At 65.6% G+C, this 57,473-nt stretch carries 53 protein-coding genes, 2 tRNA genes and 1 pseudogene (1 of these 56 running past the window's edge); 19 read left to right on the forward strand and 37 right to left on the reverse strand.

Translation table 11 applies throughout. The features are described 5' to 3' along the window. On the forward strand, positions 1 to 91 hold a 91-nt coding region (locus tag LGM89_RS15130; protein WP_206139067.1), incomplete at its 5' end, for an integrase core domain-containing protein. A 62-nt stretch (positions 92 to 153) separates the two neighbouring features. Here the strand turns inward: LGM89_RS15130 and truB are convergent. The 9 genes from truB to LGM89_RS15175 form a co-directional block, all read right to left on the reverse strand. Then, positions 154 to 1,086, reverse strand: a complete 933-nt coding sequence (gene truB, locus LGM89_RS15135; RefSeq protein WP_089494713.1) for a tRNA pseudouridine(55) synthase TruB — start codon at positions 1,084 to 1,086, stop codon at positions 154 to 156. Positions 1,087 to 1,099: 13 nt separating this feature from the next. Next, the gene (rbfA, locus tag LGM89_RS15140) at positions 1,100 to 1,498 is read right to left on the reverse strand and encodes a 30S ribosome-binding factor RbfA (protein WP_089425212.1); all 399 of its coding nucleotides are present in this window, start codon (positions 1,496 to 1,498) and stop codon (positions 1,100 to 1,102) included. Between the two features lie 114 nt (positions 1,499 to 1,612). After that, positions 1,613 to 4,531: a translation initiation factor IF-2 gene (infB, locus tag LGM89_RS15145; protein ID WP_089494712.1), complete on the reverse strand. Its 2,919-nt coding sequence runs from the start codon at positions 4,529 to 4,531 to the stop codon at positions 1,613 to 1,615. A 91-nt stretch (positions 4,532 to 4,622) separates the two neighbouring features. Next, entirely contained in the window at positions 4,623 to 6,098 is a 1,476-nt protein-coding gene (gene nusA, locus LGM89_RS15150; RefSeq protein ID WP_006476166.1) for a transcription termination factor NusA, read from the reverse strand. Next, positions 6,098 to 6,556, reverse strand: coding sequence for a ribosome maturation factor RimP (gene rimP, locus LGM89_RS15155; protein WP_014897219.1), 459 nt, complete (start codon positions 6,554 to 6,556; stop codon positions 6,098 to 6,100). The genes nusA and rimP overlap by 1 nt, the downstream gene beginning before the upstream one ends. Before the next feature lie 454 nt (positions 6,557 to 7,010). After that, positions 7,011 to 8,777, reverse strand: coding sequence for a 23S rRNA pseudouridine(2605) synthase RluB (rluB, locus tag LGM89_RS15160; protein WP_226273330.1), 1,767 nt, complete (start codon positions 8,775 to 8,777; stop codon positions 7,011 to 7,013). Between the two features lie 60 nt (positions 8,778 to 8,837). Continuing rightward, positions 8,838 to 9,869 (reverse strand): SMC-Scp complex subunit ScpB, encoded by a 1,032-nt coding sequence (gene scpB, locus LGM89_RS15165; RefSeq protein ID WP_089494710.1) that lies wholly within the window; start codon positions 9,867 to 9,869, stop codon positions 8,838 to 8,840. A 272-nt stretch (positions 9,870 to 10,141) separates the two neighbouring features. Continuing rightward, a complete protein-coding gene (locus tag LGM89_RS15170; protein WP_226273331.1) occupies positions 10,142 to 11,353 on the reverse strand; it encodes a pyridoxal phosphate-dependent aminotransferase in 1,212 nt (403 codons plus the stop codon). A gap of 75 nt (positions 11,354 to 11,428) precedes the next feature. Beyond that, positions 11,429 to 12,331, reverse strand: a complete 903-nt coding sequence (locus tag LGM89_RS15175; RefSeq protein ID WP_089494708.1) for a LysR family transcriptional regulator — start codon at positions 12,329 to 12,331, stop codon at positions 11,429 to 11,431. Between the two features lie 430 nt (positions 12,332 to 12,761). Between LGM89_RS15175 and LGM89_RS15180 the strand changes: the two are divergent. Both LGM89_RS15180 and LGM89_RS15185 read left to right on the forward strand, forming a co-directional pair. After that, a pseudogene (locus LGM89_RS15180) lies at positions 12,762 to 13,157 on the forward strand (transposase); the annotation flags it as partial. A 201-nt stretch (positions 13,158 to 13,358) separates the two neighbouring features. Beyond that, positions 13,359 to 13,610, forward strand: a complete 252-nt coding sequence (locus LGM89_RS15185) for a hypothetical protein (RefSeq protein ID WP_039339307.1) — start codon at positions 13,359 to 13,361, stop codon at positions 13,608 to 13,610. Positions 13,611 to 13,806: 196 nt separating this feature from the next. On the opposite strand, the gene LGM89_RS15190 is transcribed toward LGM89_RS15185, so the two are convergent. Then, positions 13,807 to 14,124: a hypothetical protein gene (locus tag LGM89_RS15190; protein WP_011351791.1), complete on the reverse strand. Its 318-nt coding sequence runs from the start codon at positions 14,122 to 14,124 to the stop codon at positions 13,807 to 13,809. 157 nt (positions 14,125 to 14,281) lie between these two features. Here LGM89_RS15190 and LGM89_RS15195 point away from each other — a divergent pair, with 157 nt between their 5' ends. The 3 genes from LGM89_RS15195 (at position 14,282) to LGM89_RS15205 (ending at position 15,892) form a co-directional block, all read left to right on the forward strand. Continuing rightward, a complete protein-coding gene (locus LGM89_RS15195; protein WP_226206456.1) occupies positions 14,282 to 14,998 on the forward strand; it encodes a YdcF family protein in 717 nt (238 codons plus the stop codon). Positions 14,999 to 15,219: 221 nt separating this feature from the next. Continuing rightward, entirely contained in the window at positions 15,220 to 15,498 is a 279-nt protein-coding gene (locus LGM89_RS15200; RefSeq protein ID WP_174969229.1) for a hypothetical protein, read from the forward strand. Between the two features lie 136 nt (positions 15,499 to 15,634). Further along, the gene (locus LGM89_RS15205) at positions 15,635 to 15,892 is read left to right on the forward strand and encodes a hypothetical protein (RefSeq protein WP_021162409.1); all 258 of its coding nucleotides are present in this window, start codon (positions 15,635 to 15,637) and stop codon (positions 15,890 to 15,892) included. Between the two features lie 40 nt (positions 15,893 to 15,932). On the opposite strand, the gene LGM89_RS15210 is transcribed toward LGM89_RS15205, so the two are convergent. The 4 genes from LGM89_RS15210 to LGM89_RS15225 all read right to left on the reverse strand — a co-directional run bounded on the left by LGM89_RS15210 (position 15,933) and on the right by LGM89_RS15225 (position 19,051). Beyond that, positions 15,933 to 16,223: a putative quinol monooxygenase gene (locus tag LGM89_RS15210; protein ID WP_226273332.1), complete on the reverse strand. Its 291-nt coding sequence runs from the start codon at positions 16,221 to 16,223 to the stop codon at positions 15,933 to 15,935. A gap of 529 nt (positions 16,224 to 16,752) precedes the next feature. Further along, positions 16,753 to 17,964, reverse strand: a complete 1,212-nt coding sequence (bamC, locus tag LGM89_RS15215; protein ID WP_089494706.1) for an outer membrane protein assembly factor BamC — start codon at positions 17,962 to 17,964, stop codon at positions 16,753 to 16,755. Between the two features lie 141 nt (positions 17,965 to 18,105). Next, positions 18,106 to 18,182 (reverse strand) — tRNA-Pro (locus tag LGM89_RS15220). A gap of 155 nt (positions 18,183 to 18,337) precedes the next feature. After that, complete coding sequence (locus LGM89_RS15225; protein ID WP_226206458.1) at positions 18,338 to 19,051, reverse strand: class I SAM-dependent methyltransferase; 714 nt, start codon at positions 19,049 to 19,051, stop codon at positions 18,338 to 18,340. Between the two features lie 393 nt (positions 19,052 to 19,444). Between LGM89_RS15225 and LGM89_RS15230 the strand changes: the two genes are divergently transcribed. Next, positions 19,445 to 20,260, forward strand: coding sequence for a tyrosine-protein phosphatase (locus tag LGM89_RS15230; protein WP_226273333.1), 816 nt, complete (start codon positions 19,445 to 19,447; stop codon positions 20,258 to 20,260). A gap of 345 nt (positions 20,261 to 20,605) precedes the next feature. After that, positions 20,606 to 22,816 (forward strand): AsmA family protein, encoded by a 2,211-nt coding sequence (locus LGM89_RS15235; protein WP_226273334.1) that lies wholly within the window; start codon positions 20,606 to 20,608, stop codon positions 22,814 to 22,816. 79 nt (positions 22,817 to 22,895) lie between these two features. Here LGM89_RS15235 and LGM89_RS15240 read toward each other — a convergent pair whose 3' ends face one another. From LGM89_RS15240 to LGM89_RS15305, 14 genes are all read right to left on the reverse strand, one after another. Continuing rightward, positions 22,896 to 23,309 (reverse strand): MerR family transcriptional regulator, encoded by a 414-nt coding sequence (locus LGM89_RS15240; RefSeq protein WP_089472643.1) that lies wholly within the window; start codon positions 23,307 to 23,309, stop codon positions 22,896 to 22,898. Between the two features lie 61 nt (positions 23,310 to 23,370). After that, positions 23,371 to 23,757 (reverse strand): integration host factor subunit alpha, encoded by a 387-nt coding sequence (locus tag LGM89_RS15245; RefSeq protein ID WP_006486093.1) that lies wholly within the window; start codon positions 23,755 to 23,757, stop codon positions 23,371 to 23,373. A 71-nt stretch (positions 23,758 to 23,828) separates the two neighbouring features. Further along, positions 23,829 to 26,258, reverse strand: coding sequence for a phenylalanine--tRNA ligase subunit beta (gene pheT, locus LGM89_RS15250; RefSeq protein WP_226273335.1), 2,430 nt, complete (start codon positions 26,256 to 26,258; stop codon positions 23,829 to 23,831). A gap of 96 nt (positions 26,259 to 26,354) precedes the next feature. Then, positions 26,355 to 27,368, reverse strand: coding sequence for a phenylalanine--tRNA ligase subunit alpha (gene pheS / locus LGM89_RS15255; protein ID WP_006486107.1), 1,014 nt, complete (start codon positions 27,366 to 27,368; stop codon positions 26,355 to 26,357). Positions 27,369 to 27,516: 148 nt separating this feature from the next. Then, on the reverse strand, positions 27,517 to 27,876 hold the full coding sequence (rplT, locus tag LGM89_RS15260) for a 50S ribosomal protein L20 (RefSeq protein WP_004192938.1): 360 nt from the start codon (positions 27,874 to 27,876) through the stop codon (positions 27,517 to 27,519). 29 nt (positions 27,877 to 27,905) lie between these two features. Further along, positions 27,906 to 28,103 (reverse strand): 50S ribosomal protein L35, encoded by a 198-nt coding sequence (rpmI, locus tag LGM89_RS15265; protein WP_004191477.1) that lies wholly within the window; start codon positions 28,101 to 28,103, stop codon positions 27,906 to 27,908. A gap of 189 nt (positions 28,104 to 28,292) precedes the next feature. Then, on the reverse strand, positions 28,293 to 28,817 hold the full coding sequence (gene infC / locus LGM89_RS15270; RefSeq protein WP_071734130.1) for a translation initiation factor IF-3: 525 nt from the start codon (positions 28,815 to 28,817) through the stop codon (positions 28,293 to 28,295). 49 nt (positions 28,818 to 28,866) lie between these two features. Next, entirely contained in the window at positions 28,867 to 30,774 is a 1,908-nt protein-coding gene (thrS, locus tag LGM89_RS15275) for a threonine--tRNA ligase (RefSeq protein ID WP_069247806.1), read from the reverse strand. Between the two features lie 271 nt (positions 30,775 to 31,045). Continuing rightward, positions 31,046 to 31,122 (reverse strand) — tRNA-Val (locus LGM89_RS15280). A gap of 87 nt (positions 31,123 to 31,209) precedes the next feature. After that, positions 31,210 to 33,444 (reverse strand): RelA/SpoT family protein, encoded by a 2,235-nt coding sequence (locus tag LGM89_RS15285; RefSeq protein WP_226206467.1) that lies wholly within the window; start codon positions 33,442 to 33,444, stop codon positions 31,210 to 31,212. Between the two features lie 44 nt (positions 33,445 to 33,488). Continuing rightward, on the reverse strand, positions 33,489 to 33,842 hold the full coding sequence (locus tag LGM89_RS15290) for a RidA family protein (protein ID WP_011351776.1): 354 nt from the start codon (positions 33,840 to 33,842) through the stop codon (positions 33,489 to 33,491). 80 nt (positions 33,843 to 33,922) lie between these two features. Continuing rightward, on the reverse strand, positions 33,923 to 34,819 hold the full coding sequence (locus tag LGM89_RS15295) for an alpha/beta fold hydrolase (RefSeq protein ID WP_226273336.1): 897 nt from the start codon (positions 34,817 to 34,819) through the stop codon (positions 33,923 to 33,925). Positions 34,820 to 35,018: 199 nt separating this feature from the next. Then, complete coding sequence (locus LGM89_RS15300; protein WP_069247802.1) at positions 35,019 to 35,660, reverse strand: CoA transferase subunit B; 642 nt, start codon at positions 35,658 to 35,660, stop codon at positions 35,019 to 35,021. A 1-nt stretch (position 35,661) separates the two neighbouring features. Then, positions 35,662 to 36,366, reverse strand: coding sequence for a CoA transferase subunit A (locus LGM89_RS15305; protein WP_226206471.1), 705 nt, complete (start codon positions 36,364 to 36,366; stop codon positions 35,662 to 35,664). Positions 36,367 to 36,589: 223 nt separating this feature from the next. Between LGM89_RS15305 and LGM89_RS15310 the strand changes: the two genes are divergently transcribed. Further along, a complete protein-coding gene (locus LGM89_RS15310) occupies positions 36,590 to 37,135 on the forward strand; it encodes a LuxR C-terminal-related transcriptional regulator (RefSeq protein ID WP_011351772.1) in 546 nt (181 codons plus the stop codon). A gap of 112 nt (positions 37,136 to 37,247) precedes the next feature. Here the strand turns inward: LGM89_RS15310 and LGM89_RS15315 are convergent, their stop codons facing one another. Continuing rightward, a complete protein-coding gene (locus LGM89_RS15315) occupies positions 37,248 to 37,679 on the reverse strand; it encodes an acyl-CoA thioesterase (protein ID WP_069247799.1) in 432 nt (143 codons plus the stop codon). Positions 37,680 to 37,711: 32 nt separating this feature from the next. After that, complete coding sequence (locus LGM89_RS15320; protein ID WP_089425196.1) at positions 37,712 to 38,494, reverse strand: SDR family oxidoreductase; 783 nt, start codon at positions 38,492 to 38,494, stop codon at positions 37,712 to 37,714. Between the two features lie 178 nt (positions 38,495 to 38,672). Between LGM89_RS15320 and LGM89_RS15325 the strand changes: the two genes are divergently transcribed. Next, positions 38,673 to 40,346 carry an electron transfer flavoprotein-ubiquinone oxidoreductase gene (locus LGM89_RS15325; protein WP_089494698.1) on the forward strand — a complete coding sequence of 558 codons (1,674 nt, stop codon included), beginning with the start codon at positions 38,673 to 38,675 and terminating at the stop codon, positions 40,344 to 40,346. A 137-nt stretch (positions 40,347 to 40,483) separates the two neighbouring features. Here LGM89_RS15325 and aroC read toward each other — a convergent pair whose 3' ends face one another. The 3 genes from aroC to LGM89_RS15340 all read right to left on the reverse strand — a co-directional run bounded on the left by aroC (position 40,484) and on the right by LGM89_RS15340 (position 44,378). Next, the gene (gene aroC / locus LGM89_RS15330) at positions 40,484 to 41,584 is read right to left on the reverse strand and encodes a chorismate synthase (protein WP_089425194.1); all 1,101 of its coding nucleotides are present in this window, start codon (positions 41,582 to 41,584) and stop codon (positions 40,484 to 40,486) included. A 264-nt stretch (positions 41,585 to 41,848) separates the two neighbouring features. Next, on the reverse strand, positions 41,849 to 43,783 hold the full coding sequence (locus LGM89_RS15335) for an MFS transporter (protein ID WP_089494697.1): 1,935 nt from the start codon (positions 43,781 to 43,783) through the stop codon (positions 41,849 to 41,851). 139 nt (positions 43,784 to 43,922) lie between these two features. Beyond that, positions 43,923 to 44,378, reverse strand: a complete 456-nt coding sequence (locus LGM89_RS15340; protein ID WP_006755543.1) for a CBS domain-containing protein — start codon at positions 44,376 to 44,378, stop codon at positions 43,923 to 43,925. 160 nt (positions 44,379 to 44,538) lie between these two features. On the opposite strand from LGM89_RS15340, the gene LGM89_RS15345 reads away from it, so the two are divergent. After that, entirely contained in the window at positions 44,539 to 44,856 is a 318-nt protein-coding gene (locus LGM89_RS15345; RefSeq protein WP_089494696.1) for an Mpo1-like protein, read from the forward strand. 18 nt (positions 44,857 to 44,874) lie between these two features. On the opposite strand, the gene LGM89_RS15350 is transcribed toward LGM89_RS15345, so the two are convergent. Next, complete coding sequence (locus LGM89_RS15350; protein ID WP_226273337.1) at positions 44,875 to 46,206, reverse strand: YihY family inner membrane protein; 1,332 nt, start codon at positions 46,204 to 46,206, stop codon at positions 44,875 to 44,877. Between the two features lie 146 nt (positions 46,207 to 46,352). Here LGM89_RS15350 and wrbA point away from each other — a divergent pair, with 146 nt between their 5' ends. The 4 genes from wrbA to LGM89_RS15370 are packed head-to-tail and all read left to right on the forward strand — an operon-like array spanning position 46,353 to position 49,658. Further along, entirely contained in the window at positions 46,353 to 46,973 is a 621-nt protein-coding gene (gene wrbA / locus LGM89_RS15355; RefSeq protein WP_089494694.1) for an NAD(P)H:quinone oxidoreductase, read from the forward strand. Next, positions 46,970 to 47,362: a DUF2069 domain-containing protein gene (locus LGM89_RS15360; protein ID WP_226273338.1), complete on the forward strand. Its 393-nt coding sequence runs from the start codon at positions 46,970 to 46,972 to the stop codon at positions 47,360 to 47,362. The genes wrbA and LGM89_RS15360 overlap by 4 nt, the downstream gene beginning before the upstream one ends. Positions 47,363 to 47,380: 18 nt before the next feature. Then, a complete protein-coding gene (locus LGM89_RS15365; protein WP_089494692.1) occupies positions 47,381 to 48,802 on the forward strand; it encodes an FAD-binding oxidoreductase in 1,422 nt (473 codons plus the stop codon). A gap of 25 nt (positions 48,803 to 48,827) precedes the next feature. Next, positions 48,828 to 49,658: a metallophosphoesterase gene (locus tag LGM89_RS15370; RefSeq protein WP_226273339.1), complete on the forward strand. Its 831-nt coding sequence runs from the start codon at positions 48,828 to 48,830 to the stop codon at positions 49,656 to 49,658. 59 nt (positions 49,659 to 49,717) lie between these two features. Here LGM89_RS15370 and LGM89_RS15375 read toward each other — a convergent pair whose 3' ends face one another. Then, on the reverse strand, positions 49,718 to 49,870 hold the full coding sequence (locus LGM89_RS15375; protein ID WP_163008969.1) for a hypothetical protein: 153 nt from the start codon (positions 49,868 to 49,870) through the stop codon (positions 49,718 to 49,720). 117 nt (positions 49,871 to 49,987) lie between these two features. Continuing rightward, positions 49,988 to 50,929, reverse strand: a complete 942-nt coding sequence (locus tag LGM89_RS15380) for a LysR family transcriptional regulator (RefSeq protein WP_089425187.1) — start codon at positions 50,927 to 50,929, stop codon at positions 49,988 to 49,990. Between the two features lie 157 nt (positions 50,930 to 51,086). On the opposite strand from LGM89_RS15380, the gene LGM89_RS15385 reads away from it, so the two are divergent. Genes LGM89_RS15385 through LGM89_RS15400 form a run of 4 tightly spaced genes read left to right on the forward strand, consistent with a single transcriptional unit; the run spans position 51,087 to position 55,983 of the window. Next, positions 51,087 to 52,679: an efflux transporter outer membrane subunit gene (locus LGM89_RS15385; RefSeq protein WP_226273340.1), complete on the forward strand. Its 1,593-nt coding sequence runs from the start codon at positions 51,087 to 51,089 to the stop codon at positions 52,677 to 52,679. 14 nt (positions 52,680 to 52,693) lie between these two features. After that, positions 52,694 to 54,895, forward strand: a complete 2,202-nt coding sequence (locus tag LGM89_RS15390) for an FUSC family protein (RefSeq protein WP_089494689.1) — start codon at positions 52,694 to 52,696, stop codon at positions 54,893 to 54,895. Beyond that, a complete protein-coding gene (locus LGM89_RS15395; RefSeq protein ID WP_011351756.1) occupies positions 54,892 to 55,095 on the forward strand; it encodes a DUF1656 domain-containing protein in 204 nt (67 codons plus the stop codon). The genes LGM89_RS15390 and LGM89_RS15395 overlap by 4 nt, the downstream gene beginning before the upstream one ends. A 12-nt stretch (positions 55,096 to 55,107) precedes the next feature. Further along, on the forward strand, positions 55,108 to 55,983 hold the full coding sequence (locus tag LGM89_RS15400) for an HlyD family secretion protein (RefSeq protein WP_089439860.1): 876 nt from the start codon (positions 55,108 to 55,110) through the stop codon (positions 55,981 to 55,983). Positions 55,984 to 56,004: 21 nt separating this feature from the next. On the opposite strand, the gene LGM89_RS15405 is transcribed toward LGM89_RS15400, so the two are convergent. Further along, positions 56,005 to 57,473 carry the 3' portion of a methyl-accepting chemotaxis protein gene (locus LGM89_RS15405; protein WP_089494688.1) on the reverse strand. 205 nt of this gene lie beyond the right edge of the window, so only the last 1,469 of its 1,674 coding nucleotides appear in the window; the start codon falls outside the window, past its right edge — the gene reads right to left on this strand; it ends in the stop codon at positions 56,005 to 56,007.

The raw sequence follows: 57,473 nt of genomic DNA on the forward strand, positions 1-57,473 counted from the left end.
GGTCGAACAGTCGGTGCACATCTACAACCATGAGCGACCGCATACGGCTCTGAAATACAAAACGCCCGATGCGGTGCATCGGGCGTTCTAGCGCCTGGATACTGTCAACCTATTCCAGGACTTGACAAATGGGCGCGCGTTCGCGCCGCGGCGTCAGGCCGCCGTGACGACGAGCCGTTCCGGCGCCAGTACGCCGTTCGCCTTGCGCGCCACGCCAAGCAGCCGAGTGGCGTCATAGACGCGCACACGCCCGCCTTCGGCCGCGTCGATCGGATCGAGCGCCGACAGCGGCAGGCGCTGGCCGTGCAGGAAACGTTTCGCGCTGGTTTCATCGAGACGAACCAGCGGAAACGTCGACAGCAACGCGTCGACCGGCTGGAGCCACGCATCGCGCGACGCTTCGTCTGCATCGGACAGCGCATCGAGCGTCACCGCATGCTCGAGCGTCAGCGCGCCGACGCCCGTGCGACGCAGCATCGTCAGATGCGCGCCGCAGCCGAGCGCCTCGCCGATATCCTCCGCCAGCGTACGCACGTAAGTGCCCTTGCTGCAGGACACGCGAAACGTCACGTCAGGCAGGTCGCACGCGAGCAGGTCGAGTGCGAGGATCGTCACGTTGCGGCCCTCGCGCTCGACGGTCTGCCCCGCCCGCGCATATTCGTACAGCGGCTTGCCATCGCGCTTGAGCGCCGAATACATCGGCGGCACCTGCACGATCTCGCCGGTGAAGCGCACGAGCGCGGCCTCTACCGCCGCGCGGTCGCATTCGACGGGCCGCGTCTCGATCACTTCGCCTTCCGCGTCGCCGGTGGCCGTACGCTGGCCGAGACGCATCGTCGCCTCGTAGGTCTTGTCCGCTTCGAGCAGATCCTGCGAGAACTTCGTCGCCTCGCCGAAGCATAGCGGCAGCAGGCCCGAAGCCAATGGATCGAGCGTACCGGTGTGGCCGGCTTTCTTCGCGAGCAGCAGACGCTTCGCGCGAATCAGCGCATCGTTGCTCGACAGGCCGACCGGCTTGTCGAGCAGGAGGACACCGTCCAGCACGCGCCGGGGCACGCGCGGACGTTGGGGTGCTGCAGTCGTCATAGGCCGGTCGAGCTCAGTCGTCCTTGGCGGCCGAATCGGCCTCGTCGTCGTCCTTCGCGCGCGTCGAGTTCGCTTCCTTGATCAGGCGCGACATTTCCACGGCCTTCTCGATCGTCTGGTCGTAGTGGAAGTGCAGCGTCGGCACCGTATGGATGTGCAGGCGCTTGAACAACAGGTTGTGCAAGTGACCCGACGCGTGGTTCAGCGCTTCTTGCGTCTTGTCCGGATCGCCGGTCAACGCGGTGAAGTAGACCTTCGCGTGTGCGTAATCCGGCGTGAGTTCCACGCTCTGGATGGTCACGATGCCGATGCGCGGATCCTTGACCTCGCGCATGATGAGTTCCGACAGATCGCGCTGAATCTGGTCAGCGATCTGCACGTTGCGATTGGGGGAAGTACGTTTCCTGGACATGATCGATCCGTGATCCGTTTATCAGGATAAAGCGGCGGCCAGTGTTGGCACGCCACCATGAAAATGGGCGGGACAGGCCCAAGCCTGCCCCGCCCATGAGCCGATGCGCGAGGGTTACAGCGTACGCGCGACTTCGGTCACTTCGAAGACTTCGAACTGGTCGCCTTCGACGATGTCGTTGAAGTTCTTCACCGACATACCGCACTCGAAGCCTTGCTTCACTTCCTTCACGTCGTCCTTGAAGCGCTTCAGCGATTCGAGTTCACCCGTGAAGATCACGACGTTGTTGCGCAGCACGCGCACCGACGACGAGCGCTTGACGATACCGTCCGTCACCATACAGCCGGCGACTGCACCGATCTTCGGTACCTTGAAGACCTGGCGCACCTCGACCATGCCGGTGATGACTTCGCGCTTCTCCGGCGCCAGCATGCCCGACATCGCCGCCTTCACCTCATCCACTGCGTCGTAGATGATGTTGTAGTAACGGATGTCGATGCCGTTCGACTCGGCCAGCTTGCGCGCCTGTGCATCTGCACGCGTGTTGAAGCCGATGATGACCGCCTTCGATGCCGTTGCGAGGTTGACGTCGTTTTCGCTGATGCCACCCACCGCGCTGTGCACGATCTGCACGCGCACTTCGTCGGTCGACAGCTTGAGCAGCGATTGCACGAGTGCTTCCTGCGAGCCTTGCACGTCCGCCTTGATGATGAGCGGCAGGTTCTGCACTTCGCCTTCGCCCATCTGCTCGAGCATGCTTTCCAGCTTCGCGGCCTGCTGCTTCGCAAGCTTGACGTCGCGGAACTTGCCCTGACGGAACAGCGCGATTTCACGCGCCTTGCGCTCGTCCGGCAGCACGATCACTTCTTCGCCCGCACCCGGCACTTCCGACAGACCCTGGATTTCGACCGGGATCGACGGGCCCGCTTCCTTCGTCGGCTTGCCGTTTTCGTCGAGCATCGCGCGCACGCGGCCATAAGCCGTACCCGCCAGCACGACGTCGCCTCGGTTCAGCGTACCGGACTGCACCAGGATCGTCGCGACCGGGCCCTTGCCCTTGTCGAGCTTCGCTTCGATCACGATGCCCTTGGCCGGCGCCTCGACCGGTGCCTTCAGTTCCAGCACTTCGGCTTGCAGCAGCACGTTCTCGAGCAGATCGTCGATACCCGCGCCCGTCTTCGCCGAAACCGGCACGAACGGCGAATCGCCGCCGTACTCTTCCGGCACGACGCCTTCCGCGACCAGCTCCTGCTTGACGCGATCGAGATTCGCGTCCGGCTTGTCGATCTTGTTGATCGCGACGACGATCGGCACACCGCCTGCCTTCGCGTGGGCGATGGCTTCCTTCGTCTGCGGCATCACACCGTCGTCGGCTGCCACCACCAGCACCACGATGTCGGTCGCCTTCGCGCCGCGTGCACGCATTGCCGTGAACGCTTCGTGACCCGGCGTATCGAGGAACGTGATGACGCCGCGCGGCGTTTCGACGTGGTATGCGCCGATGTGCTGCGTAATGCCGCCCGCTTCGCCCGCTGCAACCTTCGCGCGGCGGATGTGGTCGAGCAGCGAGGTCTTGCCGTGGTCGACGTGACCCATGACCGTGACGACCGGCGGACGCGGCAGTTGCTCCGCATCGGTACCGGTTTCGCCTTCGACGAGCAGCGCTTCCGGATCGTCCAGCTTCGCGGCAACCGCGCGGTGGCCCAGTTCTTCGACGATGATCATCGCCGTTTCCTGGTCCAGCACCTGGTTGATCGTGACCATCTGACCCATCTTCATCATCACCTTGATGACTTCGGAGGCCTTGACGGACATCTTGTGCGCGAGGTCGGCAACCGATACGGTTTCCGGCACGTGCACTTCACGAACGATCGGTTCGGTCGGCGCCTGGAACGTCGAGCTGTCCTGGTGACGGCCGCGACCCTTCGGGCCACCGCGCCAGCCGCGGTCGACACCGCCGCTCGAATCGCCGCGCGTCTTGATGCCGCGACGCTTCGACGCGTCGTCCTGCCAGCCGCCCTTGCCTGCACCCGGCTTCTTGTTACGGTCGCCCGCACCTGCCGGCGCAGTCGTAGCCGGCGCTGCCGCACCGGCCGGCTTCTTCACGGCCGGACGCGCCTGCGCACCTTCCGGCTTTGCCGGCTTGTGCAGCGTGCCCTTCGCTTCGGCCGGCTTCGGCGGCTCGACCGGCTTCGGCGGCTCGACTGCCTTGACCACTGCCTTGCGCGGCGTGTTCATCATTTCGCGGATCGCACGCGCTTCGGCTTCTGCCGCTGCACGACGCTTGCTGATCTCTTCCTGCTCGGCGCGCGCCTTGTCCGCCGCCTCACGGGCAGCGTCTTCAGCCTTCTTCGCCGCTTCGCGCTGAGCCGCACGTTCGGCGGCTGCGCGTGCTTCGTCCTGTGCGGACTGCGTGCTGACCGCTTCCTGCTGCTCGGCTGCAGCAGCCTGCTGTGCGGCCGCCTGCTGCTGCGCCGCCGCAGCTTCGGCCGCGGCACGCTTCACTGCGGCCTCTTCCTCGGCGCGACGACGCTCGGCTTCAGCCGCTTCCTCGCGGGCGCGGCGATCTGCTTCCTCGCGCTCGAGGCGTTCCTGGCGCTCGCGAAGCTCCTGCGCCTGCTTTTCGAGCAGCTCGGCCTCACGGCGCGCTTCTTCTTCGCGACGCTTCAGTTCCGCATCGTCGTCCGCCTCGGCAACCTGCGCCTGACCCTGTTCCGCACCCTCGCTCACGTCGTCGCGCTTGACGAACGTACGCTTCTTGCGGACCTCGACCTGAATGGTGCGAGCCTTGCCCGTCGCGTCAGATTGCTTGATCTCCGACGTATGCTTGCGGGTCAGCGTGATCTTGCGCTTGTCGCCGTCGGTTGCGCCGTGCGACTTGCGCAAATGATCGAGCAGACGCGCCTTGTCCGTTTCGGACAGCGCATCGTCTTCACTCGCTTTCTGGACGCCCGCTGCCTGCAGCTGTTCGAGCAGCACACCAGCAGGCATTTTCAGTTCCGCGGCAAATTGGGCTACGTTGTTACTCGCCATTCATTCCTCTTAGTGCAAGGACCGATTCCTTGCGGTTAGCATCGGGTCAGGCCATACGGCCGCCATCAAATCAGTGCGCCATGGTCATTTCTCACTGGAACCAGTGTTCACGTGCTTTCATGATCAACGCCTTAGCGGCATCCTCTTCCATCCCGGTCATGTCGACCAGTTCATCTACAGCCAACTCGGCGAGATCGTCACGCGTCTGCACACCATGTTCGGCCAGCTTCGCGAGCAGCTCCGGCGTGATGCCGTCGAGGCTCTTGAGATCCAGCGCTGCGTTCTCGACCTTTTCTTCGTTCGCGATGGCCATCGTCAACAGCGCGTCGCGTGCGCGGTTGCGCAGTTCGTGCACGGTGTCCTCGTCGAACGCCTCGATTTCGAGCATTTCGTTGAGCGGCACGTACGCAATCTCTTCCAGGCTCGTGAAGCCTTCGTCGATCAGGATGTCGGCAACTTCTTCGTCGACGTCGAGACGCGCCATGAACAGTGCACGCAGCCGGTCGCGCTCTTCACCCTGCTTCAGGGCGGATTCGTCCGGCGTCATGATGTTGATCTGCCAGCCGGTCAGTTCGCCTGCAAGACGAACGTTCTGACCGCTGCGGCCGATCGCGACAGCCAGCTCGTTCTCGTCGACGACGACGTCCATCGAGTGCTTTTCTTCATCGACGACAATCGACTGGACAGCTGCCGGCGCGAGCGCGCCGATCACGAACTGGGCGGGATCCTCCGACCATAGCACGATGTCGATGTTTTCGCCACCGAGCTCATTGCGCACGGCCTGCACGCGGGAACCGCGGATGCCGACGCAGGTGCCGATCGGATCGATCCGCTTGTCGTACGCGATGACGCCGATCTTCGCGCGCACGCCCGGGTCGCGGGCAGCCGCCTTGATCTCGAGCAGGCCCTGCTCGATTTCCGGCACTTCCATCTCGAACAGCTTCATCAGGAACTCAGGCGCCGTACGCGACAGCTCGATCTGCGGGCCGCGCGCGGTGCGGTCGACCTTCGCGATATAAGCGCGCACGCGGTCGCCCACGCGCAGGTTTTCCTTCGGGATCAACTGATCGCGGCGCAGCAGCGCCTCGACACGGCCCGATTCGACGATGAAATTGCCCTTGTCGAGGCGCTTCACCGTACCCGTCATGATCTTTTCACCACGCTCGAGGTAGTCGTTCAGGATCTGCTCGCGCTCTGCGTCGCGCACCTTCTGCAGGATCACCTGCTTGGCGGCCTGCGCGCCGATGCGACCGAACTCGATCGACGGAACGGGTTCCTCGACATACTCGCCGACTTCGACGTCGGGCTTCTGCTCACGTGCCTCGAACAGCAGGATCTCGCGATCCGGCTCCTGCAAGCCTGCCTCGTCGGGCACGACGAGCCAGCGACGGAAGGTTTCGTGCTCGCCGCTTTCGCGATCGATATGGACGCGGATTTCGGCGCCTTCGTCGAACAGCTTCTTGGAAGCGGACGCGAGCGCAGCCTCGAGGGCGCCCAGCACCACATCCTTGTCGACGTTTTTCTCGCGCGCCAGCGCATCCACCAGCATCAACACTTCGCGACTCATTATTTGCGGCTCCTAAAGTCAACTTGCGGAATCAGGCGGGCTTTGTCGATATCGGCCAGCGTGAAATCCAGCATGGCCGCCTCGCCCTTCTTCCTCTCAAATTCCAAACCGATCGTTTCGCCATTCGGCGCGTGCAGAATGCCCCGGTACGTCTTGCGCCCGTCCAGCGGCTTTTTCAAGGTCACGGAAACTTCGCTGCCAGCGAAGCGCTCGAAGTCGGCCAGCTTCTTCAACGGGCGGTCGAGCCCCGGGGACGAGACTTCGAGCCGTTCGTAATCGATGTTTTCGACCGTCAAGACGTGCTGGAGCTGACGCGTGACCTTTTCGCAATCTTCGAGCGAGATGCCGGCAGGCTGATCGATATAGATGCAAAGCATGCCGCGCCCGGTGCGCTCGAGATCCACCAGCTCGTAGCCGAGCCCGGTGACCGTGGTTTCTATCAGTTCCGTCAGTTGCACTGTGTCCTCTCAGGTGTTCGCGCCCGCCGCTCGCGATTACACCCGCGGGCGCGCGCCTTAGCCGGCGCAGGAAGCGCTACCCGAGATGCCTAACCGTTTCAGCAAAAAAAAATGGGCGGAACGCCCATCTTCTTACTGGTGGTCGCACCTGAGCCGCACATTGAATCCGTACGCCCAGCGACTCCGCGATTATAGCGATTTTTGGCGCAAACGCCAAGCCAGCCGGTAAAAGCAGCGCGTCACCTGCCTTTACGGGCCCAAAAATGCGAAATCGGGCTGCACGATCAACCGGCGCCATGAAGGCAAGCCGGAGATCGGTCATGCCAGCGGCCATCCAGCACCGCGTGACATAAATACAGTCGAAAGCAATAAACGCAATGCCTCGCACCGGCTGGACCCGCCAGATGCCGATCCGGCCGGCACACCGGCGGCCTTGCGCCGCATGCCTGAATGCTCAGCGGCTGCGGGTGCGGCTGCGCTGCGGACGCTGACCGCCGCGCGGGCCGCCGCCGTTGCCGGCACCCTCGGCACGATTGCCGTTCGGGTTACGGTTACCGCCCTTGCCGCCGCCACGCTTGGGGCCCGCGCCGTCGCGCTTGGGGCCTGCGCCATACGACGCGCGGTTGCCGTCGACATCGCCACGGCCACCGCCAGCGCGATTGCCATCGCGCCCGCCTCCGCCCGCACGGTTGCCATCCCGGCCGCCGCCGGCGCGATTACCGTAGCCCGACGGCGCGACCGGCAGGCTGCCGTAGCCGCTCAGACCCGGCAGGCCCGGCCCGCCGCGACGAACACCACCACGACGGGGCTGATCCAGCTGCCCGTGCGTCGTCAGCACCGGCTCACGGCTGATGAAGCCCATCGACGTCTGCATCGGATCGGGCTGGCGACGCTCTGCCTGGCCGGCACCGGCGCGCTTGCCCTTCTCCTCGGACGGCGCCTTCAGGCCGACGGTCGCCATCAGCTTGCGCACCTGCGCGTCGTCGAGCTCTTCCCAGCGACCGCGCTTCAGGCCACGCGGCAGCGGAATCGGGCCGTGACGCGTACGGATCAGGCGGCTCACCATCAAGCCGACCGCCTCGAACATCCGGCGCACTTCGCGGTTGCGGCCTTCGGCCAGCGCAACGTGATACCAGTGGTTCGTGCCTTCGCCGCCGCCGTCGCGGATGCGCAGGAAGTTCGCCGGGCCGTCATCGAGCTCGACGCCGTGCAGCAGCTTCTGCCGCATGCCTTCGGCCAGCTCGCCGACGACGCGCACCGCGTACTCGCGCTCGACGCTGTAGCGCGGGTGCATGAAGCGGTTGGCGAGGTCACCCGAAGTCGTCAGCATCAGCAGACCTTCGGTATTGAAGTCGAGGCGGCCCACCGCAAGCCATTTCGCCGTCTTCATCGGCGGCAGGCGGTCGAACACCGACGGACGGCCTTCCGGATCCGCGTGGCTGACGATCTCGCCCGTCGGCTTGTGGTACAGCAGCACGCGCGGCGGCTTGTTCGGCAGCTTGCGCTTGACCGGCTTGCCGTTGATCCGCACCTGGTCGGTCGGCATGATGCGCTGACCGATGTGCGCGGGCTCGCCGTTCACCGACACGCGGCCGGCGACGATCAGTTCTTCCATTTCGCGGCGCGAGCCCATGCCCGCTTCCGCCAGCACCTTGTGAAGCTTCGGCGCGTCGTCGTCCGGCGACAGCACGCGCTTGTTCGCCGGCTGGCTACGGCCGCGACGCAGCATCGGCGCACGCACGCCGCTGCCGCCCGCGGAGTTGTCCGCATCGAATGCCGGCGACGTCACGTAGGCGAACAGTTCGTCCTGGGACGCATCGCCCTCCGCCTTTGCCGCGCCGCCTTCAGCCTTCGGCGCGCTGCCGCGACGACCCTGGCCGCCTTGGCCGCCCTGAGCCTTGGCCGCACCTTCGCGCTTGGCTGCCGGCTTGCGAGCACCCTTGGCCGAACCTTCCTTGCGCGGCGCACGCGTCGGCTGCTGCGCTTCGGTGGCCTCGGCCGGCTGCGCGTCAGCGCCTTCGCCGTCCTGCGGCTCGCCTTCGGCGCCCTTCGACTTGGCCGCCGCGCGACGCCGCGCGATCAGGCTGCGCGGGCCTCGCCGCAGACCGCGGCGGGGACGCTCGTCGCCGCCCTCGGTCGAAGCACCCTGCTCCGGTGCATCGTCGGCACGCGCTGCCTGTACGGCAGGCGCGGACGATTCAATATCGTGGATATCTGTCAAAACAACCTCAAAATGTCAGGTCTCGCGCCCGGCGCGGGCGCGGCAAGAAGTTGGCCGCGATCAGGCGCGACGCTGTTCAGGTTCTGCTTCGTCGTCCGGCAGCGCATCGGCACCGATGGGTGCACTGGCGCTTCGCACGGCATCGGCGAGACTGTCGGACGTGTCGTCCAGCATCTCGTCGTCCGCAGGACGGGAACGGGGGGCGTCGGCCTGGCCAGCCTCGCCGGGCATGTCGCCGGCCGCTTCCGCTCCGTCTCCGGCAACCGCTTCGGCAGCCGGTTTGCGATCTTCCTCGTTCCAATCCGCGCGCGGCGGCTCGGGCTGCACACCGGCTGGCACTGCTTCGGCGCCAGCCTGTTCCATTCGTTCCGTTTGCCCGCGAACAGCATCGAGCGTATCGCGGCTCGCGATTTCATGCGTCGACGCGACGTCCGCCGCAGGATCATCCGGCAAGCCTGCCGATTGACCGGCGGATGCCTCGTCTGTTTGCGGCGCGTCGCCCGTTGCGTCGCCGGCAACCGGCAAGCCCTCGTCGAAATCCATCGCCTGCTGCGCCAGCAGCGCGGCCTCGATGTTCGCGGCCGGCTCCTCGAGTGCAGGCAGATCATCGAGCGCCTTCAGGCCGAGGTCGTCGAGGAATTGCTTGGTCGTCGCATACAGCGCCGGGCGTCCCGGCACGTCGCGATGACCGATCACCTCGATCCAGCCGCGATCCTCGAGTTGCTTGACCACCTGCGTATTGACCGTCACGCCGCGAATCTCTTCGATGTCGCCGCGCGTGACAGGTTGCCGATACGCGATGATCGCGAGCGTTTCGAGCACCGCACGCGAATATTTCGGCGGCTTCTCGGGATGCAGGCGATCCAGATAGTGGCGCATCGCCGGCTTGCTCTGGAAACGCCATCCGGTCGCCAGCGCCACCAGTTCGACGCCGCGGCCGGACCAATCCTGTTTCAGATCTTCGAGCAACGTGCGGACCGTGTCAGCCGACACGCCGTCGGCAAAGAGCTTGCGCAAATCGCCGAGCTTCAGCGGTTCCTGCGCGCAGATCAAAGCAGTCTCGAGGACGATCTTCGCCTCTTGGGTATTCATGCAGCTAGGCCAGACCCTGTGGTCAAACGAACCGGATCAACAAACAGACGAAAGGAACGGAAGACGCGCTCGCCCGATTCTGATCGGTCATATTGATGGGAGCACGAACCGGGGGCGGCGAACCAACTTCAGGCCAGGCCCAAACCGGACGGAACAGCACGGCTCAACGACGGAACCGCGTGACTGAGCGCCATATTACGCAAAATTGCCCGGTGCGTAAAGATGAGCCGAACGGGGTGCCGCCAGCACGCCTTGCCCGCTCCGGCCCCGCTTCAGCGGTCGGCCACGCCCCGTGCCAGGAACCGCCGCAACCGCTCGACACCCGCGTCGAGACGTGCCGGATCGCACGCGTAGCACCAGCGCACAAACCCTTCCCCCTTCGGGCCGAATGCACGCCCAGGCGCGAGGCCGAGCCCCGCCTCGCGCACCAGCGTCTTGCAGAACGCGAGGCTATCTGACGCGCCAGGCAGGCGCAGAAACAGGTACATCGCGCCCGGCGGGGGCGGGACCTCGACACCCGGCAGGGTGCGCAGCGCGGCGACCAGGTGATCGCGCGCATCGCGCAGCGCCGCGACGAACGACCGCACGAACGGCTCGCCATCACGCAGCGCGACCTCACCCGCGGCCTGCACGAAGCCCGGCGCGCACGACGTGTTGTATTCGACGAGCTTCGACAGGTCAGCCATCACCGCTGCCGGCGCGATGAGCCACCCCAGGCGCCAGCCCGTCATCGCCCATGCCTTGGAAAACGAATTCACGACCACGACCCGCTCGTCGCGTGACGCGATGTCGAGGAACGATGGCGCGCCGTCCGCGCCGCCTGCGTCGAAAGCGAGCCGCTCGTACACCTCGTCGGCGACCAGCCAGATGCCGTGGCGGCGGCAATGGGCGAGCACGGCTTGCTGGTCGTCGCGCGACATCGTCCAGCCGGTCGGATTGTTCGGCGAGTTGATCAGCAGCATCCGCGTATCGGACGTCAGCGCCGCCAGCAGCCGCTCGACATCGAGCTGCCAGCCCGCATCGCCATAGCCGAGCGGTACGCATTCGACCTGCGCCCCGAGGATCTTCGGAATCTCGACGAGATTCGGCCACAGCGGCGTGACCGCGACGACGCGCTCGCCCGGACCGACCAACATCTGCGCGGCCAGCATCAGCGCGCTCACGCCCGAACTCGTCACGGCCACGGTGTCGGCCGCCGTCGCACCGTGACGGGCGCTGACGTAGGAGGCGATCGCGTCGCGCAGCGGCGCAGTGCCGAGGTTGTGCGTGTAGAAAGTTGCACCATCGCGCAGCGCCGCCGCGGCGGCGTCCCGGATGAAGTCCGGCGTCACGCGATCGGATTCACCGAACCAGAACGGCAGCATGTCCGGCACGCCAAAGCCGGCGTTCGCCACTTCCCGGATCAGCGACGGACGCAACGCGTGCACGGCGTCGCGGGCCGCCGGCGAACCGGCCACCGGAAGAGAATCTGCGGAATGCACCATCGAGAACCACCTTCGAGGAACACGATCCGCGTAGTGTACCGGCCTGCAAGCAGGGCCGGCGCACGTCGATCCGCGTCAGTCGAGGTCCTCTGCCCTCGCCGGCATCTGCCGCACGAGTTCCCAGATCGCCTGCGCAGCGGGCGACAACGACCGGTCGCGGCGGCGCACGAGTTCGACCGTGCGCTCGGTGCGTGGCGTGAGCGGCCGCGCGACGAGCGTCGAGCCGGCTGGTAGCGGCAGCGACAGCCACGGCTGCACGCTCACGCCGACGCCGGCCTCGACGAGTCCGAACACGGTCGCCGAATGCCCGAGCTCCTGCATGACCGTCGCGTTGACATGATGAGCGGCCAGCGCGGCGTCGATCAGCGGCCGGCTTCCCGATGCATGATCGAGGAGCACGAGGCGCTCGCCGTCCAGCGCCGTCCAGGGCACCTCGGCACGCGCCGCGAGCGGATGGTCGGCGCGTGCGACCAGGCAGAACGAATCGGTCATCAACGATTCGCAGACGAGATCGGCCACCGTGAGCGGACCGATCACGACGCCGAAATCGACCTCGCTCGACTTCACCTTGCGCAATACGTCGCTCTGCACGTCGTCGCGCAAACCCAGCGTCACGAACGGAAACTGGCGCTCGCACGACGCAACCACGCGCGGCATCAGCCGGCATGCGATCGTCGGACTGGCCGCGACGATCACGCGCCCGCGGCGCTGCTCGCCGATCTCGCGAATCTCGCGCAGCGTGTCGTCGAGATCGTCGAGCAGACGGGACACGCTCGCGATCAGGTTCCCGCCGACATCGGTCAACTGCACGTCGCGCGTCGTACGATCGATCAGCTTCAGCCCGAGCTCGGCCTCAAGCTCGCGCACGCAGCGACTGACCGCGGACTGCGTGAGCCCGATCTCGTCACCCGCGCGACTGAAGCTCTTGAGCCGCGCGACCTCGATGAAGACGCGAAGCTGGCGCAGCGTGACGTTCATTTCTGGACCTCATCAATCGTCGATATCGATGCGCGATTTTAATGCGCGAATCCGGCTTCGATGTGCGAATCGGGCACCTGCCCCCATGTTTCGCTGCGGTGCAATACATCCGCGAACGCACGTGGTGCGGGCGAGCTGCACAAGATTGGTGATTGTCCCGATTTGCTGGCGGGTTATTTTGGCGTCTTATACGCCCCTAGCTGACTTAGCCGTTAGCTCGCTGCCAAGCGGCTCTCGAGGGAATTACCTCCGACATGGCACGCTTCGTGCATTACCTGGCGCACAGGGCGCAGGTTTGGTCGGACGGAAGAGCAGAAACGCCGCTGCCGGCCAACCGGACGCCCCCACCCGGCACTCGACGATCGAGTGCCTGAAGAGTGCGCGGCGCAGGGCAGCGCACCGGAGTTAGCTTCGCTGAGGTGAGGACATGATGCTGTTCGACGATTTGAGAGATAACGAGTGGGCGCTGGTCGAGGGTCTGTTTTGCTCTGAACCCGCACGGAGTGAGCGGCGCGGCCGCCCCCGCGTGGAAGCCCGCTCGGTGGTGAACGCCGTGCTGTGGGTGCTGTCGACGGGTGAAGGCTGGTCGAAGCTGCCGGGCCGCTATCCGTCGCCGCCGACTTGCCGCCGTCGCTTCGACGAATGGCAGGCGGACGGCACGCTCGCCGAAATCGTGAAGCGACTCGGCACGAGCGGCCGGCAGATCTCCCTACGCGGGCGCATCGGCGCAAGCGCCGCGAAGCCGCCCGCACCGCCGAGCCGCGACCGGCTGCGCGGCGCCTTCTGGACCAATCCGGAATCCTGGCGCGCGCCCGTCAAGATGGCATAACGAATACTCGATCGGGCGGCTTCGGCCGCCCGGTTTCTTTCAGCGACGCGACCTGTTCGCGACGCCCGCGTTGCCGTCGATTACCGTTGTCGTGCCGCGATACATCTATTTACCAATATTTACAGCAAGCCTGCACTCCCACGCTTACCTTAGCGAAATATCAACAGGCCGCGTCGACGGCTTGAAGGGAGCCCCGCCATGAAACCAATGTCACTGCTCGTTGCATGCGGCATTGTCATTTCCGTGGCGTTGTCAGCTCCAGCCCACGCCGACGATCGCGTGAAGCCGCCCCATCGCCAGCAGGATCATCGGAACACTCTCCGCCAGCCGCCGTCCGCCAATCCGCCCAGCCGGCAAACCGTGCCGCGTGGCGACCTGCGCGGCGACATCGCCAGCAACGCGCGAGCGCGCATCGGCTCGCAGCCGACCGACGTACCGCGTCATCCGTAGTCCTGCCAATTTCGGGATTTCGCCAAAGAAAATGCCCGCGGCGGGGAACTGCGCCGCATGCGACGAGTCACAACGTTGCCATGAGCACAGCGTGGCAACAGCAAAAGTATCCGGTACGCCCGTATCCTCGCGATACGGGCTTTTTTTTGGCGCATTGCCAGCCGCACGGCAATGCGCAAGGCGGGATGATCGACCGCTACAGGCGGCTTTCGAGAATCGCCACGGCACTCGCTTCGCTCAATGCGTAGTCGGCCATGCGGCGATCGGTCCAGGAAAGTAATTTCTCGTCGCGCTCGAGGCGCGAGAATTCGGCTCGACCGCTTTCGGTCAGCACGGCAATGTCGACCGGCGCATGGAAGCCCGGTGCGGGGGCAACGGTTTTCTGCCTGACCGTGTCCATCAGCCCGAGCGAACGGAGATACTCGAACACGCCCGGGCGGCGTGCCCACGGTACCTGGCGGTACTGCACTCGTCTCAATGCGTCGAGCACCGCTTCGTTGGAATACGTGGCCATCTCGATTCTTTCTTAAAGTGCAGCGACAATGCGAAGCGGCGCGCCGGGCGGTGTCTCCGCCCGCCGATACCGCCACCGATTCTGGACGCCGACGTTCGGCGTCGCGTCAGGGCCGGATCGTCAGCCGTCCATAAAAAGACACCATACCCCAATCAAATTGATTCTGTTCGATTCATTTGTACTTCTCTTCATCTGTTTCATGCTCTGCCGCAAACGGCGACGAATCATCTCGATCGCCGCCGTTGCGCTGTTCTGGCTGCTCGCGACAGGCTGGCTCGCCGCGCCGCTGATCGCCTGGACCGAGGCGGGCGTCGCACCCGTCGAGCACCCGGACATGCATGGACGGACCACACTGATTCTCATCGGCGCAGGGACGAAGCACACCGACGCCGGGCTGCGGCCGCCACCTGACGGAACCGCCCGTATCCACAAGGTCGCAGCGCTCTACCGCACCTGCCGGCAGCAAGCCGAGCGCTGCACCGTAGTGATGTCGGGCGGCGACCCGCAGCATCACGGCGAAACCGAGGCTGCCGTTTACGGGCGCCAACTCGTCGCCGAAGGCGTCGCGCCCGCGGACCTCGTTCTGGAACCGGATAGCCGCACAACCTACGAAAACGCGAAATTCACTGCGTCTATACTACGCTCCCAGTATGACGACGCACGCATTCTCGTCACTTCCTCATATCAGATGCGCCGCGCATTGCTCGATTTCCACCGTTTCGGGATCGATCCGCAGCCCGTTTATGCGAATCGCCGGCGTGCACAAACAGGCTGGCTGCCGCGCTGGCGCAATGTAGTCAACGCCGAGCAGGCGCTGCACGAACTGGTCGGCATCGTGCAGTTCCATGTCTATCGATGGCTCGGGTGGTTCTGACGGTTCCGGGGAAACCGGAGCGCAAATGACGGCGGCGACGTCGATGGCAGCCGCGTGACGAAGCGTGCGAAGTGTTGCGCGACTTCAACGGGGCCTTGCGTCGCGCCACGATCCGGTGCACATTGATCCGTCACTTTTGTTACACTCGACACGCACTCGATTGCAGTCGCCAGACAAAACGGCAACACTCGGGTTCATCACCACTTAGCGGAGGTAAAGCAATGAAGAAGACGTCCCTGGCTATCCTGGTAGCGATGTCGGCGCTGACTGGCGCAGCGTATGCGCAAGAGAGCACGGAAATCAAGACGATTACCGATCCGGCCAAGATCTCCGAGATCGAGCAGCGCGCACAGGCGCTGCAGCAGCAGCAAGCGGCTGAAGCCGCTCAGCCGGCGGCGCAGGAAGAGCATCACCACGGCAAGAAGGCTGCTCACCACAAGGCAGCTGCGAAGAAGGCCGGCAAGAAGGCTGCCAAGGCCGCAGACGCTGCCAGCCAGTAAGTTCGGCGGCACCGCACAAGCGAAAAGCCGAATCCGGGCAACCGGGTTCGGCTTTTTTGGTTGCGGTGCCCGTGCGCTGTGCTAAAGTCGCGCACCGAAATTTTCCACCCGTGCGCACCCCGGTGCGGAGGACAGCATGAGCAACATTCAACTCGACATCGAGTGGACCGAAGCCGCCACTCGCCAGATCAAGCAACTGATGCCCCGCGGCTCGGCTGACGCGTTCCTCGCGCTGCCGCCGATCGAGTGCCTGCCGATGGAGGGCGACGTACTTTTCCTCGGCCCGCAAGGCAAGCAGCAACCGTTCATCGTCGCCGAGCGCCAGTACCATCACGACGGCGACGCCGACTGGACGATCATCCTGATCCTCGACGTACCCAACACGTCGCACTGACGCATCCTGCGACCGGACACGTCCGGTCGCCCTGCCCGGCTCAGACGAGCTTCGACAGCACGCGGATTTCGGAATGCTCGATCCAGTCCGCGGCCGCTTCCCGATAAGCGAGAATGTGCGCGGAACGCGCATGAGCAGCCAGCGCCTCCTCGCTTTCCCAGCGCTCGACGAATACGAATCGCGCCGGCTCCTTCAAGTCCCGATGCAGGTCATACTGCAATGCACCGGCTTCGTTGCGGGTCGGCTCGACGATCCCCTCGAGCTGGGCACGCAAATTCTCCTCGGCGCCCGGCTTCGCCACGATCAGCGCCACGACCGCAATTTCCGCCATTCCCGCTCCCTCTCTATCTGGAAAAGTCCGAGAATACGCGAATCGTGCAGCGGCTGCGCCGGCACGGCGTCATGCGACGGCCCCAAAAAAATAGCCCGCGCTTCAGAGAAGCGCGGGCGAAACCGTCGCCCTACGAGGATAGGCGACGGGGCCATCGAGATCCGCACGCTGGCGCGGATCGTCATCCGTTGCGCCGACGCTTGTCGCGTCGGCATTCGAAGACGTCGATACCGATGATCAGGCGCTCGCGGCGCACCCCCGGCATCTGACGCCATCCTCCCTGTTTCAACAATTCCAACATATAAAGCAGGTTGCGTGCCAGCCACCACGAACCGACCACCCCGTTGATTTAAAAGGATAAATTTTTGACCTTCGACGATGCGACATGGGTTTTGCCGCCGTAACGCGCGGATGTTACGTAACGTCACGAGGAGGGACCGAACCTCCGGCACACATGCGCACCCGCGAGCGGCAATGAAAAAAGCCCGCCATGTGGCGGGCTTTTCATTGATGCGGAGAAACGCCGAGATCAGCGAAGCTGATTCACGAGCAGCCCCATGATCTGGCGAGCCGGCGACGACGTATCGATCGCACCCGCATCGTCGACGACCGCGATGCGCGTCTGGTCGGCCGTGAGTGCCTTCACGTTGACACGGTACTGCTTCGCCTGCTTTTCCTTCTTGCCGTGGAACAACTGGCTCCAGAAGCCCTGCTCGGCCGAGGTCAGATCCTTCGGATCGACATAGCGCACGAAATACAGGCCCTTCGTGCGATCACGATCGTCGACGGTGAAGTTCGCACGATCGAGCGCGAGACCGACGTGCAGCCACGACCGGTCGTATGGCTCGCCGAGCGTGACTTCCGTCGGGACGGCAGCATCGGCCGCATCGGTGCCTTGCGCCGACGTGCGGGAGACGTTTTGCGCGGCAATCGCTGCAGCAGCCTTCGACGATGCGTCGTCGGCCTTCTTGTCCTTGGCCACCGGTACCGTGTTGTCCTTGATGTTCGCGATTGGCGGCTCGCCGTTCTTCGCGCGCTGCTCGTTCTGTGCGAGCACCGCCATCAAACGCTTCAGGTATTCGGTCTCGAGCGCCGGATCATTCGGCTTCGGTTCCCACTTGCTCGAATCGTTGTTCGAGCCCGTGATTGCTTCGCGCATCCCCTTCTGGCTGATGAACACGTAGGTGCCGCCATTCGGCGCCGAATCGAGGCGCGTACGGTACTTGTTGCGCTCGGCCGTCACGTACGAGTTGCCCATCGCCTTCGAGATCACGCTACGGATCAGGCCGTCGTTGATCTGCGGATGGGTTTCGTTCCAGTCGGTTTCCATCACGCCCTTGTCGCGCTGGTCGACGACGAGCAGGAAGCCCTGCTCCTGCCAGAAGCGGCGAACCTGCGGCCAGACGGCGGCGGGCTGCTTGCCGTCGATCACGAGCCAGCTCTCGGTGCCGTCGCGCTGGATATGCATGCCGGCGACGGCCGGAGCAACGGTGTCCAGCGCAGGCGCTGCCTGCTGGACCTGCTGAAGCGCGGACAGGGAAGTCGCGCCGCCCTGGGGCGGCAGCGAACGCTGATCGGCCGTCTCGTCGAGCATGTTGGGCGGCACTGCGAGCGACGCTTCCTTCGATTTCGAATCGCTCTTGTAGTCCACTTTCGTGGGCGACGACGTACCGCAACCGGCGACGAGCGCGCCGGTGGCGAGCACTGCAGCGAACCGCATGGTAAGACGAAGATCAGTCATGTTCGGGGAATCCTCTTCCGCTAAATCACGGCGCTTTCCGTGGATCAACCTTGCATTTTACCGGGGCCGCGCCGCGATGTGCAAAAAAGCGACCGGCAAGAAAAAACCCGCGTCAGCTTGAGCTGACGCGGGTTCTTTGTCTGGTCGGGGCGAGAGGATTTGAACCTCCGACCACCTGCACCCCATGCAGGTACGCTACCAGGCTGCGCTACGCCCCGAAAGAAAAAAATTATAACAGACAGTTTTCCGATTTAGAACGGGTCGCATGCATTTTGTGGATATTCTTGTGAAATTTTTTGGCGTGAAGGCGCCGATGCGAGCAACGACGCGCATGGCATGGACGAATTGCGCACCACCCGACTCCGCCTCGCCTTCACCGCTTGCGCGCAACGCAGATGACCGTCAGCCCGGCGACGCGGTTGAAACGGAATATCGGTAACTCGATCCGACAGATCGACTTGAGCACGCCGTTGACGAACGGATGGTGACGACGCAATTGCGACGCCGGCTCGCTCGGCTGCCGACGCACCCGCTCGCCGAGCCGCAACGCTGCCGCAAGCGGAAACGTGAGACCGAAATAATAGGCGCCGTGCTCGACGTCGAGCCCCGAGCGACGCACCACGTCCTCGAGACTGCCCAGCGTATATCGGCGCTTGTGTTCGAGAAAATCGTCATGACCGCTCCAGAGGAACTGGAACGCGGGAACCGTGATCAGAAAGCGGCTACCCGAAGGCGCACCCTTTACATACTGCGTGAGCAGACCGACATCGTCGTCGACATGCTCGAGCACGTCCATCAGCAACACGAGATCGGCGTCGAATCGATCAATGGATCGCCGAAAGTGGATGGGCTTGCCGGACGCTTCGCCGTCGGTATCGTCCGCATAGCTCGTATCGACACACCACGCCTCCGTCGCCTGCGTACGCTCCAGCAAGTGCTTCGAGAAGAAGCCCGAGCCTGCACCGACATCGAGTATCCGGTTTGCACCAGGCACCCCAAGGAACCGACGGATCGCACTCGCCTTCGACGCGTAGTACCAGTGATCGCCCACGCCCGCACCCAATACGTCGACTTCCTTGAGATCCATGACGTTTCCCCGTGATGGCTACTGTGCTTTGGTCGATACAGCCACTGATGCCGATCTTACCTCGCTGCTGCCGCCGATCCTACCTGTCGACAACGCGCAGCCGACCCCGGCAACCCGCATTCCGACCTAATCGAAAAGGACGATGGCCGGTTCGACGCAAATCGCTACCGTGCGGTTACCCGGCGCGAGATCGATGCGCATGGGCGAACCGTCCGACTGCATGCCGATCGATCCGGCCCGGCTTTGCCGCGTCGCACGTGATACAGGAGGCAACCTCGGTCACCACCGCAGTCGCGACCTCTTGTAACCGTCTTCGACACAGGGCATTGAATGCATCAGAAAAACGAATTTTCCCGTCGACATTTTCTCCGGCTGGGCGCCGGCACGATAGGCGTGGCGCTGGGAAGCGCATCGCTTCTGTCGGCATGCGGAGGCGACTCGATTTCGGTCGCGCCGGTCACGACACCTCGGCTGAGTTCCGCATCGAATTTTCGCGACACGGCCGGGCCGGACGGAACCGGCTACGTGACAACGAGCGGCGCGAAGATGAAAAAAGGCGTGCTCTATCGTTCATCCGCGCTCGCGTTGTCGGCCGCGGACATCGCCACCGTCGGCACGCTCGACATCAGGCAGGTCTGCGACCTGCGCACACCCGCCGAGATCAAGACGCAAGCGGATGTGCCGCTGGCGGGCGCCACCTGGCAAAACCTCAACGTGCTCGGGGCTGCCAGCATCGATCCGATCCCGACCACCGGCGCCACCGCGACGGCATTCATGTTGAGCATGTACCGCGCGTTCGTCACGTCGGACACCGCGCATGCCAGCTATCACGCGCTCTTCACCGGCTTCGCCGGCTCCGGCGAAAACCTGGTGTTCCACTGCACGGCCGGCAAGGATCGCACGGGCTGGGCAACCGCCATCCTGCACACGATCCTGGGCGCGTCCGAGCAGACGATACTCGCCGACTATCTGCTGACGAACGTCTATAGCGCATCGGAAATCGCCGCTTCGGTCGCCCAGGCGCAGAAAGCCGGCGGGCAAAATGCGGCAGACATGATGACCGCGCTGCAAGGCGCGCACACCGACTATCTGCAGGCGGCATTCGACCAGGTCGCCGCGTCGTACGGCTCGATGACGTCGTATATCGCGAACGGGCTGCAACTCGACCAGGCGACGCTGAACGCAATTCGGCAGCATATGCTGGTCTGATCGACTCGCGGCAGTTGCGACGGGGGCCGGATCGCATCCTCGCTTCGACCGCCGCGGCCGCTGCCCGTCGCATCCGGCGAAACCCGCATCGGCCAAGGCTGCGGCGGATTTTCCCGATCGCAGAAACATTCGCCAACGACGGGCCGCGCAAACCAAACGACCGTTTGATCCGGCCGCCCAACCACCCCGAATCCATTGTCCCGCAGCCCGCCGGACGGGCGCACCCCGGCGCCCGTTGTTTGGTAACGCCGCTCTAGCACGCTATGCCACACTGCACGGCATCGACGCTCGCGCCGTGCAGTGGCGCGCGCCGCCGTCGATCACGACAAGACATGGAGACAGACGATGCGGAATGCGGTCCGGCGCGGCCATCGCTCGCCTTTGGCAATTTTCGACTGGATTTCCGGCCCGCCACGCGCGGCCCGCCCCCTCTCGCCCAAGCCGTCCCGCGTGTTCGGCTGCGGCGTGCTGGCGCTCGCGCTGCTGTGCGCCGGTTGCGCGGAATCATCCGCGCAGCGTGACGGCAACGCGTCGGTCACGTCGACGAAGATCGAACGCACCAAGGCCGAACGCCTCGCCCGCGAGCAGCAGGTCGCACGCACCGTGCCGTCGCTCGCATCGATCAGCCTCACGCAACCGCGTCCGTTCACGCTGCGCGACTCGGGCCAGAACGGCGCGATGACGTTCCTGCGCGACGTCGATTTCCGCATCGTCAACAATCTCGGCTTCTTCATCCATCAATTGTCGGCCACGCTCGTGCCGACGCAAGCCGGCGCGCCGATCGTGTTCGACGATCCGACCAGTTTCCAGATCGACGTGCATGAAGGCACGGTCACGCTCGACGACGCGAAGCTCACCGCCCTCTTCAACACGTACATCTTCGGCTACCGCAACGCGCCGCTGCGCAAGCTCGCCGTGTCGGCCGGCGACGGCGTGATCCACCTGCAAGGCGAGATGCAGCGCGACGGCTGGGTGCCGTTCTCGCTGACCGGCACCCTCGCGATCCGTGACGGCAGCCAGCTCGTGTTCCATCCGACGGGCGTGCGCGTATCGGGCATCAACGCGCAGCCGGTGATGCGCGCGGCCAACGTGAAGATGGCCGACCTGCTGAAAGTCCAGACGCCGATCGCGCAACTCGCCGGCGACGACCTCGTGATGTCGGTCGACAAGCTGATGCCGCCGCCGCGCCTGAAACTCACGATCACCGCGCTGCGCGTGACGCCGGCCGGGCTCGACCTGAAGCTCGACGACGGCACGCATGCCGGCTTCGCGATGCCCGCGAACGCGCCGCAGCAAGCGATGTACATTCGCGGCGGCGACGTGAAGTTCATGCGCTCGATGCCGATGAACGCGGACATCCTGATCGGTCCGGTCGATTCCACGAAACGTGACCAGACCTTCGTGTTCGACCTTTATCACTATCGCGACCAGGTGTCGGCCGGCTACTTCAATTTCGACGAAAGCGGCGCGATGGCGATCCGGATGCCGTCGTATGCGGGCCCGGCCAGCGGCGCGCTGCTCGGCAACGCGACCGCGCGCCTGAACGACAGCTTCCTCGCCGCGCAACAGAGTGCGTTGCGCGACATACGCCAGCACTGGGAAGCCTACGCACTCGCGGCGAACCCCGCCCACCCCGGCATGCAGAAGGTCGCAATGCGGCGCACGTCGACCACGCCGTTCAACGAACGGCACGTGTCGAACCGCAACCCGACGATCCATCTGCGCAACGTCGACTTCAACCTGTCCGGGGATATCGGCTTTCACGTCGAGGACCTCGACGTCGAGCTCGTCTCGAAGCGGCCCGGCGAACCCGTCGACCTCGACGATCCGAACCAGTACGACATCCGCATTCTCGGCGGCACCGTCGTCGAGTCGTGGAAGGCGATGTCGGCGCTCTTCAACAACTATCTGCTCGACTACTCACCCCGCTCCCTCAACGACCTGCAACTGAGCGCGGACGGCACGAACCTGCGCGTCCAGGGCGGCATCAAGCTGTGGAACCACGTGCCGGGCGTCTGGCTGCCGACCGACATGAAGGGCACGCTGTCCGTGCTCGACGACCGGCATCTCGCATTCAAACCGTCCCAGGTGTCGGTGCTCGGCATCCCGCAGGCGAAGCTGCTGCGTTCGCTCGGCATCGAGCTCGCGTCGCTGACGCCGTTGCAGCGGCGCGGCGCGGAACTGCGTGGCGACACGCTCGTGCTCGACCAGTACACCGTGTTCCCGCCCCCCGTGCTGAACGGCAAGCTCGGACAGGCAACGGTCGAGCGCGACGGGCTGCGTCTCACGTTCAGGCGCATGGCAGGCGCGCCCGCGCCGCAACGGCCGCAGATCGATGCACCGAGCTACATGTGGATGGAAGGCGGCGACATGAAGATGTTCAACGTGCTCGAACTGAACGTGCGCGCGCTGATCCGGAATTCGGCCGAGGCCGGCCCGATGCGTTTCGACCTGTACGGCTACCGCAGCCAGGTCGCGCAGGGCTCGGTGCGAATGCTGCCGGACGGCACGCTGGTCGTCGACATGGGGCAGAAGAACCCGCTCGCGTCACGCTGAAACGCACGCGGCACGCATGAAAAAAGCCCGGCGGCACGCTGCCAACCGGGCTTTTCATTTCATTCTTCACGCTTCGCACTCAGTCGTGCTTCAGTCCATCGATCACGTCGAGCAGCGCCTGCCGCAATGCAATGACGTCGACGGTCGTGCCTGGCTTGCCCGGTGTGCGTGCATCGGCGGCCTGCGCCTCCGGCTCGACGGCTGCTGCCGCGGCCCGCTCGCCGGCCGGCGAATCGAGCCGGTTGCGCGCGCCGTTGATCGTGAATCCCTGCTCGTACAGCAACTCGCGAATCCGCCGGATCAGCAGCACTTCGTGGTGCTGGTAATACCGACGATTGCCGCGCCGCTTCACCGGCCGCAGTTGAGTGAATTCCTGTTCCCAATAACGCAGCACATGCGGCTTGACCCCGCACAGCTCGCTGACTTCACCGATCGTGAAGTAGCGCTTCGCGGGAATCGGAGGCAAGACGACTTTCTCAACCGTAGTGGTCATCGTCGGTTAACCGTCGGTAAAGGGTGCGCGGCGGCCGCGCGGAGACGTCAGCGCGCGGGGCTTACTCCGCGCCGTTTTCGACCAGCGCCTTCAGCTTCTGGCTCGCGTGGAAGGTTACCACCCGGCGGGCCGCGATCGGAATCGCCTCGCCCGTCTTCGGATTGCGGCCCGGGCGCTGCGGCTTGTCGCGCAACTGGAAATTGCCGAACCCCGACAGCTTGACGCTCTCGCCGTTTTCGAGCGCGTCACGGATCACCTCGAAAAACGCCTCGACCATGTCCTTCGCTTCACGCTTGTTCAGCCCGACGCTGTCGAACAGCAGCTCCGCCAGTTCCGCCTTCGTCAGCGTGGGCGTCTCGGTGGACGCCGGCGCCGAAGCGTCGCGGTTCATGGCGCTGCGTTGCGCCGTCAGGAGGGCTTCGAATTCACTCGAGGTCATGTCGTTCATATCTGCCATACAGCGCGTTAAATCAAAACTTACGATCGGAAAAGGCCCCCGCGAGCGGGCGGACCTCCTCCTTAGCCGCGCAGGCGCGCACCGGCACGAGCCATCCGCTCGACCAGCGTCTGGATCGCCTGATCGACGACCTCGTCCTGTAGCGTGCCAGCCGCGTCCTGCAGCGTCACGCGGAAGGCAAGGCTCTTCTCGTGCGCGGCAAGACCACCGGAAGTATTTGATTTTGCACGAAATTCGTCGAAGAGTACAACCTTCTGAACGAATCGGCAGGCCTCTTCTGCAAGCGCCTTCTTCATTTCGTCGAAAAGTGCCTGAACCTCGACCGCCTGATCGACGACAACGGCGATATCGCGACGAACCGGCGGGAATTTCGATACGTCGGTCGGCGCGGGCAACGCACGTGCAATCAGCGCGTCCGCGTCGACCTCGAACATCACCGGCGCGTTCGGCAGCTCGTACTTCTGCATCAGGCGCGGGTGCAACTCGCCGATCCAGCCGACCGCACGGCCATCGACTTCGATGCGCGCGCTGCGGCCCGGATGGAGGGCCGGATGCTCTGCCTTCACGAAGCGTGCGGTTGCGGGCGCGAGCAGTGCTTCGAGATCGCCCTTCACGTCGAAGAAATCGACCGCGCGGGTCGCCGTGCCCCATTGCTCGTCGAGCGCCGGACCGTAGGCAAGCGCACCGACGCGCTTCGGCTGCACGTAGCCCTCGACCGTCAGCTCGCCGGCCTTCGCCGCCGTATCGGTGAGGAACACGCGGCCAGCCTCGAACACGCGCACGCGATCCGCACGGCGGTTCAGGTTGTGGCGCAGCACGGAAATCAGGCTGCCGAACAGCGTCGTGCGCATCACCGACAGCTGGCTCGCGATCGGGTTCAGCAGACGGATGGGTTGGTCGTTGCCCGCGAAATCCTGCTCCCACTCCGCATCGACGAAGCTGAAGTTGACGGTTTCCGCGTAGTCGCGCGCGGCGAGCGCGTGACGGATGTCGTGGATCGAGCGCCGCGTCTCGTTGGTCGCGCGCATTTCGCTCGTCGCGACCGGCGGACGCGCCGGGATCTTTTCGAAGCCGTAGATGCGCGCCACTTCCTCGATCAGGTCTTCCTCGATCTCGATGTCGAAGCGATGCGACGGCGGCGTGACGAGGAACGCGTCGTCTTCACGCTCGAACGGCAGGCCGAGGCGCGTGAAGATGCTGGCGATCTCGTCGGCGCCGATCTGCACGCCGATGATGCGGTTCGCGCGCGATACACGCATCTTCACCGGCGCGCGCTGCGGCAGGTTCACGGACTGATCGTCGACCGGGCCGGCCTTGCCGCCGCAGATCTCGAGAATCAGTTGCGTGATGCGCTCGACGTGCTCGACGGTCGTCGCGTAGTCGACGCCGCGCTCGAAGCGATGCGCCGCATCGGTCGAGAAGTTGTACTTGCGCGCGCGGCCGCGGATGCTGTCCGGCCACCAGAATGCGGCTTCCAGGTAGATGTTGGTCGTATCGAGCGTGACGGCCGTGCTGTCACCGCCCATGATGCCGGCCAGGCTTTCGACCTGACGGTCGTCCGAAATCACGCCGACCGCTTCGTCGAGTTCGACCGTGTTGCCGTTGAGCAGCTTCAGCGACTCGCCGCGCTTGCCCCAGCGCACCTCGATGCCGCCGTGGATCTTGTCGAGATCGAACACGTGCGACGGACGGCCGAGCTCGAACATCACGTAGTTCGAGATGTCGACGAGCGCCGACACGCTGCGCTGGCCGGAACGCTCGAGGCGCTCGACCATCCACTGCGGGGTCTTCGCATGCGCGTTCACGCCGCGGATCACGCGACCCGAGAAGCGGCCGCACAGATCGGGCGCGGCAATGCGCACCGGCAGCGTCTCGTCGAGCTCGGCGCGCACCGGGCGGATGTCGACCGGCGTCAGCGGTGCGCCGGTGATCGCAGCCGTCTCGCGTGCGATGCCGAACACGGACAGGCAGTCGGCCTTGTTCGGCGTCAGCTTGATTTCGAAGATCGTGTCGTCGAGATTGAGCGTCTCGCGGATGTCCTGGCCGACCGGCGTGTCTTCCGGCAGCACCAGCAGGCCGCTGTGATCCTCGGACAGCTTCAGCTCGCGCGCCGAGCACAGCATGCCCTGGCTCTCCACGCCGCGCAGCTTCGACAGCTTGATCGCGAACGGCTTGCCGCCCTCTTCTGCCGGCGGCAGTTCCGCGCCGACCAGCGCGACCGGTACCTTGATGCCGGGCGCGACGTTCGGTGCGCCGCAGACGATATTCAGCGTCGCGCCGGTGCCGGCGTCGACCTGGCAGACATTGAGCTTGTCCGCATCCGGATGCTTGACGACTTCGAGCACGCGGCCGACGACGATCTTCGACGTCGGCGGCGCAGCCTTGCTCAGCGATTCGACTTCGAGCCCCGCCATCGTCAGCGCGTGCGACAGTTCGTCGGTCGTCAGCTGCGGGTCGACAAAGGTTCTCAACCAGGATTCAGGGAATTGCATGGATGTCTACGTTCGAAACAGGTTAGATCGACGCCCGGGCCCCTCGGAAACGTCCGTCGGGGCGTGCACGGGCACAGGTCGGCGCGGCGCGCGGCGTTACGCGAACTGGCGCAGGAAACGCAGGTCGTTCTCGAAGAACAGCCGGAGATCCTGGACGCCGTAGCGCAGCATCGTCAGGCGCTCGAGGCCGCTGCCGAACGCAAAGCCGATGTAGCGCTCGGGATCGAGGCCCATGTTGCGAATCACGGTCGGATGCACCTGCCCCGAACCGGAGATCTCGAGCCACTTGCCGGCGTTCTTGCCTTGCTCGAACATCATGTCGATCTCGGCCGACGGTTCCGTGAACGGGAAATACGACGGACGGAAGCGCACGAGAATGTCGTCGCGCTCGAAGAATTTTTTCAGGAAGTCGGTATAGACGCCCTTGAGGTCGGCGAAGCTGATGTTTTCGTCGATCCACAGCCCCTCGACCTGATTGAACATCGGCGAGTGGGTCGCATCGCTGTCGACGCGATACGTGCGGCCCGGCGCGATCACCTTGATCGGCGGACGGTTCATGCGCGCGTAACGCACCTGCATCGGGCTCGTGTGCGTGCGCAGCAGCAACTGGCGGCCGTCGGCATCCTTGCCTTCGACGTAGAAGGTGTCCTGCATCGAACGCGCCGGATGGTTCTCCGGGCTGTTCAGCGACGTGAAGTTGTACCAGTCGGTCTCGATTTCGGGGCCGTCGGCCACATCGAAACCGATCGAGCCGAAAATCTGTTCGACACGCTCCCACGTGCGCATCACGGGGTGCAGGCTGCCTGCACCGGCGCCGCGGCCCGGCAACGTCACGTCGATCGCTTCGGCAGTGAGGCGCTGATTCAGCAGCGCGTCGGCCAGTGCCTGGCGACGGGCGGTCAGCGCGGCTTCAACCTGCTGCTTCGCGACGTTGATGCGTGCGCCTTCGGTCTTGCGTGCTTCGGGATCGAGCTTGCCGAGGCCCTTCAGCAACTCGGTCAGCGCACCCGACTTGCCGAGAAATCGTGCTTTCTCGTTTTCGAGCGTGGTGATGTCGGCAGCCTGTTCGAAGGACTGCTGCGCGTCGGCGACAATCTGGTCCAGATCCATAGATCCCATCATTTCCAACGTCATTCGGTCTTGGCGAGCGAAATCGCCCACCAAACAAAAAAGGGGCTCGGAAGAGCCCCGTTTTCGCTGCAGCGGCCGAGACTACCGGAACCTCGCTGCAACTAACCACGCAGTGCTAATTTCGCAATTAGGCTGCAACGGCGGCTTTCACCTGCTTGACGATCGCAGCAAAAGCAGCCTTGTCGAACACCGCCATGTCGGCCAGAACCTTACGGTCGAGTTCGATCGACGCCTTCTTCAGGCCGTTGATGAACACGCTGTAGGTCATGTCGTGCTGGCGAACTGCCGCGTTGATACGCGTGATCCACAGTGCGCGGAACACACGCTTCTTGTTGCGGCGATCGCGGTACGCGTACTGACCAGCGCGCATCACCGCCTGCTTGGCGATACGGTAGACGTTATTGCGGCGGCCGCGATAACCCTTGGCCAGGTTGATGATCTTCTTGTGGCGGGCCCGTGCGGTTACCCCACGTTTGACTCGAGGCATGTTTCTCTCCTTAGAGTATCAGTTAGGGGTTACGCGAACGGCAGCATCGCGCGGACGGAGTTCAGATCGGAATCATGAACTGCCGTTGCGCCGCGCAGGTGACGCTTGTTCTTCGTGGTTTTCTTGGTCAGGATGTGACGCTTGAAGGCTTGACCGCGCTTGACGGTACCGCCCGGACGCACCACGAAGCGCTTTGCAGCACTCTTCTTGGTCTTCATCTTAGGCATGACGAACAACTCCAGTTTATTAGATGGCGATGGGTGTGCGGTTGGCTTGCGCCCTGGACCCGCCCTTCGAAACCCAGTCCACTTGTGTACGGCGAACCGCTTGCGCAGCCGCCGTCATTGTTGGCGCGCCGCCCTGACCGGGCAACGCGCCGAACCTCTGCGAACCTGCGCGCGACGCGCGCGGGCCCGTTACTTCTTTTTCTTCGGCGAGAGCACCATGATCATCTGGCGCCCTTCCATCTTCGGCATCTGCTCGACCTGGCCGACTTCCTCGAGATCCGTGCGCAGACGCTCAAGCATCCGCATACCGATTTCCTGGTGAGCCATTTCGCGGCCGCGGAAACGCAACGTGATCTTCGTCTTGTCGCCTTCTTCGAGGAAGCGCACGAGATTGCGGAGCTTGACGTTGTAGTCACCGTCATCGGTACCCGGGCGGAACTTGACTTCCTTGACCTGGATGACCTTCTGCTTCAGCTTCGCTTCGTGCTGCTTCTTCGACTCCTGGTACTTGAACTTGCCGTAATCCATCAGACGGCAAACCGGGGGAACCGCTTGCGGCGCGATTTCCACCAGGTCAACATCCAGTTCTTCCGATTTACGGAAAGCATCAGCGAGTTTTACGATACCGAGCGGTTCGTTCTCGATCCCGACCAGGCGCACTTCCGGCGCAGTGATTTCACCGTTGATGCGGTGCGACGACTTATCAGTAGCGATGTTACGTTTCCTCTAAAAATTAAAAAAACGAGCCGCGCTGCCAGGGCGGTTACTTGAACGAGCGCAGGTCTTCCTGCAGACGCTCAACGAAGGCTTCGACCGGCATCACGCCAAGATCGACGCCGCCACGGGCACGCACGGCTACCGTTTGCGCATCACGCTCCTTGTCCCCCACGACGAGGAGATAAGGCACCTTTTCCAGCGTGTGCTCGCGTATTTTATAGCTAATCTTCTCATTGCGCAAATCGGCCGTCACTCTAACCCCTTGTTTTTGCAACGATTGGGCCAGAGATTGCGCATATTCGGCCTGACTTTCGGCGATATTGAGCACAACTGCCTGGAACGGCGCGAGCCAGGCCGGCATCGCACCAGCGTGGTGCTCGATCAAAATGCCGAGGAAACGCTCCATCGAACCGACGATCGCACGGTGCAGCATCACCGGACGGCGACGGCTGCTGTCATCTGCGACATACTCGGCGCCGAGGCGCTCCGGCAGCACCATGTCGAGCTGCAGCGTACCGCACTGCCACGAACGGCCGAGCGCATCCTTGATGTGGTACTCGATCTTCGGACCGTAGAACGCGCCTTCACCCGGCAGCTCTTCCCACGTGAGGCCGCACGCCGTCAGCGCGTCGCGCAGGCCCTGCTCGGCGCGATCCCAGGTTTCGTCCGTACCCGCGCGCTGCTCCGGGCGCAGCGACAGCTTGATGTCGATGTGATCGAAACCGAAGTCCTTGTACACGCTCATCGCCAGCGTGTTGAACGCGATCGACTCCGAGATGAACTGGTCTTCCGTACAGAAGATGTGCGCATCGTCCTGCACGAAGCCGCGCACGCGCATCAGGCCGTGCAGCGCGCCCGACGCCTCGTTGCGGTGGCACGAACCGAATTCCGCGTAACGCAGCGGCAGGTCGCGGTACGAGCGCAGGCCGTGCTTGAACACCTGGACGTGGCCCGGGCAGTTCATCGGTTTGATCGCGTAGTCGCGCTTCTCCGACTCCGTCGTGAACATGTTCTCGCGGTAGTTCTGCCAGTGACCCGACGCCTCCCACAGCGAGCGGTCCATGATCATCGGCGTCTTGATCTCGAGGTAGCCGGCTTCGTTCACGCGGCGGCGCATGTACTGCTCGACCTGCTGCCACAGCGCCCAGCCCTTCGGATGCCAGAACACCATGCCCGGCGACTCTTCCTGCATGTGGAACAGGTCGAGCTGCTTGCCGAGCTTGCGGTGGTCGCGCTTTTCCGCTTCCTCGAGCATGTGCAGGTACTGATCCTGGTCTTCCTTCTTCGTCCAGGCCGTGCCGTAGATGCGCTGCAGCTGCTCGTTCTTCGAATCGCCGCGCCAGTACGCGCCGGCAACCTTCATCAGCTTGAACACCTTCAGCTTGCCGGTGGACGGCACGTGCGGGCCACGGCACAGATCGGTAAAGCCGCCGTGCGAATACAGCTTGATTTCGTCGCTTTGCGGAATCGACTCGATGATCTCGGCCTTGTACTTCTCGCCGATGCTGCGGAAGTAGCCCGCCGCTTCGTCACGCGACACGACTCGGCGCGTCACGGGCTCGTCCTTCTTCACGAGCTCCTGCATGCGCTTTTCGATCTTTTCCAGATCTTCGGGCGTAAACGGGCGGTTGTATGAGAAGTCGTAATAGAAACCGTTGTCGATCACCGGGCCGATCGTCACCTGCGCGTCCGGATACAGTTCCTTCACCGCGTACGCGAGCAAGTGCGCCGTCGAGTGACGGATGATGTCGAGGCCGTCGGCGTCCTTGTCGGTCACGATCGCGAGCGACGCATCGCGGTCGATCACGGCCGACGTATCGACGAGCTCGCCATCGAGCTTGCCACCAAGCGCAGCCTTCGCAAGGCCGGGACCGATCGAGGCTGCAACCTCGGCAACTGTCACCGGATGCTCGTATTGTCGAACTGAGCCGTCAGGCAAGCGTATCGAAACCATAGCAATCTCCGTGATGCCGACAGTGGGCGGCAGACCAGGTACGCGATATAAAAATCACGCGGGAAAATGTCGCGACAAAAAAAATGCGGCCCCGCTTTCGAGGGGCCGCATTCGATACTTCACTCAAACTGAAAGGGCGAAAGGGTTCCTCGACTAGCGTCGCTCCGAAAAGGTTTCGGTCAACGTTCGCGGTGTCATAACCGTATTCGCCTTGTTCGCGTTGAGTTATTTGCTGCATCGAACACCCGGAGACCGGGCATTCTCAATTCGTTGGTAGGCTCGATTGGACTCGAACCAACGACCCCCACCATGTCAAGGTGGTGCTCTAACCAGCTGAGCTACGAGCCTAGTGAAGCTAAGATTATATGGAGCCGTTACCCGCTTGGCAAGTATTTTTATGCGGCCGCAGCAAAATAACGGTGTTCGAACCCCACATCAGGCCTTCCGCCCCGCCCGCACGACGCCTTGCACTTCGCCGAGCAGCGTGCACGCGCGCTGCACCTGCGCCGAGTTCGACACCTCGACCGTGAACTGCATGAATGCTGCATTGCGACGGCTCTGCGTCTTCACGCCCACCACGTTCATCTTCTCGCGCGCGAACACTTCGGAGATGTCGCGCAGCAACCCTTGCCGGTCGCTCGCCTCGATCATCAGGTCGACCGGATAGACGGACGCACCGCGCCCGCCGAGCACGTCGGCTGACCAGGTCGTCTGCAGCACGCGCTCCGGCGCGCGCTCGACCATCCTGCGGAACGTCGGGCAATCGGTGCGGTGGATCGACATCCCCTTGCCGCGCGTGACGAAACCGCTGATCGGATCGGGCGGCGCCGGACGGCAGCAGCGCGCGAGCTGGGTCAGCAGCGCGTCGACGCCCACGACCAGCACACCGGTCGACGCGCCATGCGCCACGCTCGCGCCGCTGCTGCGCTTCTCGAAATCGGCAGGCGCCTCGGGCGCCGGTTCGGGCGGCGGCGCATCGGACAGCGCGTGCTCGACATTGCGCAGGCTGAACTCTTCCTTGCCGACGACCGAGAACAACTCCTCGGGCGACTTGAAGCCGAGCTTCGCGGCGAGATTGTCCAGGCTGACCGACGTCTTGCCCTCGCGTTGCAGCGTCTTTTCGACGAGCGCGCGGCCATGCGCGACGTTTTCTTCCTGCTCGATCGAGTTGAACCACGCCCGCACTTTCTGACGCGCGCGCGGGCTCTTCATATAGCCGAGCTGCAGGTTCAGCCAGTCGCGCGACGGCCCGCCCTCCTTCACCGCGACGATCTCGACCGTCTGGCCGTTTGCGAGCGGCGTGTTGAGCGGCACCATCGCGCCGTCGACGCGTGCGCCGCGGCAGCGATGGCCCAGCTCGCTGTGCAGGTGGTATGCGAAATCGACCGGCGTCGCGCCCTGCGGCAACGCGATCACGCGCGCCTGCGGCGTCAGCACGTAGATGTGATCGTCGTCGAGCGACGTCTCGCGCAATTGCGCCCACGCCTTGTCGCCCGACTTTTCCGCGCCGTCCTCGACGTCATCCTTCCACGCGAGCAGCTGGCGCAGCCATGCAATCTTCTCGTCGTACTTGTCGCTTGCCGAGAACTGGCCGCCGTAGCCGCGCGCGCCGGCTTCCTTGTAGCGCCAGTGCGCAGCGACGCCATACTCGGCGAAGCGGTGCATCTCCTGCGTGCGGATCTGCACTTCGAACGCGCGGCCATCGTCGCCGATCACGACCGTGTGCAGCGACTTGTAGCCGTTCGGCTTCGGCCGCGAGATGTAGTCGTCGAATTCCTTCGGCACCGGCTGCCACAGGTGATGCACGATGCCGAGCACCGCGTAGCAATCCTTGATGTCCGGCACGATCACGCGAAACGCACGCACGTCGTACAGCTCGGAGAAGTCGAGTTCCTTGCCGCGCATCTTGCGCCAGATGCTGTAGATATGCTTCGGCCGGCCGCTCACGTCGGCCTGGATGTGCGCATCCGCCAGCTCTTGCTGCAATCGGTCGATCGCCTGCTTGACGTACGCTTCGCGCTCGATGCGCTTCTCGTCGAGCAGCTTCGCGATCCGCTTGTAGGTGACGGGATCCTCGAAGCGGAACGCGAGATCCTCGAGCTCCCACTTCAATTGCCAGATGCCGAGACGGTTCGCGAGCGGCGCGTAGATCTCGAGCGTCTCGCGCGCAACGTCGGGCGGCGGGTCGATCTTCGCGGCCGCGTAGTAGCGCAGCGACTGCAAGCGCGACGCGAGCCGGATCAGGACCACGCGGATGTCTTGCGCGAACGCCAGCAGCATCTTGCGCAGCGCCTCGATCTGCGTGCGCCGCTCTTCGGCCGCATCGCGCCCCGCGTCGGCCCCCGCGTTCTGCGCGGCACGCAGGCTGACGGTACCGAGCCGCAACAGCTTGCGCACGTCGGACACGAGCCGCGCCACTTCGTCGCCGAAACGCTCGGTGAGCTCGCGCTCGGGGTCGCTCAGGTGCGGCGTCAGCACGAACAGCGCGGCCGCCTGCATCGCGGACGGATCGACATTCAGCGTGCGCATGATCGACGCCGTGCCCGCCGAGTGATCGGCGAGCAGTTCGCCCGACGACAGGCGCACGTCGCCGGCCCGCTCGCGCACGAACGCGAGCACGTCGTCGAACGACGGCGCCGCGACGGGGGAGGCGGAAACGGACTCGGTCATTGCTCGGCCTGGCGGAATGCGATCATCGTCGGGTTGCGTTCAGTTCAGCTCCGCTGCGCAGCGACGACCACGATCTCGACGAGCAGTGCCGGATCCGCGAGCTTCGCCTCGACGGTGGCGCGCGGCGGCGTGTTGCCGTGCGCGACCCATGCATCCCACTCCGCATTCATGCCTTCGAAGTTCGCCAGATCCGAGATGTAGATCTGAACCGACAGCAGATGCGCCTTGTCGCTGTTCGCTTCGGCGAGCAGGCGATCGATGTGGCCAAGCACTTCGCGCGTCTGGCCCTTGATGTCCTGTGTGGTGTCTTCGGCGATCTGGCCGGCCAGATACACGGTACCGTTGTGGATCGCGGTTTCGGAGAGACGAGCCCCGACGTGGTGACGAATGACTGCCATTGAATGTTCCGGTCGTAAGTGGATGGAGATTCGGGCGGCGGCACGGCCCGCGTGCCGCCGAACCGCATATTATGACGCGTTTATGCGCCGCCTTCGACGAAAAACCGCCGCGCGAGAGCAATCTGGCTTGCGTCGATGAACACCGGCGCGTGGCCCGCCCCTGGGATCTCGGCGTGTGTCACATGCCGGCCGCGACGCTCCATGTCGGCCACCGTCTCGCGCGACAGCAGGTCGGACGTCTCGCCGCGCACGACCAGCAACGACGCGTTCGTCGTCTCGATCGCGCGCCACAGCGCGGCCTCGCCGAGCGCCGCCAATTCGGGCGTCGTCGCCTTGAACGGTTCGGCGATGCGCGGATCGTAGCGAACCGTCCAGCCCCCTTCGGGCAGCTCGCGCAGCAGCGGCCCGTTGATCTCGCGCCATTCGTCGGCGGTCAGCGCCCCGAACGGCAGCGACAGCGACGTCAGATAGTCGATGCCCTCCTGCCGGGTCGCAAAGCGCGGCTGCACGCCGAGATATTCGCCGATGCGCGTGAGCGACTCGGGTTCGATGCGCGGGCCGACGTCGTTGACGATCATCCGGCGCAGCGGCGAACCCGGCAGCCCCGCGAACGCCATGCCGATCAACCCGCCCATCGACGTGCCGAACCAGTCGACCGATTCGACGTCGAGCCGCGCGATCAGCGTCACCATGTCGGACACGTATTGCGGGATCGCATAGAGCCGCGGATCGGCCAGCCAGTCCGACTGGCCGCGCCCGACGACATCGGGGCAGACGACGCGATACGTATCGGACAGCGCCGCGGCGAGCCGGTCGAAATCGCGCCCGGAACGGGTCAGCCCATGCACGCAGACCAGCACGCGCGGGTTGGCGGGATCGCCCCACTCGGTATAGGCGACGTGGTGAAGGCCGGCAGCGCTCGCACACTGCACGCGCCGCTGGCGAGGAACCTGGGAATTCGCTGGGGTCGTTGGCATCGTTGGCATCCTGTCGAACGGGGGCGACGCGCAGGGCAACGCTTGCGACGCCCGATGCGAACGATTGTAAACCGCTTCAGCCGCACGGGTCCGCTCGTCGGGCACCCGACGATCGGCCTGACGGAGGACACCATGAAAAACGCCCCGCATGCCGTCGTCCGGCATGCGGGGCGTCGACGCTGCGCGTACGCGCGGAACCTTATGCGACCGCGCTGATGTCGAGCGGCGCGCCCGTCTTCGCCTGGATCTCGTCGACGCTCACGCCGTCGGCGAGCTCAAGCACCTTCAGGCCGGACGGCGTCACTTCGATCACGCCGAGATCGGTGATGATCAGGTCGACCACGCCGACGCCCGTCAGCGGCAGGTTGCATTCCTCGAGGATCTTGTGCTGGTCGCCCTTCGCGACATGCTCCATCAGCACGACGACGCGCTTCACGCCGGCGACGAGATCCATCGCGCCGCCCATCCCCTTGATCATCTTGCCGGGGATCATCCAGTTCGCGAGATCGCCCTGCTTGCTGACCTGCATTGCACCGAGGATCGCCAGGTTGATGTGGCCGCCGCGGATCATCGCGAACGAATCGGCCGACGAGAAGATCGACGAACCCGGCAGCGTCGTGACGGTCTGCTTGCCGGCGTTGATGAGATCGGCGTCGACTTCGTCTTCGGTCGGCGACGGGCCGATGCCGAGCAGGCCGTTCTCCGACTGCAGCCACACCTCGACACCTTCCGGCACGTGGTTCGCAACGAGCGTCGGCAGGCCGATGCCGAGGTTCACGTAGAAGCCGTCCTGCAATTCCTTCGCCGCGCGCGCGGCCATCTGGTCACGATTCCAGGCCATGTCAGTCTCCTTTCGCGCGTACGACGCGTTGTTCGATGCGTTTTTCGGGCGTCGCGTTCAGCACGATGCGTTGCACGAAAATCCCCGGCGTGTGGATGTGGTCCGGATCGAGCGCGCCGTTCTCGACGATCTCCTCGACCTCGGCGACGGTGATCTTGCCGGCCATCGCGCACATCGGGTTGAAGTTGCGCGCGGTGCGGCGAAAGATCAGGTTGCCCGACTTGTCGGCCTTCCAAGCCTTCACGAGCGCGACATCGGCCGTCAGCGACGACTCGAGCACGTAGTGGCGATCGCCGAACTGGCGCGTTTCCTTGCCTTCCGCGATCACGGTGCCGTAGCCCGTGTTCGTGAAGAACGCCGGGATGCCCGCACCGCCCGCGCGCAGCTTTTCGGCGAGCGTGCCTTGCGGCGTGAATTCGAGCTCGAGTTCGCCGGCCAGGTACTGGCGCTCGAACTCCTTGTTCTCGCCGACGTACGACGAGATCATCTTCTTGATCTGGCGCGTTTCCAGCAGCAGGCCGAGGCCGAAACCGTCGACGCCCGCGTTGTTGCTGATGCAGGTGATGCCCTTGACGGCCGTATCGCGCAACGCCGCGATCAGCGCCTCGGGAATCCCGCACAGGCCGAAGCCGCCCACCGCGAAGGTCTGTCCGTCGCGGACGATCCCTTCCAGCGCGGCAGCCGCGCTTGGATAGACTTTGTTCATCAGTTGTCCCTTCCTCTATGGAAACCAGCGAAACCGGTTCACGCGCCCACGTGGCCCGCAAGCCCGCCGCATCATTCTATGCATGCACGGCGATGCCTGCGTCGAGGCGCGCTGTTTTTATACCGCGGCAAACCGCCACGAGATGCCTGAAAGGGTACGATGCGGCGCGGATGCGGCACAATACGCAAAAATACATAAGCGTTTGCCTCCGCTTGCCTGCGCCATGCCCGCTCTCGATTACCAAACCGCCTTCCTCCTCGCGCCGCTCGGCCTCGTGCTGTCGCGCGACCGCGTGATCGAGGACTGCAACGACGCGCTCGCGTCGATCTTCCGCTGCGCGCGGGCCGACCTGATCGGGAAATCGTACGAGGTGCTCTACCCGTCGACGGACGAATTCCAGCGCATCGGCGAACGCATCGCGCGCGTGATGGCCGCGAACGGCATCTACTCGGATGACAGAATCATGAAACGGGCGGACGGCGAGCTGTTCTGGTGCCACGTCACCGGCCGCGCGATCGACCGCACCGCCCCGCTTGCGGCGGGCGTGTGGACCTTCGAGGATTTGAGCGCGACGCGCCGGGTCGCCGTCGAACTGACCCCGCGCGAGCGCGAGATCGCCGCGCAGCTCGCGACCGGCAAGACCAGCAAGCAGATCGGGCGCGTGCTCGACATCAGCTCGCGCACGGTCGACATCTACCGCGCGCGGCTGATGCGCAAGTACGGAACCAACAATACGCCGGAGCTGCTGCAGCGCCTGCTCGGGCAGTGAGTGACGGCGCCCGGATGACAATCGGCCGCACATGGCGGCCGATTCGGGAAACAACGGGTATGGCGTGCCGCCCCGGCGACCTTGTGCCGGCCCGGACTCGCCGACTCGACGCTCAGCCGACCTTCGCCGCGAGCGCGCGCTCGATCGTGTCGCGCAGCAACTGGGGCAGCGGCACCGACTTGCCGAGCGCGTAGTCGACCCACACGCAGCGTGCATTGCCGCGCGCATAGACATGCTGCGGATCGTCGGCGCGCGTCAGCTCGAAACCCGTGTCGAAGCTGCTGCGGCCGGGTTTTGCAGCCGACATCTTCGCGATCACGTCGCCCGGATAGTGCAGTTGCTTGAGAAATTCCATCGACGCCGTGACGATGACGGGCCCCTGCCCCTCGCCGTTGCCGCCGGCAATGCCGAGCTCCTCGAACCACGAGATCCGCGCCTGCTCCATGTAGCGGAAATAGACCGTGTTGTTCACATGGCCGAACGCGTCCATGTCGCCCCAGCGGATCGGCATCGACATCTCAAAAACGGGGGAATAATCACTCATTGCAGTCTTCTTTGTGGCGGTATGTCGTCCGCTCAGGCGAGGCCGAAGCCGTCGTCGGCGGAGATAATCGAGCCATTGATGAACTGCGACTCGTCGGCCGCGAGCAGCAACAACAGCCCGTCGAGATCCTGCGGCTTGCCGACGCGCCGGCGCGGCAGCATCGACTGCAGCTTCTGGCCCTGCTCGGTTTCCCACAGATAATGATTGATTTCGGTATCGATATAGCCCGGACAGATCGCGTTGACGTTGATCCCGTGGCGCCCCCATTCGAGCGCCATCGCGCGCGTCATCTGCACGACCGCGGCCTTGCTCATCGCGAACAGCCCGATCTGCGGAAACACGCGCAACCCGGCCACCGACGCGATGTTGATGATCCGGCACGGCGGCTTGCCGTTGCCGCTTCCGTTCGCGCGCATGATCATCCGCTTCGCGACTTCCTGTGCGACGAAAAACGCGCCGCGCGTGTTGGTGTCGAATACGAACTCGAAATCCGCCGGCGTCACGTCGACGAGCTTCTGCATCGTCGAGACGCCCGAATTGTTCACGAGGATGTCGATCGTACCGGCTTCCGTCTCCGCATGCGCGACCGCCGCCTTGATGCTCTGGACGTCGGTGACGTCGAGCGACACGACGTGCGCGGCGCCGCCCGCCGCCTCGATCTCGGCACGCAGCTCCTTCAGGCGCTCGACCCGACGGCTCGCGAGCACGACCTTCGCACCGGCCTGCGACAGCACCTGCGCAAAGCGCTGCCCAAGGCCGCTCGACGCGCCCGTGACCAGCGCAACCTTGCCTTCCAGATTGATCGACCGACCCATTTGCACTTCCCCTTTCGATATCGTTTCGCCGCCACGAGCAACATGGTCCGAGCGGCATTACCCTAGCACTAAAATAGAACGATCGTGCTAATCTAGCCGCATGCTGTTGCGGCAAGCGTTTCGTTTCGCAGACAATACGCTCCCGAATAAAAGCATTCTAACGGTTAGAGGAACGCCAATGACCCCCGCAAGCCTCATCGAGCAATATGGCCCGCGCGAATCGATGGAATACGACGTCGTAATCGTCGGCGGCGGCCCCGCCGGGCTGTCGGCGGCGATCCGGCTCAAGCAGCTGGCCGCCGAGAAAGGCACCGAGATCGGCGTGTGCGTGCTCGAGAAGGGTTCCGAGATCGGCGCGCACATCCTGTCGGGCGCGGTGATGGACCCGCGCGCGATCAACGAGCTGTTCCCCGACTGGAAGGAACGCGGTGCACCGCTCGACGTCGAGGTGACGGAAGACCGCTTCCTGTTCCTGTCCGAGAAGAGCGCGGTCACGACGCCCAACTGGGCGCTGCCCGCGAACTTCCAGAACCACGGCAACTACGTGATTTCACTGGGCAACGTCACGCGCTGGCTTGGACAGCAGGCCGAGGCGCTGGGCGTCGAGATCTTCCCGGGCTTCCCGGCCGCCGAGATTCTCTACAACGACGACGGGTCGGTCAAAGGCGTCGCCACCGGCAACATGGGCGTGGGCAAGGACGGCGAGCCGACCGAGAACTTCCAGCTCGGCATGGAACTGCATGCGAAGTACACGCTGTTCGCCGAAGGCTGCCGCGGCCATCTGGGCCGCCAGCTGATCTCGAAGTTCAAGCTCGACGCGAACGCGGATCCGCAGGCCTACGGGATCGGCATCAAGGAACTGTGGGAAATCGACCCGGCCAAGCACAAGCCGGGCCTCGTGATCCACACGGCCGGCTGGCCGCTGAAGTCGGATACCTACGGCGGCTCGTTCCTGTATCACATGGACAACAACCAGGTCGTGGTCGGCTTCGTGGTGGGCCTCGGCTACACGAACCCGTACCTGTCGCCGTTCGAGGAATTCCAGCGCTACAAGACGCACCCGTCGATCCGCGCATTCCTGGAAGGCGGCAAGCGCGTGTCGTATGGCGCGCGTGCGATCACCGCAGGCGGACTGCTGTCGCTGCCGAAGACGGTGTTCCCGGGCGGCGCGCTGATCGGCGACGATGCGGGCTTCCTAAACGCGTCGCGGATCAAGGGCAGCCACGCGGCGATCAAGACCGGCATGCTGGCCGCCGACGCCGCATTCGACGCGGTGCAGGCCGGCCGCCAGTCGGACGAGCTCAACGCGTACCCGGACGCCTTCAAGCAGTCGTGGCTGTACACGGAGCTGTACCGCGCGCGCAACTTCAAGCAGTGGATGGCGAAGGGGCTGTATCTCGGCACGCTGATGGTCGGGCTCGAGCAGAAGGTGATGGGCGGCAACGTGCCGTGGACGCTGCATCACAAGCATGCGGACCACGAGATGCTGAAGCCGGCGTCGCAATGCCAGCCGATCGAGTATCCGAAGCCGGACGGCAAGCTGACGTTCGATCGCCTCTCGTCGGTGTTCATCTCGAACACGAACCACGAGGAGAACCAGCCGGCGCACCTGACGCTGAAGGATGCGAACGTGCCGGTGAACGTGAACCTGCGCACGTACGCGGGGCCGGAGGGGCGCTTCTGCCCGGCGGCCGTGTACGAGTTCGTGAAGAACGACGACGGCAGCGATCGCCTGGTGATCAACGCGCAGAACTGCGTGCACTGCAAGACCTGCGACATCAAGGACCCGACGCAGAACATCGTGTGGGTCACGCCGGAAGGCGGTGGCGGGCCGAATTACCCGAACATGTGATGGCCGGAACGCGCCGCCACGAGCGGCGCGCTTTTTTTGGGTGCCGTAAACGAAACGGGGCGCTGCTTGATGCAGCGCCCCGTTTTGCATGCTCCGCGCAACTGCCGGCGAGACGCGCTGCGCCCCGCCCGCTTGCGTCAGGTCGCGCTGCCCGCGATCTTCGGCGTCGGCGTCTCTACATCGCCGCACTGCGCGCGATGGCGCAATGCATGGTCGATCAGCACCAGCGCGAGCATCGACTCCGCGATCGGCGTCGCACGAATGCCGACGCACGGATCGTGGCGGCCGAACGTTTCCACCGTCGCCTCCTCGCCGGCCTTCGTGATCGAACGGCGCGGCGTGCGGATGCTCGACGTCGGCTTGATCGCGATCGACACGGTGATGTCCTGCCCCGTCGAAATCCCGCCGAGCACGCCGCCCGCGTGGTTGCCGACGAAACCGCCCGGCGTCAGCTCGTCGCCGTGCACCGAGCCACGCTGCGCGACGCTGTCGAAGCCCGCACCGATCTCGACGCCCTTCACCGCGTTGATGCTCATCATCGCCTTTGCGATGTCCGCATCGAGACGGTCGAACACCGGCTCGCCCCAGCCGACCGGCACACCCGATGCGACGACGTCGATGCGCGCGCCGATCGAATCGCCATCCTTGCGCAGCGCATCCATGTACGCCTCGAGCTCCGGCACGACGGCCGCATTCGGCGAGAAGAACGGATTCTCATGGACGTGCGACCAGTCGACGAACGGCACGTCGATCTCGCCGAGGCCGCTCATGTAGCCGCGCACCTCGACGCCGAAGCGCTCGCGCAGCCACTTCTTCGCGACCGCACCCGCGCCGACGATCGGCGCGGTCAGGCGCGCGGACGAGCGGCCGCCGCCGCGATAGTCGCGGATGCCGTATTTCTGCCAGTAGGTATAGTCGGCGTGGCCGGGACGGAACGTCTCGACGATGTTGCCGTAGTCCTTGCTGCGCTGGTCGGTGTTGCGGATCAGCAGCGCGATCGGCGTACCGGTCGTCACACCTTCGAACACGCCCGACAGGATCTCGACCTCGTCGGCCTCCTGTCGCTGCGTCACGTGGCGCGACGTGCCGGGCTTGCGGCGATCGAGTTCGACCTGGATGTCGGCTTCGGTCAGCCCCATTCCCGGCGGGCAGCCGTCGATCACGCAGCCGATCGCGGGACCGTGCGATTCGCCGAAGGTCGTGACAGTGAAAAGCGTGCCGAGGGTATTGCCGGACATGATGGAACCGCCCAAAGAGAAATGGACAAACCGATGCGCTGCCCGGGCCGCAGGCAGGTCGATCGTTTGCCGGTCGAGAAAAAGAGGTAAGCCGCTATTATGCCAGCCGTCCCGGGCACGCGGGCCGTGTGAACCGTTCGGACCACACCGGGCGGCCACGGGAACGGCCCTGGGCGTCGCTTGCCGACCCGCGCCGTTCCGGTCGAACGGGCCCGTTCACGGCGGCCATGACGGCCCGGGGCGATGCCGCCGGGCCCGCCCCGCCTACTTCCGCGCGCCGCGCAGTTCGGTGACTGCCGCCTGCAGCACTTCGGGTGTCGCGACCGACGCCGGGATCGGCTCGCCGACCGCCAGCGTCAGCCGGCTCATCACGCCGCGCTTGATGGGCCGCGGCATCCGCGCATCGGAATGCCGCGAAAAATAGCTGCCCCACAGCCCGCGCAGCGCCATCGGGATCACCGGCGCCGGCGTGCGGCCCAGGATCTCCGTGATGCCGTGATGGAACGTGTTGATGTCGCCCGTCTTCGTCAGCTTGCCTTCCGGGAAGATGCACACGAGTTCGCCCTCCTTCAACGCGGCCTCGCATGCGTCGTACGCGCGCGCGAGCATCGCGGGATCCTCGTGGCGCGGCGCGATCGGGATCGCCTTCGCATGCCGGAACACCCAGCTCGCGAAGCGCGTCTTGAAGATCCGGTGGTCCATCACGAAACGGATCGGGCGCGGGCTCGCGGCGGCCAGCACGAGCGCATCGACGTAACTGACGTGGTTGCACACGAGCACGGCCGCCCCTTCCGCCGGAATCCGCTCCGCGTGCACGAGGCGAATCCGGTAGAACGTATGCACGAGCACCCATGCGACGAAGCGCAGCAGGAACTCGGGCACGAGCAGATAGATATACGCGGCGACGATCACGTTCAGCAGCGCGGTGACGAGGAACAGCCCTGGGATGTCGACGCCGGCCTTGGTCAGCCCCATCGCCATCACGGCCGACAGGATCATGAACAGCGCGTTTAGGATGTTGTTCGCGGCGATGATCCGCGCGCGGTGCGTCGGTGCGCTGCGGCTCTGGATCAGCGCGTACAGCGGCACGCTGTAGAAGCCGCCGAACATCGCGAGCAGGAACAGGTCCGCCAGGATGCGCCAGTGGCGCGCGCCGGCCAGGAATTCGCCGACCGACAGCAGATGGCCGGGCGACGGCAGCGCATGGCTCGCGAAATACAGCTCGATCGCGAACACGCTGATGCCGATCGAACCGAGCGGCACGAGGCCGATCTCGACGCGCCGCTGCGACAGGCGTTCGCACAACAGCGAGCCGAGGCCGATACCGACCGAGAACGTCGCGAGCAGGACCGTGACGACGTCGGGGCTGGCGGACAGCACGTCCTTCGCGAAATTGAAGAACGACGTGAGGAACGTCGCGCCGACGAACCATAGCCACGAGATGCCGAGCAGGCTCAGGAACACGGTGCGGTTCTGCCGGGCGAGCCCGAGGTTGCGCCAGGTCTCGCTGACCGGATTCCAGTTGATCACGAGATCGGGCTGCGGCGCCGGCGTGGACGGCACGCGCTGCGCGACGCACCGCCCCGCGAGCGCGATAACGACGACGCTCACCGCGAGCACGCGCTCGCCGTTGCCCTCGATGCCCGCGGCCGCACCGCCGATGATCGTGCCGATCAGGATCGCGATGAACGTGCCCATCTCGACGAGGCCGTTGCCGCCCACCAGTTCGTGCTCGCCGAGATGCTGCGGCAGGTACGAATACTTGACGGGCCCGAACAGCGTCGAGTGCATCCCCATCATGAACGTGCACAGATACAGCAGCGGCGCGCTGTGCGTGACGAAGCCGGCCGCGCCGACCAGCATCAGCACGATCTCGAAGGTCTTCACGAAACGCGTGAGGGTCGCCTTGTCGTACTTGTCGGCGATCTGGCCGGACGTCGCCGAGAACAGCACGAACGGCAAGATGAAGATCGCGGAAATCAGGAAGGCCGCCGTCTTCGCATCGACACCGGCGAACCGCGCGGTGTGATAGGTGACGAGCGACGTGAAGCCGATCTTGAAGACGTTGTCGTTCAGCGCGCCGAGGAACTGGGTCGTGAAGAACGGCGCGAAACGGCGCTCGCGCAGCAGGTCGAACTGCGACGCGTGCGCGCGCCGTTCGTCACGCCGCCTGGAAGTGGCTTGCGTTTGATCGCTCATGCGGAATACGCGCGCGCCGTCTGGGCAGCGCTGCGCGGGCCTCGTGTGGTCATTGAAAAAAAGGCGGCGCAGGACCAACCTGCGCCGCCGCGTGCCGGGTGGCGGCGCCCGCGCGTGACGGCGACGGGCGCGGCGTGGTTCACGACTTGTGCGCTTCGGCTTCCGATTCCGGCCAGTCGCGGATGTATGCCTTCAGCATCCGGTTCTCGAAGCTCTGCGCCTCGACGACCGTCTTCGCGACGTCGTAGAACGAAATGACGCCCATCAGCACCTTCTTGTCGAGCACCGGCATGTAGCGCGCATGGCGCTCGAGCATCATCCGGCGCACTTCGTTGACGTCCGTTTCCGGCGTGCACGTGAGCGGCTCGTCCATCACCTTGCGCACCTGCACGTCGCCGATCGCGCCGCCGTTCACGTGCAGACGCAGGATGATCTCGCGGAACGTCAGCATCCCGACGAGATCGCCGTACTCCATCACGACGAGCGAACCGATGTCGTGTTCGGCCATCGTATCGACCGCTTCGCGCAGCGGCTTATCGGGCGTCACCGTAAACAGCGTGTTGCCCTTCACTTTCAGAATATCGCTGACGCGCATCGTAGTCCCCTCATGCTTGAATGCAAAACCTCTTTCGATCCTATCGGAAAGCCTGTCAAAAGGAAAGCGCGGGCCCGCGCGGCGGGCCGCCGCCCCCGCTTGCGGAAGCGGACTACCGGCAGCACAATGGCCCCATGAACAGCGGCCAGAGGAGACGTCCATGGCGCATACGCATTCGGAGCAATTCGCCAGCTTCGCCGATTTCTACCCGTATTACCTGAATGAACACCAGAACCGGACGTCGCGGCGGCTGCACTTCGTCGGCTCGCTCGGTGTGATCGGCTGTGTCGCGATGGCGGTCGCGACCGGCGACTGGCTGTGGCTGCCTGCGGCGATCGTCTGCGGCTACGGCTTCGCGTGGGTCGGGCACTTCTTCTTCGAGAAGAACCGCCCGGCCACGTTCCGGCACCCGATCTACAGCCTGATGGGCGACTGGGTGATGTTCAAGGATATCTGTACGGGCAAGATCCCGTTATAACGCGGCCGGGCATCCCGCTCACGCGGGGCGCGGCGGCCGCGCGTGCGGATCGGGCACGGCGCCCGGCGCCTGCCCCGGCATCGCCGTCGGCTGCGCCCCCGCAAGCCGGTGGGCGGCAATCAGCGTCGCGAGCGACACGTCGAAGCGGTCGCTCGACAGCACCGCGAGCAGCGCCGCACCGTCGACATGGCTGCGGCGCCGCTGCAGTTGGTAGGTCAGTTCCGTGCGGTCGATCACCAGCACGTCGAACAGCTGCGCAAGCGTCAGCTGCTCCGGATTCGCGAGCAGGATGTAGCGCGGCGTAGTCTCGCCGCCGCCGTCGAGCCGCGCAATCCATTCCCGCTCCTCCATCGTCGTCAGCAGGCGCTGCGCGGTTTCCATGTCGCAGCGCAACATGGTCGCGAGCCGCATCGCCGTGTAGCCGCGCTTGCCGGCCGTGCGCGCTTCGGCCAGCCGCGCGAGCATTTCCAGCGCGTCGAGCAGGTCGCTGCCCGGGTAGTGGATGCGGTGGAACCGGCCGACGCGGATCGCCGGCAGCGCGGACGCCACCATCGCGCCGAGCAGCGCGATGAACCAGCTCAGGTACACCCACAACAGGAACACGGGCAGCGCCGCGAACGCGCCATAGACGGCCGTGTAGGTCGGAATGCGCCGCACGTAGTAGCCGAAGCCGCGCTTCGCGAGCTCGAACGCGACGGCCGCGAACAGCCCGCCGATCACCGCGTCGCGCCATGCGACCGTGCAGTTCGGCAGGTATACGTACAGCAGCGTGAACGCGAGCACCGTCAGCGGCAGCGAGACGAGCGCGAGCAGCCACTCGACGATCGACGTGGACGGCGCGGCGCCGGTAAACGCCAGCGACTGCGTGAACAGGTACGACGAGATCGACAGGCTCACGCCGAACAGCAACGGGCCGAGCGTGATCAGCGCCCAGTACGCGAGCACGCGCTGCGCGAACGGCCGCGGCTTGCGCACCCGCCAGATCAGGTTGAACGCCGACTCGATCGTCATCATCGTCATCACCGACGTGACGACGAGCACGATCAGGCCGGCTGTCGTCAGCCCCTTCGCCTTCGACGCGAACTGGTTCAGGTACTTGAAGATCTGGACGTTGAACTGCGCGGGCATCAGGTGATCCGCGAGGAACCCCTGCAGCGAGATCTGGAACGACGCGAACATCGGGAACGCGGTGAACAGCGCGAACGCGACCGTCAAGAGCGGCACGAGCGCCAACATCGTCGTGAATGTGAGGCTGCCCGCCACTTGCGGGATGCGATCCTCGGCGCTGCGCCGGGCCGCGAACTGCGCGAGGCGCTTGATGGTGTCGAGATCGACGCTCAACTTCGGCAAACGACTTCTCCTTCTTGATGCCGCGCGCCCGACGGCGCGCCGCCGCCGCGCTGCGCGACGGCTTCAGCCCCTATAATAGCCGCTCGATTCCAGCAGGGGCCGACTGCACCGGGCACGCGCGCGGCCGCACGCGGCTCCGTCGCCCCATGAAAGACATCCTCGTCCTCTATTACAGCCGCCACGGCGCCACGCGCGATCTCGCGCTCGCGATCGCGAACGGCATCGACAGCGTGCCGGGCATGCAGGCCCGCATCCGCACCGTGCCGCCCGTGTCGGCCGTCTGCGAAGCCACTGCCCCCGACATCCCCGCCGACGGCCCGCCGTACGCGGAACTGCGGGATCTCGAGGAATGCGCGGGCCTCGCGCTCGGCTCGCCGACCCGCTTCGGCAACATGGCCGCCGCACTCAAGTATTTCCTCGACGGCACCACACCGCAATGGCTGTCGGGCGCCCTGACCGGCAAGCCGGCCTGCGTGTTCACGTCGACGGGCAGCCTGCACGGCGGCCAGGAATCGACGTTGCTGTCGATGATGCTGCCGCTGCTCCATCACGGGATGATGATCGTCGGGATTCCGTACACGGAATCCGCGCTCACCACGACGCGCACCGGCGGCACGCCCTACGGCGCATCGCACGTCGCGCAGCACGATCGCTCGGCAGCCGCCGGGCTGTCGGCGGACGAAAAGGCGCTCGCGGCCGCGCTCGGCGTGCGGCTCGCGCGCGCGGCGGCCGCCCTGTCCAGCGCCCAGGCCGCCGAGACCGCATGAACGCCCCCGCCCGCCCTGCCGTCACGGCCCGGCCGCGCCACGCGCTGATCGCCACCGCGTGCCTCGTCGCACTGATCGCGCTGTCGCTCGCGTGGGAGCTGTGGCTCGCGCCGCTGCGCCCGGGCGGCTCCGCGCTGATGCTCAAGGCGATCCCGCTCGCGCTCGCGCTGCCCGGCGTCTGGCGGCGTAACATCTATACGATGCAGTGGGCGAGCATGCTGATACTCGTCTATTTCGCCGAAGGCGTCGTGCGCGGCATGTCCGATCGCGGGCTGTCCGCGACGCTCGGCTGGTGCGAGACCGCGCTCGCCGTCGTCTTCTTCGTGGCGGCGCTGGCGTACGTCGCGCCGTTCAAGCGCGCGGCGAAAAAGTCGCGCCCCGCGTCCTGACCCTTACGCGACAAGGTGATGATGTCCTCCGAAGCTTTCGTTTCCGCGTGCCGTGACGCGATCGGCGCCGATCATGTGCTGACCGACCCGCACGATACCGAACCATTCCTGACCGACTGGCGCCGCCGCTACAAGGGTGCCGCGTGCGCGGTGCTGAAGCCCGCGAACACAGCCGAAGTCGCCGCGCTCGTCAAGCTGGCCAACGCACACGGCATCGCGCTCGTGCCGCAAGGCGGCAACACGGGCCTGGCCGGCGGCGCCACGCCCGACGCGAGCGGCAGCCAGGCCGTGCTGAGCGTTGCGCGCCTGAACCGCGTGCGCGCGCTCGATCCGCACAACAACACGATCACCGTCGAAGCCGGCGTGATCCTCGCCGACGTGCAGGCGCGCGCCCGCGAAGGCGGCCGGCTGTTCGCGCTGAGCCTCGCGGCGGAAGGCAGCTGCACGATCGGCGGCAACCTGTCGACCAACGCGGGCGGCACGGCGGTGCTGCGCTACGGCAACGCGCGCGAGCTGTGTCTCGGGCTCGAGGTCGTGACGCCGCAAGGTGAAATCTGGGACGGCCTGCGCGGGCTGCGCAAGGACAATACGGGCTACGACCTGCGCGACCTGTTCATCGGCGCGGAAGGCACGCTCGGGATCATCACGGCGGCCGTGATGAAGCTGCATCCGCTGCCGGCCGCGCAGGTCACTGCCCTCGCCGCGCTGGAATCGCCGCACGCGGCGCTCGATTTCCTCGCCCTCGCGCAGCGCGCGGCCGGGCCGCTGCTGACCGGCTTCGAGCTGATGTCGGACTTCTGCATGCAGCTCGTCGGCAAGCACTACCCGCAACTGCGCTACCCGTTCGCGCAGACGCATGCGCAGACGGTGCTGCTCGAACTGTCCGACAACGAAAGCGAAGCGCATGCGCGCGCGCTGTTCGAGAAACTGATGGAAGAAGCGTTCGAGGCCGGGCTCGTGGTCGACGCGGTGGTCGCGGAGAATCTCGCGCAGTCGCGCGCGTTCTGGGACCTGCGCGAACACATCCCGCTCGCGCAGGCCGACGAGGGGCTCAACATCAAGCACGACATCGCGGTGCCGATTTCGTCGATCGCGCGCTTCATCGACGAGACCGACGCGGCGATCCAGCAAGCCGCGCCGGGCGCGCGGATGGTCACGTTCGGCCACCTCGGCGACGGCAATCTCCACTACAACGTGCAGATGCCCGAAGGCGGCGACCCGAAAGCGTTCCTGGCCGCGTTCCAGGCGCCGATCAACCGGATCGTCTACGACAACGTGCATCGCCACCACGGCACGATCAGCGCGGAGCACGGCATCGGCCAGCTGAAGATCGACGACGCGCAGCGTTACAAGTCGCCGGTCGAAACGGCGCTGATGCGCACGCTGAAGACCGCGCTCGATCCGCGCGGCCTGATGAATCCCGGCAAGGTCCTGCGCTGAAGCCGTCCACTCCGGAGCCCCGCCCGTGAAAGTCCGCGTCCTGTCCGACCTGCATCTCGAAAGCAACCTGCCCGATGTGATCCCGCATGCCGACGCGGATCTCGTCGTGCTCGCCGGCGACATCCACAATCACGCGGAAGGCCTGCGCTGGGCCGCCGAAACGTTCGATCCCGCGGTGCCGGTGATCTACGTGCCGGGCAACCACGAGTACTACGACGGGGAATTCGGCGCGCTGGAGTCGGCGATGCGCGATGCGGCGCGGGCGCTCGACAACGTGCATTACCTGAACAACGACGTCTACGTCGATCCCGAGCAGCGCTACCGCGTGCTCGGCACGACGCTCTGGGCCGATTTTTCGCTGTTCGGCGCCGACGAAGCCAGCCTTGCCGGTTCGATCGAGGCCGGGCAGCGCGTGATGCTCGATTTCAAGGGATTGATCCAGGTGACCTGGCCGCACGATGCGGCGCTGCATGCGGCGCCGGGCACGCCGGAGCGGGATTTCTCGCCGGCGGACGCGATCGCGCTGCATCGACGCAGTCGCGCGTGGCTCGAAGCGCAGCTCGCCACACCGTTCGCGGGCCAAACGATCGTCGTGACCCACCATGCGCCGCACCGGCGCTCGCTGGCGGAGCGCTATGCGGAAGATCTTGCGTCGGCGGGATTCGTAACGGACATGGCGGAGCTCGTGCGGCCGCCGGTCAATCTGTGGCTCCACGGCCACACGCATACGTCATTCGACTATGTGGCGGACGGCGGCACGCGCGTGGTGTGCAACCCGCGCGGCTACATCCACCGGCGCACCGGCGAACTGGAAAATACCGCGTTCACGTGGGACAAGGTCGTCGAGCTCGGCTGAACGCCGGCCCGCGCGGCCGCGTTGCGCGGCCTTTTTCGACCCGGGGCGTGACGGCCGGATCAGCGGCCGGGGCGGCGTTGCTCGCGCACCCGCACCGGCACCGGCTTCATCTGCGCCTTCGCCTTCATCGCGCGCAGCAGGTCGCGGGTCGCCGCGGCGGCCGCGGCCGCGCCCAGCAGGACTCCAAGGCCGATCATCAGGTGCGTATCCATTGCTACTCCGGGGTTGCGTATCTCGTTAATTCCCACAGTATCAAACTGTCTGACACGCGTTCGTAAAAAAATGTTGCGTGAAGGACAAATCTCGTCAGATCGCGGTCAACCGCGCTGTCATGTCGCACGCGTGTACTGCTCGAGCGCGGCTTCGTCGGCGGCGAGCGTGGCCGGCAGTTCGTCGCGCAGGAAATCGACCCAGGTGCGAATTTTCGCGTCGAGGTACTGGCGCGACGGATACAGCGCGTAGATGTTCATCACGTGCGACCGGTACTCGGGCATCACGCGCACGATGTGCCCGCTGCGCAGCCAGCCGATCGCCGAATAGAGCGGCAGGCCGCCGATCCCCATCCCTTCCCGCACGGCCACCGCGAGCGCCTCGGCGACGTTCACGCGAAACGGCGGCGCCGTGACCGGCACGACCTCGTCGCCGTTCGGCCCCGACAGCGCCCATTCGTCGAAGTGAAAGCCCGGCGCGATCATCCCGAGGCACACATGCTGCGCGAGGTCGGCCGGCCGCTGCGGCACGCCGTGCGACTCGACATAGCCGGGCGATGCGCACACGACGCTGTAGCTCACACCGAGCCGCTGCGACACGAGCCCCGAATCGGGCAGGTCGCGGCCGACGACGATCGCGACGTCATACCCCTCGTCGAGCAAATCGGGCATCCGCTGCGCAAGGGTCAGCTCGACGTGCACGTCCGGGTAGCGCTCGCGATAGCGCGCGATGGCCGGCACCAGGTAGTGCTGGCCGAGGCTCGTGAAGCAATGCACCTTCAGCTTGCCCGACGGGCGCGCATGCGCGTCGCCCGCCTCGGCTTCGGCCTGGTCGACATACGCGAGGATCTCTTCGCAGCGCTGCAGATAACGCTCGCCGGCTTCGGTCAGCGCGATCCGGCGCGTCGTGCGGTTCAGGAGACGCGTGCGCAGGTGCGCCTCGAGGTCCGAGACCGCGCGCGACGCGTAGGCGGTAGTCGAATTCATCTGCTGGGCGGCCGCGGTAAAACTTCCCGCGTCGACCACCCGGACGAACACCCGCATGTTTTGTAACGTATCCATCCCATTGCCCGTTTGAATCCGGACGGATTGTTGCACAGAGGCGAACAAGTATTGTCTCAGGATTCGTAAAAATGACTTGCACCCTTGTCCATTTATTCAGGAATCACTGAAAAATATAATCGCATCCGACTCATCTATATCCGAAAGGGAGAAAATCGTGCAGTCTCCGGCGACAAAAGGGACGCTCGCACTGGCGGTTCTTGCAGTCTCATTAATAATGGCCGGATGCGCGAGCATGGGCGACAACAAGCCGCAGTCGGCCCGCATCGAGGCGAACGCGCTCGACGCCGGCGCCGCGATCCGCGCGGCCGACCGTGACGCAGGCTGGCCCGCGGCCGACTGGTGGCGCGCCTACCGCGATCCGCAACTCGACGCCTGGATCGCCAACGCCCAGGCCGGCAACCCGACGCTCGCGGCCGCCGAGGCACGGGTGCGCGAAGCGCAGGCGATGGCGCGCGTGGCCCGCTCGGCCGAGCTGCCGCAGATCAACGGCAACCTGTCGCTGATGCGCCAGCACTGGCCGGACAACGTGTACTACGGCCCCGGCCCGCTCGCGAACACCGATACCTGGAACAACACCGGCACGCTCGGCCTGTCGTACCACCTCGACCTGTGGGGCAAGGACAAGAACGCGACCGAGCGCGCACTCGACACCGCGCATGCAACCGCCGCCGACGCGCGTGCGGCCAAGCTCGAGCTCGAAGTCAACGTCGTGCGCGCGTACGTCGGCATGTCGATGAACTACGCGCTGCTCGACCTCGCGCACGAAACGTTCGAACGCCAGCGCTCGCTCGCCGATCTGGCGCACAAGCGGCTGCAGGCCGGCCTCGGCACGCAGCTCGAAGTGAGCCAGGCGGAATCGACGCTGCCCGATTATGAGCGCCAGATCGACAGCTATGAGGAAGCGATCCAGCTCGCACGGCATCAGCTCGCCGCGCTGGCCGGCAAGGGCCCCGGCGCGGGCGATGCGATCAAGCGGCCGCAGCTGTCGCTCGACGCACCGGCTGGCCTGCCGTCGGCGATGCCGGCCGACCTGCTCGGCCGCCGCCCCGACGTCGTCGCGGCGCGCTGGACGGTCGACGCGCAGGCGCGCGGCATCGATGTCGCGAAGGCGTCGTTCTACCCGAACATCGACCTGCTCGCGACGGTCGGCGGCTTCGGCGTGACCGCGCCGTTCACCGACTTCCTGCGCGCGATGAACGGCGGCTGGACGGCCGGCCCCGCGCTGTCGCTACCGATCTTCGAAGGCGGCCGGCTGCGTGCGCAGCTCGGCGCCGCGAATGCCGGCTACGACCAGGCGGTCGAGCGCTACAACCAGACGATCGTCGGCGCGCTCAAGGACATCGCCGACCAGGTCGTGCGGATCCGTTCGCTCGATACGCAGAAGAAGGACGCCGCACGCTCGGTGGCCGCCAACGACCGCAGCTACCAGCTGTCGCGCGAAGGCTTCCGCCGCGGGCTGACCGACTACGTGAACGTGCTGGTCGCGCAGCAGCAGTTGCTGCGCGCGCAGGAAACGGCCGCCCGCATCGATGCGGAACGCCTCGCCGCGCATGCGCAGTTGATGGCCGCGCTCGGCGGTGGGGTCGAGACGGGTACCGATGTGCGGGGCGACCATCCGCCGCATGACGAATCCGCCGCGGGCGCAGCCGCGCCTGCCGCCGCGTCGGGCGCGAAGCCCGTGGCAGCCGTCGCCCGGCCCGCGCAGGTGGCCGCCGCCGGTGCGGCCGGCATGCCGGCCGCACGGTAACGCGGAGCGACGCCATGTCAGCCTCCTCCCCCGCTTCCACACCCGCCGGCGGCCCGTTCGCGGCCTGGGCCGCCGCGTTCGGCGACTGGGCCCGCACCGACGGCGCCGCGTGGCTCTATCTGTTCAAGGCGCTGCTCGCGACCTTCATCGCGCTCGGCGTGTCGATGCGGCTCGACCTGCCGGCACCGAAGACGGCGATGACGACCGTCTTCATCGTGATGCAGCCGCAAAGCGGCGCCGTGCTCGCGAAGAGCTTCTACCGGGTCGCCGGCACGATCTTCGGGCTCATCGCGACGCTCACGTTCGTCGGGCTGTTCCCGCAGCAGCCGCAGCTGTTCCTGCTGGCGATCGCCATCTGGATCGCGCTGTGCACCGCCGGCGCCGCGCGCAACCGCAACTTCCGCAGCTACGGCTTCCTGCTCGCCGGCTATACGACCGCGCTGATCGGCCTGCCCGCGTCGCAGCATCCGGACGGTGCCTTCATGAGCGCGATGACGCGCGTCTCCGAAGTCATCATCGGGATCGTGTCGGCCGGTGTCGTCAGCGCGCTCGTGTTTCCGCAGTACACCGGCGAGCAGATGCGCACGACGGTGCGCAAGCGCTTCGGCAGCTTCGTGGACTACGTCGCATCGGCGCTGTCGGGCCAGCTCGACCGCGCGCACATCGAGACGATCCACACGCGCTTCGTCGCCGACGTGGTCGGCTTCGAGGCCGCGCGCAGCATGGCCGTGTTCGAGAATCCGGACACGCGCATGCGCAGCGGCCGGCTCGCGCGGCTGAACAGCGAATTCATGAGCGCGTCGAGCCGCTTTCACGCGCTGCATCAGTTGATGAACCGGCTGCACGCGGCCGGTGCGCAGGCCGCGATCGATGCGATCGAGCCGTATTTCCGCGAAATCGCACCGCTGCTCACGCGCCATGGCGAACCCGTGCGCACGTCGATCGACGCCGCGCACTCGGCCGAGCAACTGCTCGCGTGGCGCGACGCGCTGCCGCGCCGCATCCGCGCGACGCGCGCGGAGCTCGAAACGCAGCCCGGCTTCCCGCTGCTCGACTTCGACACGGCCGCCGAGCTGCTGTACCGCTTCATCACCGACCTGCAGGAATACGCGGCGACCTATGCGTCGCTCGCGACCGCGACGCACGAGCGCGAACGCTGGATCGAGCGCTACGAGCCGCGCACCAACCGGACGGCCGCCACGATCGCGGGGATCCGCACCGCGACGGTGATTCTCGCGCTCGGCTGGTTCTGGATCGAGACCGCGTGGCCGAGCGGCGTGATGCTGGTGCTGAACGCCGCGGCGACCTGCGCGCTCGCGTCGTCGGCACCGCGCCCGACCGCGATGGCCGCGCAGATGGGGATGGGCACGGCGCTGGCCGTTTGCACCGGCTTCCTGCTGATGTTCGGCATCTACCCGCGGATCGACGGCTTCTGGCTGCTGTGCGCGGCGCTCGCGCCGTTGCTCGCGATCGGCATCTACATGACGCTGAAGCCGAAGCTCGCGGGCTACGGCATGGGCTACCTGATCTTCTTCTGCTTCCTCGCCGGCCCGGACAGCATCACGCACTACGATCCGATGAGCTTCATGAACGACGCGCTCGCGCTGCTGCTGTCGATGCTGGTATCGGCGATCGCGTTCGCCGTGCTGTTCCCGCCGACCGCGCCGTGGCTCAAGAAGCGGCTGCTCGCCGACCTGCGCCACCAGGCCGTCGCGGCCTGCCATGCGCGGCTCGCCGGCTTGCGCACGCGCTTCGAGAGCGGCGCGCGCGACCTGATGTACCAGGCGCACACGCTGTCGGCCGACCAGCCCGACGTGCAGCGCGACGCGCTGCGCTGGATGTTCGCGGTGCTCGAAACCGGCAACGCGGCCATCGACCTGCGCCACGAGCTGGCCACGCTGCCGTCCGATCCGCGCTATGCGCCGACGACGCCGTGGCGACGTGCGATCGAGACGATGCGCGCCGCGCTGTCGTCGCTGTTCGCCCGGCCGGACACCGAACGCTTCGACGCCACGCTCGCCGCGGTCAACGCTGCGATCGACGCGACCCGGCAGACGCTCGACGCGTTCACGCCGACGCGCGAGGAACGCCACCGGCTGCAGCGGATCCTGAGCCACCTGCATTTCGTGCGCACGGCCCTGCTCGATCCCGAATCGCCGCTCGCCGCGCTCAACCGCAACCGCCCCGTGCGTCCCCAACCAGGAGCCTCGTCATGATGCCGCGTGAAATCGCCATTCTCGATGCCTACATGCCCACGGTGGTGCTGATGTTCGTCCTCGGCGCGCTCGCGACCTGGGCCGTCGACCGCCTGCTCGCCTACACGGGCCTCTACCGACTCGTCTGGCACCCGTCGCTGTTCCGGGCCTGCCTTCTCGTCTGCATTTGCGGCGGACTGAGTCTTGCCGTTTACCGTTGATTCCGAACCATCATGATTCTCAGAAAACTCTTCGGCTTCGTCGCGACCGCCATCATCCTTCTCGTCGCGATCCTGATCGGGCGCTCGCTGTGGGTGCACTACATGGACGATCCGTGGACGCGCGACGGGCGCGTACGCGCCGAGATCGTCAACGTCGCGCCGGACGTGTCGGGCGCGATCGTCGAGCTGCCCGTGCATGACAACCAGCTCGTCAAGAAAGGCGACCTGATCATGCAGATCGACCCGTCGCACTACCAGATCGCGGTCGAGCAGGCGCAGGCGGCCGTCGCCGCCCGCCGCGCGGAACTGCAGATGCGCCGCGACGACGCGGCCCGCCGCGCGGATCTCGATGCGCTCGTCGTGTCGAAGGAAAACCGCGAGAACGCCGCGCACAGCGCGTCGAGCGCCGATGCGCAGTACCAGCAGGCGATCGCCGCGCTCGATGCCGCGAAGCTCAACCTCGAGCGCACGCGCGTCGTCGCGCCGGTCGACGGCTACATCACGAACCTGCAGACCTTCAAGGGCAATTACGCGGTGGCCGGCCAGGCGAAGCTCGCGATCGTCGACAGCCACTCGTTCTGGGTCTACGGCTACTTCGAGGAAACCAAGCTGCCGCGCGTGAAGATCGGTGCGCCGGCCGAGATGCGGCTGATGAGCGGCGGCGTGATGAAGGGCCACGTCGAAAGCATCTCGCGCGGCATCTACGATCGCGACAACCCGCAGAGCCGCGACCTCGTCGCGGACGTGAACCCGACCTTCAACTGGGTGCGCCTTGCGCAGCGCGTGCCGGTACGCATCAAGATCGACGACGTGCCGGCCGACGTGGTGCTGTCGGCGGGCACGACCTGCACGGTCATCATCGATCCGGACAAGCAGAAGAAGTCGTAAACGCGGGACGGCCGGGCACGCTCAGGCCGCGATGCGAAAGCGCCCGACCAGTGACTTCAACGCCTGCGCCTGCTCGTCGAGCGCATTCGCCGCGGCGGCCGCCTGCTCGACGAGCGCTGCGTTCTGCTGGGTGCCGGCGTCCATCTGCGTGACCGCGCGGCCAATCTCGTCGATGCCGGCGCTCTGCTCGTCGGATGCCGCCGAAATCTCGCCGATGATGTCCGTCACGCGCTTCACCGCGCGCACGACGTCGCCCATCGTGCGGCCCGCGTCGTGCGCGAGCGTCGCGCCATTCGCGACGCGTTCGACCGATGCACCGATCAGCTCGCGGATCTCCTTCGCCGCGGTCGCCGAGCGCTGCGCGAGCAACCGCACCTCGCCCGCGACCACCGAGAAGCCACGCCCCTGTTCGCCCGCGCGCGCCGCCTCGACCGCCGCGTTCAACGCGAGAATGTTGGTCTGGAACGCGATCCCCTCGATGGTGCCGATGATGTCGCGGATGTTCTTCGCGCTGTCGTCGATCTCGCTCATCGTCGCCACCACCCGCCCGACGACTTCCCCGCCCGTCTCCGCGACAGCCGACGCATTGGCCGCGAGCGCGCTCGCCTGCCGCGCGTTCTCGGCGTTCTGACGTACGGTCGACGTGAGCTGCTCCATGCTGGCCGCGGTGCGTTCGAGCGCGACGGCCTGCTGCTCGGTACGCTTCGACAGATCGAGGTTGCCGGTGGAGATCTCGCCCGACGCCGCCGCGATCGCCTCGGCGCTGACGGCGATCTCGCCGACGGTCGCCGCGAGCCCGGTCTGCATCTCGGCCAGCGCACGCACCATGCTGTCGCGGTCGTGCCGGCCCAGCGTGATCGGTCGCGTCAGGTCGCCGCGCGCGATGTCCGCGGCGATCGCCTTCGCGTGCGCGGGCTCGCCGCCGAGCTGCGACGCGAGACGGCGCACGACGCGCTCGGCGATCACGATCGCGAGCACGATCAGTGCAACCGTCATCGCCGCGATCATCGCGAACGACGACGAGAAAATGGTGGCGGACGCATCGAGCGTCGCCTTCGACTTCGCGCCGCGCGTCTTCACGAGTTCGGCGACGAGTTTCTCGAGCTTGCCGGTTTCGACCAGCAGCGACACGTCCTGCGTGCCGACCTGCCAGTTCATCTGCGACAGGTCGAGCGGCTGCGCACGCACGAGTTCGACGAAATCGCGCAGATGCGCGCTCCAGGTGCCGACCGCCGTCGAGAACGCGTGCAGCCGCGCCGAATCGTCGGCGTCGGCCGGATCCGCGTAGCGCTGCAGCGTGCCGAGCGCCTGGCCGATCGACGCGAGCCCCGCGCCCACGTCGGCGCCCAGTTCGTCGCGCTCCTTCGCGGTGGTCGCGGTCAGCAGCATCTTCTGGGCACGGCTCGCGCGCAGCACTTCGGCCCGAACCTCCGCGGCCGCGCGGCTCGCGACGTGGCCCTGCTCGTAGACCGACGCGATCGACGCATTCA

Origin of the sequence: Burkholderia sp. AU31624, from assembly GCF_020420065.1 — a bacterium.
Classification (GTDB): Bacteria; Pseudomonadota; Gammaproteobacteria; order Burkholderiales; family Burkholderiaceae; genus Burkholderia.

Coding starts and splice junctions, on each gene's coding strand:
- pheS (WP_006486107.1), bottom strand. CDS start 27,368: ATGGATCTGGACCAGATTGTCGCCGACGCGCAGCAGTCCTTCGAACAG.
- LGM89_RS15400 (WP_089439860.1), top strand. CDS start 55,108: ATGATTCTCAGAAAACTCTTCGGCTTCGTCGCGACCGCCATCATCCTT.
- rplT (WP_004192938.1), bottom strand. CDS start 27,876: ATGCCTCGAGTCAAACGTGGGGTAACCGCACGGGCCCGCCACAAGAAG.
- LGM89_RS15325 (WP_089494698.1), top strand. CDS start 38,673: ATGACCCCCGCAAGCCTCATCGAGCAATATGGCCCGCGCGAATCGATG.
- wrbA (WP_089494694.1), top strand. CDS start 46,353: ATGAAAGACATCCTCGTCCTCTATTACAGCCGCCACGGCGCCACGCGC.
- LGM89_RS15185 (WP_039339307.1), top strand. CDS start 13,359: ATGAAACCAATGTCACTGCTCGTTGCATGCGGCATTGTCATTTCCGTG.
- LGM89_RS15295 (WP_226273336.1), bottom strand. CDS start 34,819: ATGCCAACGACCCCAGCGAATTCCCAGGTTCCTCGCCAGCGGCGCGTG.
- LGM89_RS15225 (WP_226206458.1), bottom strand. CDS start 19,051: ATGGATCTCAAGGAAGTCGACGTATTGGGTGCGGGCGTGGGCGATCAC.
- LGM89_RS15245 (WP_006486093.1), bottom strand. CDS start 23,757: ATGAACGACATGACCTCGAGTGAATTCGAAGCCCTCCTGACGGCGCAA.
- LGM89_RS15365 (WP_089494692.1), top strand. CDS start 47,381: ATGATGTCCTCCGAAGCTTTCGTTTCCGCGTGCCGTGACGCGATCGGC.
- LGM89_RS15360 (WP_226273338.1), top strand. CDS start 46,970: ATGAACGCCCCCGCCCGCCCTGCCGTCACGGCCCGGCCGCGCCACGCG.
- LGM89_RS15205 (WP_021162409.1), top strand. CDS start 15,635: ATGAGCAACATTCAACTCGACATCGAGTGGACCGAAGCCGCCACTCGC.
- LGM89_RS15380 (WP_089425187.1), bottom strand. CDS start 50,929: ATGGATACGTTACAAAACATGCGGGTGTTCGTCCGGGTGGTCGACGCG.
- truB (WP_089494713.1), bottom strand. CDS start 1,086: ATGACGACTGCAGCACCCCAACGTCCGCGCGTGCCCCGGCGCGTGCTG.
- nusA (WP_006476166.1), bottom strand. CDS start 6,098: ATGAGTCGCGAAGTGTTGATGCTGGTGGATGCGCTGGCGCGCGAGAAA.
- LGM89_RS15240 (WP_089472643.1), bottom strand. CDS start 23,309: ATGACCACTACGGTTGAGAAAGTCGTCTTGCCTCCGATTCCCGCGAAG.
- LGM89_RS15375 (WP_163008969.1), bottom strand. CDS start 49,870: ATGGATACGCACCTGATGATCGGCCTTGGAGTCCTGCTGGGCGCGGCC.
- LGM89_RS15340 (WP_006755543.1), bottom strand. CDS start 44,378: ATGCGCGTCAGCGATATTCTGAAAGTGAAGGGCAACACGCTGTTTACG.
- scpB (WP_089494710.1), bottom strand. CDS start 9,869: ATGAATACCCAAGAGGCGAAGATCGTCCTCGAGACTGCTTTGATCTGC.
- LGM89_RS15210 (WP_226273332.1), bottom strand. CDS start 16,223: ATGGCGGAAATTGCGGTCGTGGCGCTGATCGTGGCGAAGCCGGGCGCC.
- LGM89_RS15335 (WP_089494697.1), bottom strand. CDS start 43,783: ATGAGCGATCAAACGCAAGCCACTTCCAGGCGGCGTGACGAACGGCGC.
- LGM89_RS15170 (WP_226273331.1), bottom strand. CDS start 11,353: ATGGTGCATTCCGCAGATTCTCTTCCGGTGGCCGGTTCGCCGGCGGCC.
- rpmI (WP_004191477.1), bottom strand. CDS start 28,103: ATGCCTAAGATGAAGACCAAGAAGAGTGCTGCAAAGCGCTTCGTGGTG.
- LGM89_RS15200 (WP_174969229.1), top strand. CDS start 15,220: ATGAAGAAGACGTCCCTGGCTATCCTGGTAGCGATGTCGGCGCTGACT.
- aroC (WP_089425194.1), bottom strand. CDS start 41,584: ATGTCCGGCAATACCCTCGGCACGCTTTTCACTGTCACGACCTTCGGC.
- thrS (WP_069247806.1), bottom strand. CDS start 30,774: ATGGTTTCGATACGCTTGCCTGACGGCTCAGTTCGACAATACGAGCAT.
- LGM89_RS15235 (WP_226273334.1), top strand. CDS start 20,606: ATGCGGAATGCGGTCCGGCGCGGCCATCGCTCGCCTTTGGCAATTTTC.
- LGM89_RS15390 (WP_089494689.1), top strand. CDS start 52,694: ATGTCAGCCTCCTCCCCCGCTTCCACACCCGCCGGCGGCCCGTTCGCG.
- infB (WP_089494712.1), bottom strand. CDS start 4,531: ATGGCGAGTAACAACGTAGCCCAATTTGCCGCGGAACTGAAAATGCCT.
- bamC (WP_089494706.1), bottom strand. CDS start 17,964: ATGACTGATCTTCGTCTTACCATGCGGTTCGCTGCAGTGCTCGCCACC.
- LGM89_RS15190 (WP_011351791.1), bottom strand. CDS start 14,124: ATGGCCACGTATTCCAACGAAGCGGTGCTCGACGCATTGAGACGAGTG.
- LGM89_RS15320 (WP_089425196.1), bottom strand. CDS start 38,494: ATGGGTCGGTCGATCAATCTGGAAGGCAAGGTTGCGCTGGTCACGGGC.
- LGM89_RS15285 (WP_226206467.1), bottom strand. CDS start 33,444: ATGACCGAGTCCGTTTCCGCCTCCCCCGTCGCGGCGCCGTCGTTCGAC.
- LGM89_RS15395 (WP_011351756.1), top strand. CDS start 54,892: ATGATGCCGCGTGAAATCGCCATTCTCGATGCCTACATGCCCACGGTG.
- LGM89_RS15345 (WP_089494696.1), top strand. CDS start 44,539: ATGGCGCATACGCATTCGGAGCAATTCGCCAGCTTCGCCGATTTCTAC.
- LGM89_RS15305 (WP_226206471.1), bottom strand. CDS start 36,366: ATGAACAAAGTCTATCCAAGCGCGGCTGCCGCGCTGGAAGGGATCGTC.
- LGM89_RS15310 (WP_011351772.1), top strand. CDS start 36,590: ATGCCCGCTCTCGATTACCAAACCGCCTTCCTCCTCGCGCCGCTCGGC.
- LGM89_RS15315 (WP_069247799.1), bottom strand. CDS start 37,679: ATGAGTGATTATTCCCCCGTTTTTGAGATGTCGATGCCGATCCGCTGG.
- LGM89_RS15290 (WP_011351776.1), bottom strand. CDS start 33,842: ATGGCAGTCATTCGTCACCACGTCGGGGCTCGTCTCTCCGAAACCGCG.
- LGM89_RS15175 (WP_089494708.1), bottom strand. CDS start 12,331: ATGAACGTCACGCTGCGCCAGCTTCGCGTCTTCATCGAGGTCGCGCGG.
- pheT (WP_226273335.1), bottom strand. CDS start 26,258: ATGCAATTCCCTGAATCCTGGTTGAGAACCTTTGTCGACCCGCAGCTG.
- LGM89_RS15300 (WP_069247802.1), bottom strand. CDS start 35,660: ATGGCCTGGAATCGTGACCAGATGGCCGCGCGCGCGGCGAAGGAATTG.
- rbfA (WP_089425212.1), bottom strand. CDS start 1,498: ATGTCCAGGAAACGTACTTCCCCCAATCGCAACGTGCAGATCGCTGAC.